At 60.5% G+C, this 53,894-nt stretch carries 45 protein-coding genes and 1 pseudogene (1 of these 46 only partly in view); 32 read left to right on the forward strand and 14 right to left on the reverse strand.

What is annotated here, in order from left to right; translation table 11 throughout:
* Nucleotides 1-1,026, reverse strand: the 5' portion of a protein-coding gene (gene trpD / locus FEF26_RS03370) for an anthranilate phosphoribosyltransferase (RefSeq protein WP_138252132.1). It extends 15 nt beyond the left edge of the window; only the first 1,026 of its 1,041 coding nucleotides appear in the window; the start codon lies at nt 1,024-1,026; its stop codon lies off the left edge, out of view.
* 203 nt (nt 1,027-1,229) lie between these two features.
* On the opposite strand from trpD, the gene ctaE reads away from it, so the two are divergent.
* From ctaE to qcrB, 4 genes are all read left to right on the forward strand, one after another.
* Nucleotides 1,230-1,877, forward strand: a complete 648-nt coding sequence (gene ctaE, locus FEF26_RS03375) for an aa3-type cytochrome oxidase subunit III (RefSeq protein WP_243730388.1) — start codon at nt 1,230-1,232, stop codon at nt 1,875-1,877.
* A 60-nt stretch (nt 1,878-1,937) separates the two neighbouring features.
* On the forward strand, nt 1,938-2,735 hold the full coding sequence (gene qcrC, locus FEF26_RS03380; protein ID WP_138252133.1) for a cytochrome bc1 complex diheme cytochrome c subunit: 798 nt from the start codon (nt 1,938-1,940) through the stop codon (nt 2,733-2,735).
* A 61-nt stretch (nt 2,736-2,796) separates the two neighbouring features.
* Complete coding sequence (qcrA, locus tag FEF26_RS03385) at nt 2,797-3,891, forward strand: cytochrome bc1 complex Rieske iron-sulfur subunit (RefSeq protein WP_138252134.1); 1,095 nt, start codon at nt 2,797-2,799, stop codon at nt 3,889-3,891.
* Nucleotides 3,888-5,621 (forward strand): cytochrome bc1 complex cytochrome b subunit, encoded by a 1,734-nt coding sequence (gene qcrB / locus FEF26_RS03390; RefSeq protein ID WP_138252135.1) that lies wholly within the window; start codon nt 3,888-3,890, stop codon nt 5,619-5,621. Before qcrA ends, qcrB begins: the two co-directional genes overlap by 4 nt.
* Before the next feature lie 57 nt (nt 5,622-5,678).
* Here qcrB and FEF26_RS03395 read toward each other — a convergent pair whose 3' ends face one another.
* The 4 genes from FEF26_RS03395 to hisS form a co-directional block, all read right to left on the reverse strand.
* Entirely contained in the window at nt 5,679-7,052 is a 1,374-nt protein-coding gene (locus FEF26_RS03395) for a replication-associated recombination protein A (RefSeq protein WP_138252136.1), read from the reverse strand.
* Between the two features lie 10 nt (nt 7,053-7,062).
* Nucleotides 7,063-7,746 (reverse strand): DUF4287 domain-containing protein, encoded by a 684-nt coding sequence (locus tag FEF26_RS03400; RefSeq protein WP_138252137.1) that lies wholly within the window; start codon nt 7,744-7,746, stop codon nt 7,063-7,065.
* A gap of 62 nt (nt 7,747-7,808) precedes the next feature.
* Nucleotides 7,809-9,587 carry an aspartate--tRNA ligase gene (aspS, locus tag FEF26_RS03405; RefSeq protein WP_138252138.1) on the reverse strand — a complete coding sequence of 593 codons (1,779 nt, stop codon included), beginning with the start codon at nt 9,585-9,587 and terminating at the stop codon, nt 7,809-7,811.
* Nucleotides 9,588-9,598: 11 nt separating this feature from the next.
* Nucleotides 9,599-10,945 carry a histidine--tRNA ligase gene (gene hisS, locus FEF26_RS03410; RefSeq protein WP_138252139.1) on the reverse strand — a complete coding sequence of 449 codons (1,347 nt, stop codon included), beginning with the start codon at nt 10,943-10,945 and terminating at the stop codon, nt 9,599-9,601.
* 94 nt (nt 10,946-11,039) lie between these two features.
* Here hisS and FEF26_RS03415 point away from each other — a divergent pair, with 94 nt between their 5' ends.
* The 19 genes from FEF26_RS03415 to coaBC all read left to right on the forward strand — a co-directional run bounded on the left by FEF26_RS03415 (nt 11,040) and on the right by coaBC (nt 30,780).
* Entirely contained in the window at nt 11,040-12,326 is a 1,287-nt protein-coding gene (locus FEF26_RS03415; RefSeq protein WP_138252140.1) for a DUF349 domain-containing protein, read from the forward strand.
* A gap of 92 nt (nt 12,327-12,418) precedes the next feature.
* On the forward strand, nt 12,419-14,371 hold the full coding sequence (locus FEF26_RS03420) for an endolytic transglycosylase MltG (RefSeq protein ID WP_138252141.1): 1,953 nt from the start codon (nt 12,419-12,421) through the stop codon (nt 14,369-14,371).
* Nucleotides 14,368-15,297 (forward strand): shikimate dehydrogenase, encoded by a 930-nt coding sequence (locus FEF26_RS03425; protein ID WP_138252142.1) that lies wholly within the window; start codon nt 14,368-14,370, stop codon nt 15,295-15,297. The genes FEF26_RS03420 and FEF26_RS03425 overlap by 4 nt, the downstream gene beginning before the upstream one ends.
* Nucleotides 15,298-15,307: 10 nt before the next feature.
* Complete coding sequence (gene aroC / locus FEF26_RS03430) at nt 15,308-16,555, forward strand: chorismate synthase (protein WP_138252143.1); 1,248 nt, start codon at nt 15,308-15,310, stop codon at nt 16,553-16,555.
* Entirely contained in the window at nt 16,555-17,073 is a 519-nt protein-coding gene (locus FEF26_RS03435) for a shikimate kinase (RefSeq protein ID WP_138252144.1), read from the forward strand. The genes aroC and FEF26_RS03435 overlap by 1 nt, the downstream gene beginning before the upstream one ends.
* Complete coding sequence (gene aroB / locus FEF26_RS03440; RefSeq protein ID WP_138252145.1) at nt 17,070-18,200, forward strand: 3-dehydroquinate synthase; 1,131 nt, start codon at nt 17,070-17,072, stop codon at nt 18,198-18,200. The genes FEF26_RS03435 and aroB overlap by 4 nt, the downstream gene beginning before the upstream one ends.
* 91 nt (nt 18,201-18,291) lie before the next feature.
* The gene (gene efp / locus FEF26_RS03445; protein WP_138252146.1) at nt 18,292-18,855 is read left to right on the forward strand and encodes an elongation factor P; all 564 of its coding nucleotides are present in this window, start codon (nt 18,292-18,294) and stop codon (nt 18,853-18,855) included.
* 4 nt (nt 18,856-18,859) lie between these two features.
* Complete coding sequence (nusB, locus tag FEF26_RS03450) at nt 18,860-19,267, forward strand: transcription antitermination factor NusB (RefSeq protein WP_138252147.1); 408 nt, start codon at nt 18,860-18,862, stop codon at nt 19,265-19,267.
* Between the two features lie 83 nt (nt 19,268-19,350).
* Nucleotides 19,351-19,914: a bifunctional pyr operon transcriptional regulator/uracil phosphoribosyltransferase PyrR gene (pyrR, locus tag FEF26_RS03455; protein WP_138252148.1), complete on the forward strand. Its 564-nt coding sequence runs from the start codon at nt 19,351-19,353 to the stop codon at nt 19,912-19,914.
* Nucleotides 19,911-20,906 (forward strand): aspartate carbamoyltransferase catalytic subunit, encoded by a 996-nt coding sequence (locus tag FEF26_RS03460; protein WP_138252149.1) that lies wholly within the window; start codon nt 19,911-19,913, stop codon nt 20,904-20,906. The genes pyrR and FEF26_RS03460 overlap by 4 nt, the downstream gene beginning before the upstream one ends.
* 48 nt (nt 20,907-20,954) lie before the next feature.
* On the forward strand, nt 20,955-22,295 hold the full coding sequence (locus FEF26_RS03465) for a dihydroorotase (protein ID WP_138252150.1): 1,341 nt from the start codon (nt 20,955-20,957) through the stop codon (nt 22,293-22,295).
* Entirely contained in the window at nt 22,292-22,855 is a 564-nt protein-coding gene (locus FEF26_RS03470) for a PH-like domain-containing protein (protein WP_243730389.1), read from the forward strand. Before FEF26_RS03465 ends, FEF26_RS03470 begins: the two co-directional genes overlap by 4 nt.
* The gene (gene carA / locus FEF26_RS03475; RefSeq protein ID WP_138252151.1) at nt 22,852-24,096 is read left to right on the forward strand and encodes a glutamine-hydrolyzing carbamoyl-phosphate synthase small subunit; all 1,245 of its coding nucleotides are present in this window, start codon (nt 22,852-22,854) and stop codon (nt 24,094-24,096) included. The genes FEF26_RS03470 and carA overlap by 4 nt, the downstream gene beginning before the upstream one ends.
* Nucleotides 24,089-27,391, forward strand: a complete 3,303-nt coding sequence (carB, locus tag FEF26_RS03480) for a carbamoyl-phosphate synthase large subunit (RefSeq protein ID WP_138252152.1) — start codon at nt 24,089-24,091, stop codon at nt 27,389-27,391. Before carA ends, carB begins: the two co-directional genes overlap by 8 nt.
* A complete protein-coding gene (gene pyrF / locus FEF26_RS03485) occupies nt 27,388-28,227 on the forward strand; it encodes an orotidine-5'-phosphate decarboxylase (RefSeq protein WP_138252153.1) in 840 nt (279 codons plus the stop codon). Before carB ends, pyrF begins: the two co-directional genes overlap by 4 nt.
* A gap of 116 nt (nt 28,228-28,343) precedes the next feature.
* Entirely contained in the window at nt 28,344-28,664 is a 321-nt protein-coding gene (gene mihF, locus FEF26_RS03490) for an integration host factor, actinobacterial type (protein ID WP_138252154.1), read from the forward strand.
* Nucleotides 28,664-29,248, forward strand: coding sequence for a guanylate kinase (gene gmk, locus FEF26_RS03495; protein WP_138252155.1), 585 nt, complete (start codon nt 28,664-28,666; stop codon nt 29,246-29,248). The genes mihF and gmk overlap by 1 nt, the downstream gene beginning before the upstream one ends.
* A 9-nt stretch (nt 29,249-29,257) precedes the next feature.
* A complete protein-coding gene (gene rpoZ / locus FEF26_RS03500; RefSeq protein ID WP_138252156.1) occupies nt 29,258-29,524 on the forward strand; it encodes a DNA-directed RNA polymerase subunit omega in 267 nt (88 codons plus the stop codon).
* A 14-nt stretch (nt 29,525-29,538) separates the two neighbouring features.
* Nucleotides 29,539-30,780 (forward strand): bifunctional phosphopantothenoylcysteine decarboxylase/phosphopantothenate--cysteine ligase CoaBC, encoded by a 1,242-nt coding sequence (coaBC, locus tag FEF26_RS03505; protein WP_138252157.1) that lies wholly within the window; start codon nt 29,539-29,541, stop codon nt 30,778-30,780.
* Between the two features lie 14 nt (nt 30,781-30,794).
* Here coaBC and FEF26_RS03510 read toward each other — a convergent pair whose 3' ends face one another.
* Genes FEF26_RS03510 through FEF26_RS03525 form a run of 4 tightly spaced genes read right to left on the reverse strand, consistent with a single transcriptional unit; the run spans nt 30,795 to nt 34,919 of the window.
* Entirely contained in the window at nt 30,795-32,018 is a 1,224-nt protein-coding gene (locus FEF26_RS03510) for a thiolase family protein (RefSeq protein ID WP_138252158.1), read from the reverse strand.
* Nucleotides 32,019-32,071: 53 nt separating this feature from the next.
* A complete protein-coding gene (locus FEF26_RS03515) occupies nt 32,072-33,274 on the reverse strand; it encodes an acyl-CoA dehydrogenase family protein (RefSeq protein ID WP_138252159.1) in 1,203 nt (400 codons plus the stop codon).
* Nucleotides 33,271-33,714 carry an acyl-CoA thioesterase gene (locus tag FEF26_RS03520; protein WP_138252160.1) on the reverse strand — a complete coding sequence of 148 codons (444 nt, stop codon included), beginning with the start codon at nt 33,712-33,714 and terminating at the stop codon, nt 33,271-33,273. Before FEF26_RS03520 ends, FEF26_RS03515 begins: the two co-directional genes overlap by 4 nt.
* The gene (locus FEF26_RS03525) at nt 33,711-34,919 is read right to left on the reverse strand and encodes a CaiB/BaiF CoA transferase family protein (protein ID WP_243730390.1); all 1,209 of its coding nucleotides are present in this window, start codon (nt 34,917-34,919) and stop codon (nt 33,711-33,713) included. Before FEF26_RS03525 ends, FEF26_RS03520 begins: the two co-directional genes overlap by 4 nt.
* A gap of 131 nt (nt 34,920-35,050) precedes the next feature.
* On the opposite strand from FEF26_RS03525, the gene FEF26_RS03530 reads away from it, so the two are divergent.
* The gene (locus tag FEF26_RS03530; RefSeq protein WP_138252162.1) at nt 35,051-35,965 is read left to right on the forward strand and encodes a LysR substrate-binding domain-containing protein; all 915 of its coding nucleotides are present in this window, start codon (nt 35,051-35,053) and stop codon (nt 35,963-35,965) included.
* Here FEF26_RS03530 and FEF26_RS03535 read toward each other — a convergent pair.
* Genes FEF26_RS03535 through FEF26_RS03550 form a run of 4 tightly spaced genes read right to left on the reverse strand, consistent with a single transcriptional unit; the run spans nt 35,953 to nt 40,946 of the window.
* Nucleotides 35,953-36,840 (reverse strand): 3-hydroxyacyl-CoA dehydrogenase family protein, encoded by an 888-nt coding sequence (locus FEF26_RS03535; protein WP_138252163.1) that lies wholly within the window; start codon nt 36,838-36,840, stop codon nt 35,953-35,955. The genes FEF26_RS03530 and FEF26_RS03535 overlap by 13 nt on opposite strands.
* Nucleotides 36,833-37,675 (reverse strand): enoyl-CoA hydratase/isomerase family protein, encoded by an 843-nt coding sequence (locus FEF26_RS03540; protein ID WP_138252164.1) that lies wholly within the window; start codon nt 37,673-37,675, stop codon nt 36,833-36,835. The genes FEF26_RS03535 and FEF26_RS03540 overlap by 8 nt, the downstream gene beginning before the upstream one ends.
* On the reverse strand, nt 37,672-39,735 hold the full coding sequence (locus tag FEF26_RS03545) for a TRAP transporter permease (protein ID WP_208012834.1): 2,064 nt from the start codon (nt 39,733-39,735) through the stop codon (nt 37,672-37,674). Before FEF26_RS03545 ends, FEF26_RS03540 begins: the two co-directional genes overlap by 4 nt.
* Nucleotides 39,732-40,946 carry a TAXI family TRAP transporter solute-binding subunit gene (locus FEF26_RS03550; RefSeq protein ID WP_138252165.1) on the reverse strand — a complete coding sequence of 405 codons (1,215 nt, stop codon included), beginning with the start codon at nt 40,944-40,946 and terminating at the stop codon, nt 39,732-39,734. The genes FEF26_RS03545 and FEF26_RS03550 overlap by 4 nt, the downstream gene beginning before the upstream one ends.
* Nucleotides 40,947-41,209: 263 nt before the next feature.
* On the opposite strand from FEF26_RS03550, the gene FEF26_RS03555 reads away from it, so the two are divergent.
* The 4 genes and pseudogenes from FEF26_RS03555 (at nt 41,210) to FEF26_RS03570 (ending at nt 47,341) form a co-directional block, all read left to right on the forward strand.
* The gene (locus FEF26_RS03555) at nt 41,210-42,778 is read left to right on the forward strand and encodes a class I adenylate-forming enzyme family protein (protein WP_138252166.1); all 1,569 of its coding nucleotides are present in this window, start codon (nt 41,210-41,212) and stop codon (nt 42,776-42,778) included.
* Between the two features lie 65 nt (nt 42,779-42,843).
* Nucleotides 42,844-43,668: pseudogene (locus FEF26_RS03560) on the forward strand (MFS transporter); the annotation flags it as partial.
* 382 nt (nt 43,669-44,050) lie between these two features.
* Nucleotides 44,051-45,244, forward strand: a complete 1,194-nt coding sequence (gene metK / locus FEF26_RS03565) for a methionine adenosyltransferase (protein WP_138252168.1) — start codon at nt 44,051-44,053, stop codon at nt 45,242-45,244.
* A gap of 114 nt (nt 45,245-45,358) precedes the next feature.
* Entirely contained in the window at nt 45,359-47,341 is a 1,983-nt protein-coding gene (locus FEF26_RS03570) for a primosomal protein N' family DNA-binding protein (RefSeq protein ID WP_138252169.1), read from the forward strand.
* Nucleotides 47,342-47,365: 24 nt separating this feature from the next.
* Here the strand turns inward: FEF26_RS03570 and FEF26_RS03575 are convergent, their stop codons facing one another.
* Nucleotides 47,366-48,379, reverse strand: coding sequence for an alpha/beta fold hydrolase (locus FEF26_RS03575; RefSeq protein WP_138252170.1), 1,014 nt, complete (start codon nt 48,377-48,379; stop codon nt 47,366-47,368).
* Between the two features lie 19 nt (nt 48,380-48,398).
* Between FEF26_RS03575 and leuS the strand changes: the two genes are divergently transcribed.
* The 4 genes from leuS (at nt 48,399) to FEF26_RS03595 (ending at nt 53,852) form a co-directional block, all read left to right on the forward strand.
* Nucleotides 48,399-50,903 (forward strand): leucine--tRNA ligase, encoded by a 2,505-nt coding sequence (gene leuS / locus FEF26_RS03580; RefSeq protein ID WP_424991718.1) that lies wholly within the window; start codon nt 48,399-48,401, stop codon nt 50,901-50,903.
* Nucleotides 50,904-50,929: 26 nt separating this feature from the next.
* On the forward strand, nt 50,930-51,904 hold the full coding sequence (locus tag FEF26_RS03585; RefSeq protein ID WP_138252171.1) for a DegV family protein: 975 nt from the start codon (nt 50,930-50,932) through the stop codon (nt 51,902-51,904).
* A 128-nt stretch (nt 51,905-52,032) separates the two neighbouring features.
* Complete coding sequence (locus FEF26_RS03590; protein ID WP_166432899.1) at nt 52,033-52,773, forward strand: helix-hairpin-helix domain-containing protein; 741 nt, start codon at nt 52,033-52,035, stop codon at nt 52,771-52,773.
* Nucleotides 52,774-52,775: 2 nt separating this feature from the next.
* On the forward strand, nt 52,776-53,852 hold the full coding sequence (locus tag FEF26_RS03595; RefSeq protein WP_138252173.1) for a ComEC/Rec2 family competence protein: 1,077 nt from the start codon (nt 52,776-52,778) through the stop codon (nt 53,850-53,852).
* The last annotated feature ends 42 nt before the right edge of the window (nt 53,853-53,894 follow it).

The following is a 53,894-nucleotide window of genomic DNA, read 5'->3' on the forward strand; positions in this document are numbered from 1 at the left end:
CGTCACCCACTCGCGCAGCACTTGAGAAGCCGCACCAGAGTCGATCGATTCGGCTGCGCTCTCCATATGAGCCCTGAGTCGGCTGACCAAGTCACCCTCGGGAGAGACCTCAAGTGCAGCAAGCCCAGCCGCCGTGTTGAGCAGCACAGCGTCACGGATGGGCCCCTCAGCTCCTCCAAGGACATCGCGCACAATGCGGGCGTTATGGGCGGCATCGCCACCCCGGAGGTCCGATACGGTGCTCCTAGGGACTCCAGCGTCCTCTGGCCGAAGTTCAGTGTGGGTGATGGAACCGTCCCGTACTTCCCAGACATCAGTCGCCGCAGAAGTCGTGATCTTGTCGCGGCCGTCCTGCCCCCGAAAGACCAGCGCCCTGGTACCCCGCGCGGCCAAAGACTGAGCCATCTGTGGGGCAAGCCGCTCACTGGCGCATCCAAGCGCCTGAGCGGTGGGACGCGCAGGGTTGGATATGGGTCCCAAGAAGTTGAAGACAGTCCTGATACCCAGGGCACGTCGGCTTTTCATCACGTGCCGCATCGCAGGATGAAACTGCTGGGCGAACAGAAACGTGATGCCCAGTTCTTCGGCGGCAGCAGCAACTTTCGCCGTTGACACATCGAGGTTGACCCCGAGAGCTTCGATCACATCAGCTGCTCCGGCCGTTGTGGAGGCCCCACGGTTGCCGTGTTTGATGACCTTGGCGCCAGCACCCACAGCCACTAGCGAGCTCATCGTGGAGATGTTGACCGTGCCCAACTTGTCTCCTCCAGTTCCCACGATGTCCAGAGTGGGACCGCTGACGGAAATCTGTACTGCTTTGCTCATCATTGACTCTGAGAGTCCCAGCAACTCGGCGCCCGACTCTCCTTTGGCGCGCAGGGCGACCAAGAAACCAGCGATTTGAGCCTCGTCGAGTTCGCCACTCATGAGTTGGTCCATAGCCCAGCTCGCCGTCTCAGAAGTGAGGTCATTTCCGGCAAGCAACGTTTCAAGAAGTTCAGGCCAAGTCAGCTCGTCAACAGTCATAGTGACCACAATAGTCAGGTCCCGGCACTCACGTACGAGTCGTTTTTCGACACGCTGTAGAAATATTTGTGCAACTTTCATCTCTCCTGGTTGCCGCCGATCCCAGGAATCACGCGGAACCAGCAGAAATCCGGCGATGACAGAGCACGCCACACCATCGACCCAGCATGCGAACGGCGATGATTTCAGGCCATAATAGGACTGTGACGTCTGCAACCCAAGCCCCCGCCGCGCCGGCAAGAAGTCTGCCGAACCGCCCGAACATGGTCTCTGTGGGAACCATGGTGTGGTTGACCAGTGAGCTGATGTTCTTCGCTGGTCTCTTCGCCATGTTTTTCACTTTGCGTTCCTCCCAGCCCGCTATGTGGGCTGAATACAGCGGACGCCTGGACATCCTGCTAGCCACGATCATCACCGTGATTCTGGTGGCGAGCTCCGTGACCGCTCAGTTCGGCGTCTTTGCAGCCGAACGCCACCAGCCCCGCCGAACCGGTGGGTTGTTGAGCATGAAGTCCTGGGGCATGGTCGAGTGGTACATCCTGTCGTTCCTCATGGGATCCGTGTTCATCGCCGGTCAGTCCTACGAGTTCGCCGTCTTGGTCTCTCATGGAGTATCCATCCAGACCAACGCGTTCGGATCGGCGTTCTACATCACCACCGGCTTTCACGGCCTCCACGTGCTGGGAGGCCTGTTCGGCTTCCTCTACGTGATTGCACGGGCCTACTTCAGCGTGAAGTTCACGCATAAGGAAGCCTCTGCCGCCGTCGTGGTCTCCTACTACTGGCACTTTGTCGACGTTGTATGGATCGCACTGTTCGCCGTGGTCTACATCCTGCCGCTGCTGGTCTGACCCGCCTGTAAACCACCGAAGACTCGCACACCGCACCGAGAAGAAAAGGAACCGGCTGAAGTGAAGGCACTCTCTCAGAAGCGACGCCACCCGTTCGCGTTCGTGGCGCTGCTCCTCCTCGGCCTGCTACTCACTGGCGGGCTGTACGCAGCAGCAACCACTGTGAACCAGGCCCAGGCGTCCAACACCCCAGATGGGTTCAGTTCCGAGCAGGTTGACGAAGGTGAGCGACTGTTCGTTGCCAACTGCGCCTCCTGCCACGGAATGAACGCTGAAGGCTCAGACGCCGGACCATCACTAGTCGGTGTGGGTGCGGCCTCCGTCGAGTTCCAAGTCGGCACGGGACGCATGCCGATGCAGATGTCAGGTCCGCAGGCACAGCAGAAGCCACCCCAGTTCAATGAAGAACAGACCAGCCAGCTGGCTGCTTATGTCGCATCCCTCGGTGCCGGTCCAGGGATCCCAGATGACGAGTGGCTTGATATAGATCAAGGTGACCCCGCTCGTGGTGGGGAGCTCTTCCGCATCAACTGCGCAATGTGCCATAACGCAGCAGGTGCCGGTGGTGCGCTCACCGAGGGTAAGTACGCACCGAGCCTCCACGGTGTCGATGCGGTTCACATTTACACGGCTATGACCACTGGACCGCAGAACATGCCGGTGTTCAACGACTCGAACATTCCTCCTGAGGACAAGCGCGACATCATCGCGTTCCTCAAGACATACGAGCAACAGGGCTCACCGGGCGGTTTCTCTCTAGGCTTCCTTGGACCAGTGTCCGAAGGCCTGTTGATTTGGACCCTTGGCCTTGCCCTACTAATCGGTTCCATGGTCTGGCTGACCTCGCGGTCCTCCTAAGAGCCTGACCACCCACAAGCACCCATACCGCACTTGAGACACAGCAAAGGACGAAAACCATATGGCCGAGCACGGTAACGGCGACTCAACCGCCGTCGTCAAAGCCGGTGACGGGGCGTCAGAGGGCTATGCCATCGACAACCCAGGCCTGCCGCCGCACCGACCTCGTTTGGCCGATGTAGATGAGAAGGCCGCCAAGCGTAGTGAACGCCAGGTAGCCGCGCTGTTTTTCATTTCAATCATCGGCACCGTGATGTTCTTCGTCGGCTACTTCGCCGTCGCAAGAATGGACCAGTTCGACGACTACTTCGAAGGTATGAGTGCACTGCGTGTCCAGAACACGCTTATCGGAGTAGGCACCGCACTGGCGATGCTCGGCATTGGTCTCGGCATCGTCCACTGGGCGAAGACGCTGATGCCCGATCACGAGGTCACCGAGGACCGCAAACCTCTGCGCACCGAGGAGGACCGGGCTGAAGCGGAGAAGATCGTCACCGAAGTAGTGGACGAGACTCAGATCAAGCGTCGCCCTCTGCTGCGGAACACCATGATTGCTGCTGCTTTACTGGCCCCGCTCCCAGCAGTCGTGCTATTCCGCGACTTGGACCGCACAGGTGACTTCGGCGTTGAGCGCATGCGTCACTCGTTGTGGGATGAAGGTGTTCGTCTGGTCCGGGACCCCACTGGCACGCCCATCCGCGCAGCTGATCTGACCATTGGGTCAGCGATGCACGTGATCCCGGAGAACCTCCGTGAGGTCTCTGGCCACGGTGATCGACTTGCCGAAAAAGCAAAAGCTGTTGTTCTGCTTATGCGACTGAACCCTGATGACCTCCACGCCCCGACGCCAGGACGGGAGAACTGGAGCTACGACGGCATCATTGCCTGTTCCAAAGTCTGCACCCACGTGGGTTGCCCGGTTGCTCTGTACGAGCGGCATACCCATCACCTGCTGTGCCCCTGCCACCAATCCACATTCGATGCCTCCGAAGAATTCAAGGTGACCTTCGGACCTGCCGGTCGTCCGCTGCCTCAGCTGCCGATCACTGTTGATGATGAAGGCTTCCTGATCGCCCGCAGTGACTTTACTGAACCTGTCGGACCGACCTACTGGGAGCGCGGCCACACTGATCCGGAAGGTGACTTTCCAGCATGAGCGCCTCTAAAGAAAAATACACCGAGGCCCAGTACCTCGAAGCAACCGAGTATGAGCCGAAGACCGGGACTGGCAAGATCGCCAACTACGTGGACACACGCGTTGGTGGGACGAGCATCGTCCGTGAGTTCGGACGTAAGGTCTTTCCAGACCACTGGACCTTCATGTTCGGTGAAGTTGCTCTCTACAGCTTCATCATCACAGTCGTCTCGGGCGCGTTCTTGACATTCTGGTTCGACCCATCAATGTCGACCACCCGGTACTCCGGTTCCTACGCCCCGCTTCAGGGACTTGAGATGTCGATGGCTTACGCCACGTCCCTGGAACTGAGCTTCGATGTCCGCGGTGGGCTCTTCATGCGTCAGCTCCACCACTGGGGCGCGCTGATGTTCGTGCTCGCGATGAGCGTCCACATGATCCGCGTGTTCTTCACCGGAGCGTTCCGCAAACCTCGTGAACTCAACTGGGTTGTCGGGGCGACACTGCTGGTCCTCGGCCTCGCCGCAGGTTTCACCGGTTACTCGCTGCCAGATGAGGTGCTGTCCGGTAACGGTCTGCGCATTATCGACGGAATGCTCAAGGCGATCCCTGTTGTGGGAACGTACATCTCCTTCTTCCTGTTCGGCGGAGAATTCCCCGGCAACGAGGTCATTCCGCGGCTCTATGCTCTGCACATCTTCGTCATTCCAGCCCTGATCCTGATTCTCATTGCCGTCCACCTGTTCCTGGTCGTGATGCACAAGCACACCCAGTACCCAGGCCCTGGACGTACCCAACGCAATGTTGTCGGGTATCCTGTCGGACCTGTGTACGCGGCCAAAGCTGGCGGTTTCTTCTTCATCGTTCTCGGTGTCTTGAGTCTGCTGGCCGGCACATTCCAGATCAACGCACTGTGGAACTACGGGCCCTACGATCCTTCGCCGGTCCAAGCTGGTACACAGCCGGACTGGTATATCGGCTGGTTCGATGGGGTCTTGCGCATCATGCCTGGGTTCATCGGGAATATACCGCTGGAATTCGTTCTCCCGACGCCGTGGGGAGGGAACTCGATAGCCACGCCGGTACTTGTGCCGATGATCCCGATTACCCTCCTGCTGCTGGGAGTGTTCGTCTGGCCATGGTTGGAAAACTGGATCACCGGTGACAAGCGAGAGCACCACCTGCTGGACCGCCCACGCAATGCGCCGACTCGCACGGCCTTCGGCGTCGCCATGGTCGTGTGGTACCTGGTGATGTGGGGTGCTGCGTCCTCAGACCTCATGGCCACACACTTCGCTCTGTCTCTGAATGACGTCATCTACTGGCTGAGAGCAGCGTTCTTCCTTGGGCCGATAATCGCCTACCTGCTGACCAAGCGTATTTGTTTGGCCCTGCAGCGGAAGGATCGGGAGATTGCACTCCACGGTCACGAGGCTGGTGTCATTGAGGTCAGTGCCGATGGTGAGTTCCATGAGCAGCACAAGCTCCCCAATGAACACGAGCTGTGGACCCTGGTCTCCTACGAGGCGCCAGCACCGAGTGGCCCTCGGCCAAACGCCAAGGGCAAGATTACGGCCGTGGAGAAGGTTCGCGCCCGTCTCAACCGCATTTGGTTCGAAGATCGTGTCGAGCCTGTTTCGCGCGAAGAGTACCTAGAAGTGCTCGGCCACCATGGGGAAAGCCCTGCCGGACTGGAAGCCGCTCAGTCCCGCGAGGCCATTACCTCTGGAGCCTCATCGGATAATCGATAGACAAGTAACAACGAGCGAGGGTCCTCTCCCAAATGGGGGGACCCTCGCTCGCTTCTGTCAGTTCTTGGTTCCCCGAACGATGCTCCGGAGGCGCTGAAGCCGTTCACCAACTGAACGTTCATTGCCGTTCTGTGTAGGTATGTAGTAATCGACACCTACCAGATCATCGGGCGGATACTGCTGCGCGGCCACATGATGCGGCTGATCATGGGCATAGACATACTCTTTGCCGTGGCCCAACCTCGGCGCACCTGCATAGTGGTTATCGCGCAGGTGCGGTGGCACGGAATTTCCGCTTCCGGACCGCACATCCGCAATGGCAGCGTCGAGGGCCTTATAGGAGGCGTTCGACTTTGGGGCCGTGGCGATATGCACAGTGGCCTGAGCCAACAGTATGCGGGCTTCCGGCATACCTATTCTCTGCACTGCATCGGCTGCGGCAACGGCGGTCTGCAGCGCTGAAGGATCCGCCATAGCAACCTCCTCGCCAGCGGCAATGACGAGCCGACGAGCAATAAACCTCGGATCCTCACCAGCGACGATCATTCTGGCGAGGTAGTGCAACGCGGCGTCGACATCCGAACCACGAAGGGATTTGATAAATGCTGAAATGACGTCATAGTGCTGATCGCCATCCTTGTCATACCGTTGAACAGCAAAGTCAGCGGCCTGCTGAGCGTCATCGACTCCAATTTCCTCCGACTCGCGCCCACGGGCTACGGCTGCGGCTGCCTCCAGCGTCGTCAACACACGTCTGGCGTCACCACCGGATACCCGAAGCATATGATCCCGGGCCGCATCGTCGAGGCGGAAGGCTCCCCCCAGGCCACGTTCCGACTCAAGTGCACGATCTACGAGCCCATCCAAGTCATCTCTGGTGAGCGAGGTCAGTGTGAGCAGAAGTGAGCGTGAGAGCAAAGGCGCGACCACGCTGAAGGAGGGGTTCTCAGTCGTCGCTGCGATCAGAATCACCCATCCGTTCTCTACTCCTGGGAGCAGGGCGTCCTGTTGGGCTTTATTGAAGCGGTGGATTTCGTCGAGAAACAGCACCGTTGTCAATGACCTCAGATCCCTATCCTCCAGGGCCTGGTCCATGACCTGACGGACGTCCTTAACACCGGCGCGAATAGCGGAGAGCTCCACGAACTTCCGGGTCCCGCCCCGAGCGACTACGTGCGCAATGGTCGTCTTGCCGGTTCCTGGAGGGCCGTAGAGAATGACAGAGCTCGCCCCGGCTGGCCCACTCGTGCCCTCTGTGAGGACCCTGAGAGGTGATCCGTCCTTCAGCAGATGCTGTTGACCCACCACCTCATCGAGAGTTCGCGGTCGCATCCTTACTGCTAGTGGAGTGTGGCGCCGCCTTGCTGAGCTGTGGGAGGTGGCGGGTGCATCGTCGTGATCCTCAGGTTCCGTGAAGAGGTCGCCAGTCATGTTTCCCAGATTACTCGCCAGGTCCCTGTGGTTCTGCTGCCAGCTCCTCAAGCCACACTGCCCAGAACTGCTTCCACGCCTTCGCTGCGTGGAGGTGAGGAAGCTTCTCATGCGTGACAACAAGCCGGGTACCTGATGCGGTGGTGTCACCGCGGAACTGCAGAACCCCGAGGTCTGTGCCGGTCTCAGGGTCTGAGATCGAAAACTTTGGTGCCTTGACTCCAGGTTTGGAGCGTTCGGTCGAATCAATACGGGGGAGTACGGCTGACCTCGCCACCGGATCATCGAGCAGAAGGCGAAGCTCAGACCAGTCCATGGAAACCGACTTGGAACGAGAGACGGAGAACGTGCCATCGGGCATCTGCCCGGGCAGACGCAGCCCAGTAATCCGCTCATACCCGACGGTCACTGTCTGCGCCCACCAGCCATCCACCTCGTGCTCGTCGCTGACCCAAGCAGCGATAGCGGCATGCCCGGCGTTCCGGCCAGGGCCAGCGTCAATCAGAGCTACCCACTCGTCCCATCCTCTTCCGGTCTTGGCACGAGTGGTCTCGTCGGTCATTTCCGGGACAGAAGCCCATACCTTGGCACTGCCGTGACCCTGATGCGGTTCGGCGAAAAGCTCGTCGCGGAGGTCATCAAAGCGCTGCCCAGCGCCAGCCATTCGGTCGCGGAGATTGTCGACTCGTGACATCCTGACTCCTCAAACTCGATAGCAGGCTTCAGCTGGGCAGGGGTGGCTCCAGTGAGACCAGCTTATGAGCCCGCTTCTGCTTTGACCACTGGTTTGGCGTCCACACCTGCTTCTTTGCGCTGCTGAGGGGTAATGGGAGCAGGTGCCGCAGTCAACGGGTCATAACCTGCACCCGTCTTCGGAAAGGCGATCACTTCCCGGATGGACTCCTCGCCGGCAAGAAGAGCGACGACTCGATCCCAACCGAAGGCGAATCCGCCGTGCGGGGGAGCGCCGTACTTGAACGCGTCCAAGAGGAATCCGAACTTTTCCCTCGCCTCCTCCTGAGAGACACCCATGACCTTGAAGACTCGCTCCTGCATGTCTTGACTATGGATACGAATGGAGCCGCCCCCAATCTCGTTTCCGTTGCAGACGAGGTCATAGGCGTAGGCCAAAGCCTCTCCTGGGTCGGAGTCGAAGGTGTCGGCGAACTCAGGTTTTGGTGCGGTGAACGCGTGGTGCACGGCCGTCCACGCGCCCGACCCGACTGCGACGTCGCCGGCGGCCTGAGCATCGTCGGCGGGCTCGAACATCGGGGCATCCACCACCCAGACGAAGGACCAGCTTCCCGGTGTGACGAGTTTCAGCCGCTGAGCAATCTCATTGCGGGCTGCGCCCAGGAGCCCACGAGCCGGACCCGGCTTGTCTGCAGCGAAGAAGATGCAATCACCGGGCTTTGCGCCCACGGTCTCAGCGAGGTGGGCCTTCTCATTGTCAGAGAGGTTCTTGGCCACCGGTCCGCCTAGTTCGCCGTCTTCCTGAACCAAGACATAGGCCAAGCCTTTAGCCCCGCGCTGTTTGGCCCATTCCTGCCACGCGTCGAGAGTACGCCTTGGTTGGGACGCGCCACCGGGCATCACCACGGCACCGACATATGGTGCCTTGAACACACGGAAGGGTGTGTCTTTGAAGTACTCAGTCAGTTCGGTCAGTTCCAGGCCGAAACGCAGATCCGGTTTGTCTGTTCCGTACTTTTCCATAGCGTCGCGGTACGTAATATGGAGGATCGGCATCTCGATGTTCACATCGATCAGTGACCACAGCTGGCGGGTGACTTCCTCAACTAGCGTGATGACATCGTGCTGCTCGACGAAGCTGGCCTCAATGTCCAACTGGGTGAACTCAGGCTGCCGGTCTGCCCGGAAGTCCTCGTCACGGTAACAGCGGGCCAGCTGGTAGTACTTCTCCACTCCGCCGACCTGAAGCAGCTGCTTGAACAGTTGCGGGGACTGGGGGAGCGCGTACCACGACCCAGGGTTCAGCCGTGCCGGCACCACGAAGTCACGGGCGCCTTCAGGGGTGGAACGGGTCAGGGTGGGGGTCTCGACCTCGAGGTAGCCGTGGCGGTGGAGGACGTCCCTCGCGATGCGGTTGGCCTCGGATCGAAGTCTCATAGCCTTGGCTGGACCACTTCTGCGCAGGTCCAGGTAGCGGTGGCGCAGGCGCGCCTCCTCACCGACTTCGACGTGATCATCGATCTGGAACGGCAGCGCTGCGGCTGAGTTCAGCACTTCCGTGGTCTCAGCAATGACCTCAACGTCACCGGAACTCAGGTTCGGGTTCTCGTTGCCCTCAGGTCGGCGTTCGACGACGCCTGTGATTCTGAGGACGAACTCATTGCGCAGTGGGTCGAAGTCCTCCTCATCCCTGACCACCACTTGGGCCACGCCATGGGCATCGCGCAGATCGAGGAAGGCGACACCTCCGTGATCCCGGCGGCGGGCAACCCAGCCGGTCAATGTGACGGTTTGGCCAATGAGCTCGGCGTTGATTTCGCCGGTGGTGTGGGTGCGGAGCACAGCGTCCTTCCTTAGAGGTTCTCAGTCTTGCGAATGATCTGGGGGTTCAGGTCCTCAGCTGGCGGAGCCCAGTGACTGGGGTGGGCTTCGGACTGTTCGCCTGAGCGGATATCTTTGACTTCATGGCGGCCATCGTCGTCAGTGAACCATACGAACGGGATGCCTCGCCTGTCCGCGTATTTGATCTGCTTGCCGAACTTCTCCGCGCTCAACGCCACCTCGGCACTGATGCCGCGGCTGCGGAGCTTATCAGCAATATCCTGTGCGGCCCCCCAGTCTTCGGCGGAGCGCAGGGTCACATACACAACAGTGGGTACCGAGCGCGACGCCGCCAGCTCACCTGAGTTCAGCAGCGCCGACAGCAGCCGGGTGACTCCGATGGAGAGCCCTACACCGGGGAATACTCGTTTGCCTTTGGACGCCAGTGACTCGTACCTACCACCAGAGCAGACGGACCCGAGCTCCTCATGTCCGTGCAGGGTCGTTTCGATCACCGTTCCGGTGTAGTAGTCCAGACCACGGGCGATAGACAGATCGGCAACGGCCCGGCCGGGCACCCGGGCATTGAGCTCGCTCATCAACTCAGAGAGTTCCGTGAGTCCCTCATTCAATAGGGCAGTGACGTCTTCGCCGACCAGCTCGCGCACTTTCGCGGCGAAGGATCCGTCGACGGTCCGGATCTGCGCCAGGTCCAGAGCGCTCTGAGCCTGCCGTGGGGAGGCACCGAGGGTGTCGATAAGCTCCTGAGCCACTCGGTCGGGCCCAATCTTCTCCAGCTTGTCAACAATCCGGAGCACAGCTGCCGTGTCATTAATTCCTATGGTCCGGTAAAACCCTTCCGACAGCTTGCGGTTGTTGACTCGCAGTGTGAAATCACCAATCGGCAGAGCTTCCAGGGCGCGGGCCATGACGACTGCAATTTCGACGTCGCAGCGGAAGGGGAGAGCGCCGTCGCCGACGATGTCAATATCAGCCTGAGAGAACTCTCGGAAGCGGCCGGCCTGGGGACGTTCTCCCCGCCAGACTTTCTGAATCTGATACCTGCGGAAGGGGAAAGCGAGGTGCCCAGCGTTCTCAGTGACATAGCGGGCGAATGGCACGGTGTTGTCGAACCGGAGTGCCAATTTAGCTTCTTTGCCGGCACGTTCATCCTGATGAATTCTGGAGACGGCGTAGATCTCCTTGTCGATCTCACCCTTCTGCAGCAGAGTATCCATTGTCTCAACGGCCCTGGTCTCCAACGATGAGAAGCCATGGATCTCGAAGACGTGACGAAGCGTGTCGAGCACATGCAGCTCGGTCAGCCGCTCAGTGGGAAGAAACTCGAGGTATCCCGAGAGAGAGGCATTGCGTGCCATGGGTGCTCAATACTCCTTCTTAAGGGGGTCTTGCCAAACCACACCATCATACGGGTACGGCACAGAGAACGGCCTGTCACGGTAACCTGGTGGCATGAGTCCTGCAATCAAGCCGAACTACCATCAAACCCCACTCGATGAGGTCCGGGAGCGGACACGCGTGGATGAGGAAGGTCACGTCTACGTTCTGCCCGCCACTGAAGGCGGAGAAGAGACATACGTGGGCCAGTTCTCCGCTGGTGACGCCGAGGCTGCTTTGCAGTACTTCACCCGAAAATTTGACGAGCTGTACAACAGAGCACTCCTGCTCCGCGCCCGGGTAGCGACCCAAGCGGACTCTGCCGGTTCTCTCCGATCCAGCCAGGCCACGCTCAGCAAGGAGCTGGAGGCCGGAACCTGGGTCGGTGACGTCGTCGGCCTTAGGAGCATTCTGAACGAAATCAGTCAGGGGATTGACGCCGTCGCCGCTGAGGAAAAACGGCAAAACCAAGAAGCAGTGACCGCGAAAATAGCGGTGCGTGAGGACATCGTACGAGCGGCCGAGGAGCTTGCTGCCGTAGAACCTGATCGCCAGCACTGGAAGTCAGCTCAGGAACGGATGAATGAGTTGTTCGACCAGTGGAAGTCCGAACAGCGTACGCCACCTCGGCTGTCGAAATCCCAGGAAGACCCCCTCTGGAAACGATTCCGCGAGGCTCGCAGCACCTTTGAACGGCACCGGAAGGCTTTCTTCGTTCGCCGTGACAAAGAAGCAGCTGAGGTTAAAAAAGCCAAAGAAGAGCTGATTGCTGAGGCAGAGAAGCTCCAGCATTCCACAGAATTTGGTCCGACCACCAAGGCCTACCACCGCCTCATGGACCAGTGGAAAGAGCTGGGCAGAGGGCCGCGAAAGACAGAAGACGCCCAATGGGCCAGGTTCCGCGCCGCGCAGGATGTGTTCTTCTCCGCCCGCGATCAGGCCAATGCCCAGATCGACGCCGAATATGGCGAAAACCTCAAGAAGAAGGAAGAGATCCTCGGAAAGCTCCGCGAGCTCATGCCCTTCACGAAGCCAGAGGCCGTACGTGAACGCTACCTCGCGCTGATAGCGGCGTGGGACGCGGCCGGCAAAGTTCCGCGCACCGATATCAAGCGAATGGAACGCGCCATCGGTGAGGTTCAGGATGCGTTCCGCGAAGCAGAAGGAGCCACTCGAAGCCCCCGAGAAGCTGCCCGCAATGATCGTCAATCGGAGATGATCGAGCAGCTCGAGGACACCATCGCCCAGTTGGAGAGGGAACGAGACCAGGCAGCGTCACAAGGCGATGACAAGGGCAAACGCGAAGCTGAAGAGGCTCTTGCGGCGCGCCGGAGTTGGTTGAAGATGCTCACATCGAGCTGAGGTAACAGATAGATTACACTTGCTAGGTCTGCAAACTAGACTTTCGTCTAGCCCGACCCGTCCTGCCGTCAACCTGTCCAGCGAGGAACTGCGTGAGCGATGAACAACCCCCGGAACTGGGGTCTCGCCGTCGTCGCCGAGAGATACGCGAAGCTCGGGAGCGGGAGCGTGCTGCCCAGCGGGAGCGTGAATCAGCGGTCCGCCGGCTGAGTAACTCATCGACAGCAGACACAACCTCGGCAGGACGCCGCAGCGGTGCAGATGGCGCTCCCGACCTTTTTGACCAGGAAACAACCACTCCCAAAGATCAGCGGCGCAGTTCGCCTCCCAAAGCCACGCGCAGCGGCTCGACCCGCTCGGCCACCTCAGCCGGCTCACCGATCGCTGACCAGGGATTCACCTCGCGGCGTGAGCGACGTCTGCAGACTCAGCAGCAGCAGACTGTCGCTCCTGCTCAGTCTGCCCAGAGTGCCCCGTCTTCCCATTCAGCGGCAACGGCCGAGCCCCAAGAAAAAACGCAGAGCCACCACGAGCCCGCCACCCAAGCGATCTCTGTACCTCCGCAAGCCTCACCTGAACCTGCAGAACGGGCTTCTCGGGAGAGAAGCGCTGAAGAGTATGCGGTACCTAGTCCGGCGCCCACTTCTCCGAGCGCATCACCGTCTACACCCTTCGAAGACGTCGTCGCCCCAAAATCACCCGCCTCCCCGATGCCGGAGCAGCCGGAGCCGGCGTACGAATATGAGGACCACGACGAATTTGACTGGGACGGCGCCTACGACGATGAGTACTACGACCATGATGAGAACGGTGCCCCCGTCCTGGTCGGAGCCTCCGGCTACGGCCGCGGTTACCAGACGGTCGCTCCAATGGAGGGCCACGTGAATCGGGATCTTCTGATGAAGAGAAGATCAAAGCGCCGCCGCAGGAACATCACCCTGACCGTCGCGCTGGGTGGGTTTGCGGCACTCATGATCGCCTTTGTCATGATCCTCCAGTCGCTACTTGGCGGTGATGAAGTAACTGATTACGAGACCGTTGCTGGCGAAGAGGTTGAGTTTGAGATTTTTGAGGAAGAAGGGCTTGCCTCAGTGCAGAACCGGCTGGTGGATCAGGGGATAGTCGCCAGCGCTGATGCTTTTCAGTCAGCCTTGGAAGACCTAGACGCTGGTGTAGCGCACCATGCGGGCACATATGAGTTGTACGAGCAGATGCCCGCGGAAGACGCTGTTGAAGTTATCTTCGCTGAGGGGGTTCGTGTCGGCTACGTCAACATCAATGCTGGATTCCGCTTGGATGAGACGCTGGAAGCTGTCGCTGCGGGCGCAGAGATCCCTCTGGAGGAACTGGAGGAGCTCAATCAGAATCCGCAACAATTCGGTCTACCCGAACAAGCTGAGAACCTTGAAGGCTTCTTAGCGCCCGGTGAGTACCAGCCCGGCGTTGACGCCAGCGCAGAGGACGTTCTCCAATCCATGGTCGACCCCACTCTGGAGCGACTCGAAGAACTTGGAATCACCGACTCAGACGAGCAGTGGGACACCATGATTGTCGCCTCCCTCATCACCGCTGAAGCGAACAACACCATCAGCGAAGAGCGGACCCGTGACGAACGGCTGGAAGACTACCGGATCATGGCCGGCGCGATTGAAAACCGTCTAGAGCCAGATCAAACAGAGACAGATGGTCTGCTGCAGATTGACGCGGCTGTTAACTATGGGCTCGGTCTCTCGGGGGATCTGCACTTCCCTGAGGAGGAACGGCTGAACCCCGACAATGACTACAACACCTACGTTCATCCTGGACTGCCGCCAGGGCCGATCGGAGTGCCGGTAGCGGACACTGTAGAGGCCGCCGCCAATCCCACCGAAACCGACGCCTTCTACTGGGTCACTGTTAACCCGGTCACCGGTGAAACGCGTTTCAACGCCACACTGGCAGAGCACGAAGAGGACACCCAAGAATTCCTGCAGTTCTGCCAAGAGAATGAAGGAGCGTGTGGGCCCGGGGATGTAGACGCGGCAGAAGACGAGCTCGACGGATGAGCGAGGCTCACGCGGCGGCCCGAGCCGCAGTGCTGGGATCACCCATCAGCCACTCGAAGTCGCCCCTCCTTCACACTGCTGCCTATAGGCACCTTGGTGTCGACATCAGCTACACGCGTGTGGAAGTTGCCGAGCACGAGGTCCGAAGCTTTCTTACGCAGCAGGGCCAAGAGCCTGGATGGGTCGGATGGTCAGTCACGATGCCGCTCAAAGCGGCCATGGTCCCGCAAATGACATCGACCTCACGTCGAGTTCAAACCCTCGGGGTGCTCAATACCGTGGTCGTTACCGAAGAAGTAGACGGCGGGCGCTCTTTCCACGGTGAGAACACCGATGTTGACGGCATCGTCGCAGCACTCCAGCATCAAGGAATCACCCGAGATGAGGCGCCTTCCGGAACTTTCGCTGTGCTCGGTTCTGGTGGAACCTCAACGGCTGCCCTCGCCGCCGCCGCCGAGCTGCACTTCGCTGAGGCTGTCATGTACGCCCGCAATGAGGAAAAGGCCGCCGCGAGTGAGCCGGTCGCGCAACGTCTGGGGCTAGCGCTGACAGTCAAGCCGTTGTCATCTCTCGGTGACGACATCCGCGCAGGGCTCCTTGACGTCGTCGTCTCCACTCTTCCTCCGCGGGCCGCAGACCATCTGGTGCCCCAACTGCCAACCAGCCACGATTCCCCGCCTGTGCTGCTCGACGTCGCGTACGACCCCTGGCCATCCGAATTAGCGCGGGCCTGGTCGGAGCGCAGCTGGTCGGTGACAAGTGGACTGGAAATGCTGCTGCATCAGGCCGTTCGGCAAGTGGAGCTCTTCACCGAAAACATGTGGAACCCTGCAGCGCTTCAAAACGACGCAGACCACTTCCTCATGGTGAGAAAGATGCGTTCAGCGATCGGCCTCCATGAGGGAGCTGAGGCACTCGACCGTTAGGATGAACCCCATGTTGCGTTGGCTCACTTCCGGAGAATCCCACGGCAAGTCCTTAGTTGGCATTATTGAAGGTCTGCCCGCTGGGATCGAACTCACCACATCTCATATTCAGGACGCTCTGGCACGTCGACGGCTCGGTTACGGCCGCGGCGCGCGCATGAAATTCGAGCAGGACCAGGTTCAGCTCCTCGGAGGCGTACGGCACGGCGTCACCATGGGAGGACCGGTTGCTATCGAAATCGCCAATACCGAGTGGCCAAAATGGGACAAAGTCATGTCAGCTGACCCAGTGGATCCTGAGGAGATCGCTGGTCTGGCGCGCAACGCCCCACTCACCAGGCCCCGACCGGGGCACGCTGACTTCACCGGGATGCAGAAGTACGGCTTCACAGAAGCTCGCCCGGTCCTAGAGAGGGCGTCGGCCCGGGAGACTGCCACCAGAGTCGCTCTCGGCACTGCCGCCAACCAGCTGCTGGCCTCCCTTGGCATTACGACCGTCGCCCACACTGTGGCGATCGGATCCGTCTCCACACCAGAAGACTCACCAGTGCCTTCGGCTGCGAACGTTGAAGCGTTGGACGCAGATCCGCTGCGGTGTTTCCACGATGAGACCTCCCAGGCAATGGTCGCCGAAGTGGACGCCGCCCATAAGGCAGGAGAAACGCTCGGCGGCGTCGTCGAAGTTGTGGTGGACGGTTTGCCTCCGGGGCTGGGCAGCTACGTGCACTGGGATCGGCGCCTCGACGCGCGCCTAGCCGGGGCGCTCATGGGGATCCAAGCCATCAAGGGCGTCGAGGTCGGCGACGGATTCCGCACTGCCGCCCGCAGAGGCTCCGAAGCACATGATGAGATCGAACTCAACGCTGAAGGCCAAGTCATTCGAGCCACCAACCGGGCAGGTGGTATAGAGAGCGGCATGAGTATCGGGGGGACCCTCCGGGTCCGCGCCGGGATGAAACCGATTGCCACAGTGCCCAAGGCATTGCGGACAGTCGACGTCGCCAGCGGAGAGAGCACGACCGCCCACCACCAGCGCAGCGACGTATGCGCCGTGCCGGCCGCAGGTGTGGTCGCAGAGGCAATGGTGCAGCTCATCCTGGCTCAGGCAGTCCTGGAGAAGTTCGGTGGAGACAGCGTCTATGAGGTTTCCCGAAACCTGCGCACATACCTCGAAGCGCTTCCTGACATCGGCGCCAATCCGGAGGCCGCGGGGCATCACGGCGACCCGCTGCAGGCCCCGGCGGCCATGCAGCCCTGATGAGCAATATTGTGCTGATCGGCCCCATGGGGTCGGGTAAGTCCACTGTCGGGGCGGCACTTGCCCGGCGTTTGGGAAGGCCACATGTGGATACGGACCACTTCTTTGTCGCCCGGAACGGTCCTATCCCGGAGTACTTCTCCGCTCACGGGGAAGCAGCATTCCGGGCAGAAGAGGCCCGAATCGTCGCTGAACTGCTCGACGCGCCTCGACCCTCGGTGGTGAGCCTAGGAGGCGGATCAGTCGTCTCGGCCGAGATCCGTGCACTCCTGAAGAGCCAGTTCGTGGTGATGCTGGACGTCACAGAAGCTCAGGCAGAAGCCAGAATCGGCGATGCTGCGACTCGACCCATGCTCACCGCTGGTACCTCAGCACCGCCCATAGAACGCTGGAAGCGTATCTACGCCGAGCGTGAGCCGCTGTACCGCGAGTGTGCCGACCTGATCGTCAGCGCCGCTGAGGCAACAATCGAAGACCGAGCCGAAACTATTATTCAGGCCATGAGGAGAGAACGATGAGTACGGAACCCACTGTCATTCAAGTCGGCGAAGGAACAGGTGCTGGCGGGCAGGAACTCGGCTACAGCGTCGTCGTCGGAAACGGGCTGCTGGCCCATTTACCCGGACTTGTAGGCACGCAAGCCGAGCGTGTCCTCGTCATCCACCCCCGGGCACTGCGAGCAACTGGTGATGTCGTTCGTGAAGACCTGGAGAAGGCGGGCTACCAGGCGGTGACCGCAGAGATACCTGACGCGGAAGAGGGCAAGCACATCCAGGTCGCCGCGTTCTGCTGGCAGGTTCTCGGGCAGAATGACCTGACTCGCTCCGATGCCATCGTGTCAGTCGGAGGGGGAGCGGTCACAGATATTGCCGGGTTCGTTGCCGCAACCTGGCTCCGAGGTATCAGGATCGTCCACATGCCTACGACTCTGCTGGGCATGGTCGACGCCGCAGTCGGAGGAAAAACCGGCATCAACACTGCGGAGGGCAAGAACCTTGTCGGGTCATTCCACCAGCCAGCAGGTGTGCTGGCAGACCTCGACACACTGGCAACACTGCCCCGAAACGAACTCGTCGCAGGGCTTGCCGAGGTGGTCAAATGCGGGTTCATCGCTGATGAGGAGATTCTTCGCATCATCGAACGCTCTCCCGAAGAAGTGCAGAGATGGGACTCGGCTGAGCTACGTGACCTCATAGAGCGATCCATCAGGGTCAAAGCCGCGGTCGTCGGACAAGACGTTCGTGAGGCCGGCCTGCGTGAGTCGCTCAACTACGGGCACACACTTGGCCACGCGATTGAACTTGCTGAGCGCTACCAATGGAGGCACGGAGCCGCCATTTCAGTCGGTATGGTATTCGCCGCGGAACTTGCCCGCAGCCTGGGGCGCCTCTCCGATGCAGAAGCGGACCGACACCGAGAAATTCTCTCCAGTCTGGGGCTGCCGACTAGCTACCGCGACGATCGGTGGAACCAGCTTCTGGAAGGCATCAGACGAGATAAGAAGAACCGGGGTGAGACGCTCAGGTTCGTGCTGCTGAACTCCATCGGCTCGCCGGCCACTGTGGAGATCCCCGACCCCTCGATTCTCTTCGCGACCTACCAGGAAATTGGGGAGCCAGTCTCCGGCACCACTATCTCCCTATAAGAGGAGCCACCGGGTGAGCCTGTAGGATAGGGCGCTGATATCCGGTTGACCGAGACCATCACGCTGTGACAATAGAAGGTAAGACGAACCCGTGGCAACTTCCAATGACATTAAGAACGGCTCCGTGCTCAAGCTGGAGGGCCAGCTGTGGAACACTCTCGAGTTCCAGCACGTAAAGCCCGGCAAGGGCGGAGCATTCATCCGCACCAAGCTCAGGAACATCACCTCAGGCAAGGTCGTCGATAAGACGTTCAATGCGGGCGCCAAGATCGAATTGGCCACAGTGGATCGTTCTGACTACCAATACCTCTACCAGGACGGTGAGGACTTCATCTTCATGGACCTCCGCGACTATGACCAGATCACGGTCCCGGCCGCCACGGTCGGCGACGCCGCCAACTTCCTGTTGGAATCTCAGCAGGTCTCCATCGCCATCAATGAAGGCACACCGCTCTACCTGGAGATGCCTCCCTCAGTGGTGCTGGAAGTCACGCAGACTGACCCTGGCCTCCAGGGCGACCGGTCTAAAGCAGGAACAAAGCCCGCCACCCTTGAGACCGGCCACGAAATTCAGGTGCCGCTCTTCGTAGACCAGGGCACCAAAGTCAAAGTCGATACTCGCAGCTCCGAGTATCTCGGCCGCGTCAACGACTAGCACTGTGGCGAAGCGTAGCAAAGCCCGGCAACGGGCACTAGAGATTCTCTTTGAGGCCGAGCAACGCGGGATCAACCCGCTGCAGGTGCTCACCACCCGTGTTGAGAAGGCCGATATGGTCGTCAATGAATATGTCCGCACTCTCATTGACGGGGTCACAGAGCATCGCGAGGAAATCGATGAGCTCCTAGCTACCTATGCGCGGGGCTGGACCCTCGACCGGATGCCGCCAGTGGACCTCATGGCCCTGCGCATCGGGACCTGGGAGCTGCTGCACAACGAGGAGATCCCCGACTCCGTGGCGGTGTCCGAGGCGGTGACTCTGGTACGGAAGCTCTCCACTGACGAGTCCCCAGGTTTCGTCAACGGAGTGCTCGGCAGACTCCAGAAACTGAAACCCACACTGGGCTGAGCCCTCGCGACCACCTGATAGGCTGGCGCAGACAATTCAACTCCTTTAAACGTCGTCCTGTGAGGCGAGGAAGGAGTCGCAGAGTGACACACTCACCTGAGACCGCAACGGTAATGACCGCGGCTGATATAGACCGCGCGCTGACCCGTATTGCACATGAAATAGTCGAGGCCCAACGAGGCACCGACAAGCTGATCTTATGCGGCATTCCGCGCCGCGGCGTTCCGCTGGCTCAACGCCTGGGCGCCAAACTTGCAAATATTGACGCCTCGTTCGACCCCGCGACATCTCTGGGTTCACTCGATGTGACCATGTACAGGGACGATCTGCGGACCTCGGGGGCTCGGACGCCTGAACCTACTCAGCTGCCCACCACTGGGATCGATGGCAGCACCGTGGTGCTGGTGGACGATGTCCTCTACTCTGGCCGCACAATTCGGGCCGCACTCGACGCACTCTCCGACTATGGACGTCCCCAAGCTGTCAGACTCGCTGTGCTGGTCGACCGCGGACACCGTGAGCTGCCCATTCGCGCCGATCACGTGGGGAAGAACATACCTACATCCAGGAACGAACGCGTCGGGGTTCGCCTGGCTGACATCGACGGGTTAGCTGCTGACGCGGAACAGGTCGTGATCATCCGATGAAGCACCTACTCGATACCCAAGGGCTTGGGTACGACGACGCCCTGGCCATCTTGGACACCGCGGAGGAGATGACGGCAGTGTCTTCCCGGGAGGTCAAGAAACTCCCCACCCTGCGCGGACGCACGGTGGTGAACCTGTTCTACGAGGATTCCACCAGAACGCGAATTTCTTTCGAAGCGGCTGCCAAACGTCTCTCCGCAGATGTCATGAACTTCTCCGCGAAAGGTTCCTCCGTCTCCAAGGGCGAATCGCTGAAGGATACCGTTCAGACACTCGACGCCATGGGCGCGGACGCTATCGTCATCCGGCACAGTGCCTCGGGAGCGGCTGCGCAACTGGCGGCTTCAGACTGGTCTGAGGCAGCCGTGGTCAACGCTGGAGACGGCACCCACGAGCATCCGACCCAAGCTCTGCTGGATGCACTCACGCTGCGTCGCGGGTGGAGCTCAGCGCACAGCAGCAGCCCACGCGGTACCGACCTATCCGGTATGAAAGTGCTCATTGTCGGCGATATTGTGCACTCCCGTGTTGCGCGATCCAATGTCTGGCTCCTGCGCACTCTGGGTGCCGAAGTTCACCTTGCTGCCCCGGCAACTTTACTTCCCTATGGTGTGGAGTCCTGGCCAGTGACCGTTCACTACAGTCTCGACGAGGCTCTCAGTGCAGCGCCGGACGCCGTCATGATGCTTCGTGTTCAGGCCGAACGCATGGGCGGTGTTTTCTTCCCCACGGCGGCTGAATACACTCGGCGCTGGGGACTGACGGATGAACGGCTCGTCGTCGTGGAGCGCCTTCAGCTCGGTGACACAGAGGCACCGGCGCTGATACTGCACCCGGGTCCTATGAACCGAGGAGTGGAGATTTCCTCCGCCGCGGCAGACTCGCCGCAGGCCAAGATCCTGGACCAGGTGGCCCATGGCGTGGCAGTTCGCATGGCCGTGCTGCACCTTCTACTGTCACAACGTCAACACGATGGGAATCATGATGAGTGAGAACAGAACCTGCCGGTCAGGTGCTGCGCCGCAGGAAGAGAGCACTTCATGACGGACTACCTCATTCGCGGTGCCAACATCCTCGGGGACGCTCCAGCTGACGTCCTTCTCCGTGACGGCCGCATCCACAGCATGGGCTCAGAGACCGCGCAGTCGCGTGACGGTGTTCCTCTGGCGACCATTGATGCCTCCGGCCTCATAGCACTGCCGGGCATGGTGGACCTCCATGTGCACCTGCGAGAGCCGGGCCGCGAGGACGCCGAAACAGTGGAAACAGGAAGCCGAGCAGCCGCTAAGGGGGGATTCACCGCCGTTCACGCCATGGCTAATTCGTCTCCAGTTGCTGACACGGCTGGAGTGGTGGAGCAGGTGCATCGCCTCGGACTGGAATCGGGCTGGACAGAGGTCTACCCAGTGGGGGCGGTCACCAAGGGCCTCGGCGGGAAGGTTCTCGCTGAGTTGGGAGCTATGGCAGAGTCCTCGGCCCGGGTGCGAATGTTCTCCGACGACGGTCACTGCGTCAATAATGCGCAGCTGATGCGCAGGGCCATGGAATACGTGAAGACGATCGACGGGTTCGTCGCCCAACATGCTCAGGACGCCGATCTCACCGGCTGGGATACTGAGTACGCTGCTCAAATGAACGAGGGCAAGGTCTCCGCCACGCTGGGGCTCCCCGGATGGCCAGCGGTGGCAGAAGAGGCGATTATCGCCCGTGACGTGCTACTGGCTGACTATGTGGGTTCCAGGGTCCACATCTGTCATGTATCCACCAAAGGGTCGGTGGAGATCATTCGCTGGGCCAAGCAGCGCGGCATCCAGGTGACCGCCGAGGTCACCCCGCATCACCTGATGCTTACTGATGACCTGGTGAAGTCCTATAACCCTGTGTACAAGGTCAACCCGCCGCTGCGTACAGAAGCGGACACGCAGGCACTGCGTGAAGCACTTGCTGAAGGAATCATCGACGTCATTGGCACTGACCACGCCCCGCATCCGGACCAGGCTAAGGAGTGTGAGTGGAACCAGGCAGCGATGGGCATGACCGGTCTGGAGACTGCACTTCCGGTAGTCCAACATGCCATGATCGAAACTGGCCTGATCACCTGGCAACGCTTTGCCGAGATCACATCCGTTCGACCGTCCGAGATCTACGGCCACGATCATCAAGGTCGCCCACTCGCAGAAGGTGAGCCGGCCAACATCATCCTGGTTGACCCTGCCGCCAAGACCACTGTCCGCCCGGAGGGTCACGCCACTAAGGGACGCAACTCGCCATTCCGCGGAATCGAACTTCCCGGCCAAGTGCGTCACACGTTCCTTGGCGGACACCAGGTTGTTCTCGATGGTGAGCTGACAACATCGCGGACTATGGGGAACACCGCATGAACGCCCTAGTGGCCCACTTTTCGCCCACTTTGACACGGGCGCCGGAGATGACCGGGACATATCTGAACTACCTGTGGGGAGCCCTCGGCGTCGTCGCTGTCTTCTGTGTTCTCATCTGGCTGGGCTGGCGCAACAGGAAACGCCGCCAAGCGGATGTTCAGGCGCCTCAAGACGTTCCGGGTGACCTGTTGGACTCACTACCCCAAGCCGCAGCTGAAGGAATGGTCATTGGCACCGTCAAGGGCGGTGAGTACTTGGAGCGGATCGCCGTCCACGAGCTTGGGCTGCGCACAACAGGTCGCATCGAAGTGCATCCGCTGGGCGTGGCGATATTCCGCTCCGGAGTGCGCAACATCTTCATCCCCGCTGCGGATCTGGCCTATGCACGAACTGACCGAGGAATGGTTGGAAAATTCGTCGAGAAGGACGGAGCCATCATTCTCGGTTGGAGACTGGGTGAAACAGTCGTTGATACCGGCTTTAGGCCACGCCGTGCCGATGAGGGGCGGGCGCTGGTCCAGGCGTTAAATGACCTGACTGAAGGAGAGACCACCGAATGAGTGATCCACGATTTGAAGGTTTCCAGGCAGGCGCAGGCCAGCCGAGAGAAACCAGGGCTCAGCGCCCCACCGTTGACAACAGCGTGGCACTGCTTGTCCTGGAGGACGGCACAGTCTACGAAGGCACTGCCTACGGAGCTCGCGGCACCACCCTGGGCGAGGCTGTCTTCTCCACCGGTATGACCGGCTACCAGGAAACACTCACCGACCCCAGCTACGCCAGGCAGATTGTTGTCCAGACCGCCCCGCATATCGGAAACACCGGCGTCAATGACGAAGATCCGGAGTCGCGGCGAATCTGGGTTGCCGGCTATGCAGTGCGTGACGCCGCCCGCATCCCATCAAACTGGCGATCCGTCCGCACCTTGGAACAGGAGCTCGCCGACCAAGGGATTATTGGGATCAAGGACATCGACACCCGCGCGGTGACCCGCCGACTGCGGGACCAGGGAGCGATGAGAGCCGGGATCTTCTCAGCAGAAGCGCTTTACGACGACGTCGGTAACCGTAAGGCCCCCCACGAGTTCCTGGAGGCTGTGCGGTCCCAACCGGATATGCTCGGCGCCCGCCTCGCAGAGGAAGTCACGTCAGCCGATCCGTATGTGATCGACCCAGCCGACCATGGATGGGAAGGCGAACCCATCGCGACGGTGGCCGCCATCGACCTCGGTATCAAGACGATGACCCCAGTAAGGATGGCTGAACGGGGACTGCGCGTCCATGTGCTGCCAGCTACGACCACCTTTGCTGATATTGAGCAGCTCAAACCCCAAGGAGTGTTCCTGTCCAACGGGCCGGGAGACCCTGCCACCGCCAGCACACAGGTCGGCCTGCTCCGTGAAGTTCTGAATTCTGGGACCCCTTTCTTCGGGATCTGCTTCGGCAACCAGATTCTGGGACGGGCCCTGGGATTCGACACCTACAAGCTGCCCTTCGGACACCGCGGTATCAACCAGCCAGTGATGGACCATGCCACCGGCAAGGTAGAAATCACCAGCCAAAATCACGGTTTCGCCGTCGACGCCCCCGTAGGGGAAACAGTCACCGCCCCAGAGTCGCGCTACGGACGGGTTCAAGTCAGCCACTCCAGTCTCAATGATGGCGTTGTTGAGGGCTTGCGCTGCATGGATATTCCAGCGTTCAGCGTCCAGTACCACCCAGAGGCCGCAGCCGGACCCCACGACTCTGCCTACCTTTTTGACCGCTTCGTGGACCTGATGAAGGAGCACCAGAATGCCTAAACGCACTGACCTGAAATCCGTGCTGGTGATCGGATCCGGTCCGATTGTGATTGGCCAAGCCGCAGAGTTCGACTATTCCGGCACCCAGGCGCTGCGCGTGCTCAAAGAAGAGGGCATTCGCGTGATCCTGGTCAACTCCAATCCCGCGACGATCATGACTGACCCCGAGTTCGCAGATGCCACGTATGTGGAGCCGATCAGCCCTGAGGTGATCACCAAGATCATCGCCAAGGAACGGCCCGACGCGTTGCTCCCCACCCTGGGCGGACAGACTGCGCTCAATGCTGCCATCGCTTTGGATAAGCAGGGAGTCCTCGAAGAATATGACGTGGAGCTGATCGGTGCGAACATCGCGGCGATCGAACTCGGTGAGGACCGCCAGAAGTTCAAGGGAGTGGTAGAACGTTCCGGGGGAGAGTCCGCCAGCAGCCGGATCGTGCACTCTATGGAAGAGGCCCTCGAAGTCGCCGATGAGCTGGGCTACCCCATGGTGGTCCGCCCCAGCTTCACCATGGGCGGTCTGGGATCCGGTATGGCCTACAACGAACAGGATCTGCACCGCATCGCCGGCGCGGGACTGCAGTATTCCCCCACCACGGAAGTCCTCTTGGAGGAATCTATCCTCGGGTGGAAAGAGTACGAGTTGGAGATGATGCGTGATGCCAACGACAACGTCGTGGTCGTCTGCACCATCGAAAACTTGGATCCGGTCGGTGTGCACACCGGCGACTCCATTACGGTGGCACCGTCCATGACACTCACCGACCGTGAGTACCAGAAGCTGCGCAACATTTCCATCAACATCATTCGTGAAGTCGGTGTGGCTACCGGCGGATGCAATATCCAGTTCGCCATTGATCCTGAAACCGGCCGTGTGGTGGTGATTGAGATGAACCCACGCGTCAGCAGGTCCTCCGCCCTGGCGTCAAAAGCCACAGGTTTCGCCATCGCTAAAATCGCCACGAAACTCGCGGTGGGTTACACCCTGGATGAGATTCCCAACGACATCACCAAGAAGACCCCTGCCAGCTTCGAACCCACCCTTGACTACGTCGTGGTGAAAGTGCCGCGATTCGCGTTCGAGAAGTTCCCAGCCGCTGACCCGACTCTCACCACCACGATGAAGTCTGTCGGTGAAGCCATGGCGATCGGCCGGAACTTCACCGAAGCGCTGCAGAAGGCACTGCGGTCCCTGGAACAACGCGGCAGCGAGTTCAGTTTCGAGCCCAGCGACGACGCCGCGGTGACTCAGCTGCTTGACGGAATGGCCACCGCCACCACAGACCGCATCTACCAGGTGCAGCAGGCACTCCTCGACGGAGTGGAGCTGGAAGAGATTCACCGGATCACCGGCATTGACCCCTGGTACCTTGATCAGCTGGCGCTGATCAATGAGACCGCCCAAGGCGTCAAGAACGCAGAGAATCTTGACGTGCAGGTCCTCAAGACAGCTAAACGGCATGGGTTCTCCGATGAGCAGATCGGTCAGCTTCGGGCAATGGACCCCGCCGTGGTCCGCGGGGTTCGTCATGCTCTGGGTATTCGACCGGTCTACAAGACAGTGGACACCTGTGCCGCTGAGTTTCCGGCCTACACTCCGTATCACTACTCCAGCTACGACCAAGAGGATGAGATCGCCGAGCACCAGACCCCATCGGTGATCATTCTCGGCTCCGGCCCGAACCGGATCGGACAGGGAATCGAGTTCGACTACTCCTGCGTGCACGCCACCATGGCGCTGCGCGAGGCAGGGTACGAAACAGTCATGATCAACTGCAATCCCGAGACGGTCTCCACTGACTATGATGTCTCCACTCGGCTCTACTTTGAGCCGCTGACCCTGGAGGATGTTCTCGAGGTCATCGCAGCGGAGGAGCGCACCGGGGGAGTGGCCGGAGTATTCGTCCAGCTCGGCGGCCAAACCCCACTCAAGCTGGCCCAGAAACTAGCCGACGCTGGGGTCCCTGTGCTGGGCACCAGCCCGGAAGCCATCGACCTGGCCGAGCACCGCGGTGCCTTCGACCAAGTCCTCAAATCGGCCGGTTTGATTGCGCCCAAGAACGGCACAGCAGTCAGCTTCGAGGATGCAAAGGCGGTTGCTGACTCGATCGGCTACCCCGTCCTGGTGCGACCCAGCTATGTCTTGGGTGGCCGCGGTATGGAAATTGTGTACGACGAGACCGGTCTTGAGCGCTATATTGCCAATGCCACAGAAGTTACGCCGGAACATCCGGTGTTGGTGGACCGTTTCTTGGAAGACGCCATTGAGGTGGACGTAGACGCCCTGTACGACGGTGAAGACCTCTACATGGGCGGCATTATGGAGCACATTGAGGAGGCCGGGATCCACTCCGGCGACTCAGCCTGTGTTCTTCCGCCCATTACTCTGGGCCCTGACATGCTCCAGCGGGTCCGCGAAGCGACCGCCGCTATTGCCGCTGGAGTTGGAGTTCGGGGCCTGATCAATATCCAGTTCGCGGTCGCTTCAGATGTGCTCTACGTGATTGAGGCGAATCCACGAGCTTCCCGTACGGTTCCATTCGTCTCCAAAGCGACCGGCGTACAACTGGCCAAAGCTGCCGCACTCATCGGGATGGGCGTCAGCGTCAAGGAGCTCAAGGGCGGAATTCTGCCTGAGCAGGGTGATGGTTCGCTCTTGCCTCCCTCAGCCCCGGTTGCGGTCAAAGAGGCTGTGCTGCCCTTCGCGCGCTTCCGCACGGTCGAAGGCCGCGTCGTGGATTCCCTGCTGGGACCAGAGATGCGTTCCACAGGCGAAGTGATGGGGATCGACACTCACTTCGACACGGCATTCGCCAAATCCCAGCTTGCCGCCAACAACCCGCTTCCCACCTCTGGAAGAGCTTTCGTCTCAGTGGCCAACCGCGATAAACGTGGGGTCATCATGCCCGTCAAGCGACTCGCCGACCTCGGCTTTTCCATAGTGTCCACCGGCGGCACCGCGGATGTGCTGCGCCGCAACGGCATCGCCTGTGAGGTTGTCGACAAGATCGCTGCCACACCGGAAAGTGAAGGGACAGTTCTTCCCCTCGTGGAGTCTGGTGAGATCGCCCTGATCATCAATACCCCATCGGGTGGAGATGCACGCAGCGATGGCTATGAAATCAGGGCTGCAGCTACGAGTTTGGGCGTACCCGTCATTACCACCATTGCTGAGTTCGGCGCTGCGCTGCAGGCCATTGAAGCTCAGCGCACGCACACCTGGTCCGTCGCTTCCCTCCAAGAACATGCAGCGGCGTTGCACAGCGCAGGCTTGGCTGTCGCCGGTGCCTCATGATGTCGTTCGGCGCGAGACTCGCTGAGGCATTCACCTCCTACGGTCACCTATGCGTCGGCATTGACCCGCATCCCGCCATTCTCGATGACTGGGGGCTTGCCCAGGACGCTAGCGGTCTCAGGGAGTGCGGTATGCGGGTCGTTGAGGCCGCTGCGGGCCGAGTGGGCGTGGTGAAGCCACAGGTGGCGTTCTTCGAACGCTACGGCGTAGCGGGACTCCAGGCGCTGTCTGAGGTGATCGCCGCAGCCAAGCAGGCGGGCCTTCTGGTCATCGCTGATGCTAAACGGGGAGATATCGGCTCAACGATGGAGGCATACGCGGAGGCGTGGCTGAACCCGGTGAGAGACTTCGCGGTGGACGCGCTGACCGTGAGTCCGTTCTTGGGCTTCGAGTCTCTTGAACCGGCGGTTCGGCTTTCAGAGCGTTACGGGACTGGGCTGTTCGTGCTGGCACTGACGTCCAATCCTGAGGGGCAGCAGGTCCAGCTGGCCCATGGTGACAATAAAGAGACTGTGGCCGGGTCCATCGTGCGGGCCGTCGCGGCGTCGAACGCTGCTGCGGCCGAACCGGCTCCGCTGGGAAGTATTGGGCTGGTCGTCGGAGCCACCACAGCTCACCTGGCTGAGGATAACGGTATAGATCTCGTGGCCGGGAAGCCGCCGATTCTGGCACCGGGCTACGGCGCTCAGGGAGCTTCGGCAGCGAGCATTCAGAGCAGTTTCGCCACGGCCTGGGACCAGGTGCTTGTCAACTCCTCGAGGGCAGTTCTCTCTGCCGGCCCTACTGTGGCCGGAATCGTCTCACATATTGAGCAATCGTGCGCCGACCTGGAGTGACACCGTCTATTTGGGGGGTGCACATGTCACGTCCTATTGCCCCTGACGCCGATTGCGACTAGATTCTGCCCCAGGAGCAAAAACAACAGGGGACGACGCGTGAAGGAGAGGACCCGGTGGCACTGCGAGAATTAACCCAGGAGGAGCGTGACACCGCCCGGCAGAAAGCACTGGCGGCTCGCGCAGAACGCGCTGAAGTGAAGCGAGGCTTTGGGGCTGGCACGCTCAGCTTCGACCAGGTCCTGGAGCGCGCAGGTGCCTCGGAGGCTGTGGCGCGGCTCAAGACGATTGAACTGCTTGAGGCCCTACCAGGCGTCGGCCGGGTGACTGCCACGAAGATCATGGAGGATCTTGGGGTTTCGACCAGCCGTCGGCTCGGTGGGCTCGGAGTCAAGCAGCGGCGAGCCCTGACGGAGCATCTGGCACAATTGGGCTGATGTCTTCAGAAGCCTCCGCGCCACAGGTCACAGTTCTCGCTGGTCCCACCTCCGTGGGTAAGTCCACACTGAGTCGCTACATCCGCGCCACCTACCCGCAGGTGCATTTCTCTGTATCGGCAACCACGAGGCCTGCACGGCCGGGAGAGGTCCACGGTGAGGACTACCTGTTCATCAGTGACCAAAGGTTCGACGAACTTCTCGCCGAAGACGCCTTTCTCGAGTGGGCCGTCGTCCACCAGAAGCACCGGTACGGGACGCTTATCGCCACGGTGGAAGCGGCTCTGGGGGACGGAAAGAACGTCCTGTTGGAGATCGATCTCCAAGGTGCGCGCCAGGTCCGAGACAAGCTCCGCGGAGCGCAGTTCGTGTTCCTAGCGCCCCCGAGCTTCGATGATCTGGTTCACCGGCTCGTCGGACGGGGAACCGAATCTGACGAGGAACAGCAGCGCAGGCTGGAAACCGCTAGAATAGAGCTTGCGGCAGAATCAGAGTTCGATGTCACGATCATCAATGACGACATCGACAGGGCCGCACGTGAACTTATTGCCTATATGGGCATTGAACTGACGACCAACGCGTAAGGAACTTGAGTGACTGAGCAGCTCGAAGGCATCATCAACCCGCGGATCGACGACCTCATGAAGAAGGCCGATTCCAAGTACTCGCTGGTGCTTTTCGCCTCTAAGCGTGCACGCCAGATCAACAACTACTACGCGCAGCTCCATGAAGGTCTCTTCGAGCATATTGGTCCTCTGGTTGAGACCAAGCTCAATGAGAAGCCCCTGTCGATCTCTCTGCGCGAGATCAATGAGGACCTGCTGGTGCAGAAGCCTGCCGCTGAGGCACCGGCAGCCTGACCCGGCGCGCCACGATGCGCATAGTTCTCGGAGTCTCCGCAGGCATCGCCGCCTATAAGGCGGTCTACCTCGCCCGGCTCCTCAAGGAGGACGGCCACCAGGTCGATGTCATCCCCACGGAGAGCTCCTTGGAGTTCGTCGGAAACGCCACCTGGGAAGCCGTGAGTGGGCGCCCTGTCAGCACAAGCGTCTTCGAAGGTGTTGAAGAGGTTCGGCATGTCCGCTTAGGGCAAGAAGCAGACCTCATTGTGGTGGCTCCTGCCACGGCAGATTTCCTGGCTCGGGTGCGCGCGGGTATGGCCAGTGACCTCCTGACAACGACCCTCCTGGCGACCGAGGCGCCCATACTTCTGGTCCCTGCCATGCACACAGAAATGTGGCGCAATGCAGCTACCCAAGACAATGTGGCAGTCCTCCGAGACCGCGGTATTGATGTCATGGAACCAGCCGTGGGCAGGCTGACCGGTGCAGACTCAGGTCCGGGCCGGATGCCTGAGCCGGACCAGATCAGAGCCGAGGTAGATCTTCTGCTGCACCAAGAGGGTGGACCTTTAGCGGGTAGAAGAGTGCTGATCACCGCTGGCGGCACTCGTGAACCGCTCGACCCCGTCAGGTACTTGGGCAATCGATCCTCCGGAAAGCAGGGACTCGCATTGGCGGACGCCGCCCGGTCAGCGGGAGCGCAGGTCACACTCATTGCCGGATCCATGGAGCAGCAGCCTGGTCCCGAACTCGCCTGCATTGAGGTGGTCTCAGTTGGGACTACGGAGCAGATGCATGCAGCCGTGATGTCGAGAGCCGAGCAAGCCGATGCCCTCATCATGTCTGCGGCCGTGGCTGATTTTCGGCCTGCCGACTACGCTCATACCAAGATCAAGAAGTCCGACAACGGTGCCAGCCCAATCATCACGCTTGAACGAAACCCCGATATCCTCGCCGAAACAGTTGCAAGGCGCAACCACCGGGGCACCGGGCCAAAAGTCATCGTCGGCTTCGCGGCTGAGACCGGTGACGAAAAGAGCGACCCGTTGGAACTGGCCCAGCTGAAACTCCAACGCAAGGGCTGTGAGCTGTTGGTGCTTAATCGAGTTGGGGAGAACCTGGTCTTCGGTCTGGACAGTACGGAAATCCACATTTTAGCCTCGGACGCCGCGCAGCAGCAGCTTCAAGGTTTTGAACCTGACCACGTGATCGGCTCCAAGCGTGAAGCCGCGGCATTGGTGATCCAACGTCTTCATCAACTGCTAGCGACCTAACCAGTGCTGGTCGATCAGACCCGTTCGAGCAGCATCGCTGCTCCTTGACCCATGCCTATGCACATAGTCGCCAACCCACGTGCTGCGCCCTCGTCCTCCATCCGGCGTAGGAGGGTGACGACGATCCTGCACCCCGAGGAGCCCAGGGGATGCCCCAGGGCGATGGCACCTCCGTCAGCGTTGACAACCCCCTGATCCAAACCTAGACGCCGAATGCACGCAAGAGACTGTGAAGCAAACGCCTCGTTGATTTCGACGGCCCCAATGTCATCGAGGTCCCAGCCAGTGCGTTCCAGTACTTTCTGAGTCGCGGGCACGGGACCGAGCCCCATGACTTCTGGTGCGATACCGGCGTTGGTTCTGCCCACCACACGCGCTCGGGCAGCCAGGCCGTATTTTTCGACCGCACGTTCTGAAGCCACCAGGACTGCCGAAGCGCCGTCGTTGAGACTTGACGCATTGCCGGCGGTTACCACTGATCCGCCTGGGACTACTGTTCGGAGCTGAGACAGCGCCCCAAGAGAACTGTCCGGGCGGGGTCCCTGGTCAGCCGCCACGACGCTGACTTGGCCCTTCCGATTCGATACCTCAACAGGTGTGATCTCGCGCCCCAACCTACCGGCGTTGTGGGCGGCCACAGCACGCTGGTGGGACTGAAGGGCAAAGACATCAGCGTCATTCCTGCTAATTCTGTCGATCCGGGCAACCTCCTCAGCTGTTTCCGGCATCGAAAACATACGCTTCTCGTGCTTGAGATGTTCTGGATTGACGAACCGTGCGCCGATGGATGTATCGGCAACTTCGCCCGGACGAGGAAAAGCAGTTGTCGGCTTGGCCATGACCCACGGGGCGCGAGACATCGACTCCACACCGCCAGCCACCACCAAGTCGGCATCTCCGGCTGCGATCATCTGCGAGGCGATGGCAATCGCTGACATTCCCGAGGCGCAGAGACGATTGACGGTGACCCCTGGGACCGTCTCGGGAAAGCCAGCGAGCAACCAAGACATACGGGCGACATTACGATTCTCTTCTCCGGCACCGTTCGCGTTGCCGAGGATTACTTCATCCACGTCTGTAGGGTCGATGCCGGCATCCTCTATAGTCTGCTTGACGACCAAGGCTGCAAGATCATCGGGGCGTACAGGCGACAGCGAACCTGCATAGCGGCCAACGGGTGTTCGGGTGCCCCCGACTAAGAATGCCGCCGGTGAGATGAAGGGAGTTGCGGCTACCATGATGCGACCTCCAGGTTTTTGGGAAAATTAGAGGAGACGATTACTACCTGCGTTCAGCGGCGACTCCGGGCGAAAGCCGAGATGCCTGTGATGTCCCGCCCGACGATTAGGGCCTGCATCGAGTCTGTTCCCTCGTAGGTGGAGACCACTTCCATGTCGGTCAAGTGGCGGGAGATGTGGTTTTCCAGCAGCAGCCCGTTACCAGCCAGGATGTCCCGCGCCTCACGGCACATGGCCAACGCCTTTCGCGATGTAGTCATCTTCACCAGGGAAGCCATGCCATCAGTCAGTCGATCTGCTTCAGCGAGCTCCGACATGCGTGTGCACATCAGCTGCATAGCGGTGAGGTCAGAGAGCATCGTGGCCAATTTCTCCTGGATCAGCTGGTAGCTCCCTATAGGCGCACCGAACTGCTCGCGCCTGAGAGCGTAGTCGGCGGCGATCTCCATTGCCGCCATGCCGTGGCCAACTGCCTCCCAGGACGCCCCACCTCGGGTTGCTCGCAGTACCCGGTTGACGCCCTTGAAGCTGTGGCAGTCAGCCAGTCGGTTCTCCGACGGTATCTTGAGGTTGTCGATGACAATATCGGCCTGGTTGATGGAACGCTTGCCTATCTTTCCAGTGATGACCTCGGGGCGGTAACCCTGTGGATAGGTCCCGTCGGGCTGACGTTCCAAAACGAAGGCTTTCACCTGCGAGTCGGCCTCGTCGCGCGCAAAGATCACAACGACGTCGGCGGCATGTCCGTTGCCGATCCACCGCTTATGGCCGTTGAGAATCCATGACTCACCCACTTGGCGGGCACTGGTCTCTAGGGAGACGGAGTCGGAACCATGGTCAGGCTCCGTAAGCGCAAACGCTCCGGTGCGCTTCAATGTGGCCATGCTGGGCAGCCACCGTTTCCGCTGCTCCTCGTTTCCCAGCATGTAGATGCTTCCCATGCAGAGATTGGAATGGACTCCGAAGAAGGTGTTGACGGAGCCGTCGATCCGTCCCATTTCCCTGGCCACGACACCGGCTGCTCGTCGGGAGAGTCCTGGGCATCCATAGTCTGGAATGAAGCCGCCGACGATGCCTATGTCGGCCAAGGGGCTCAGCACCGGCTCCGGAAACTCTCCTCGCTCCCAGTATTTGTTGATGACAGGCAGCACATGCTGGATACCGAATTCACGGACCTCGTCGCGCAGGTGAAGTTCCTCGTCAGTAAGACCTTCATCGAGCAGAAAATAGTCAGGGTGTTCGATGACCGATGTCATAGTGAACCTTTCGCATCGTGAGAGAGGGCTTTGTGAAGGCCGGCTCGAAGGGACATGGTTGGAGGGGAGGGCCGACCGGTGGTGGGGTCGACGAGAACCATCGCCGCCTCTCCGGCCACGCAGAGAGCACCGTGTTGAATCAGCTCATGGCGAATTGTGAATGACGTGTTCCCGATGCGAGTGACCCAGACGTAGGCGCTCAGCGTTGGGATGTAGTGCACTGGCTGGTGGAAAGCCACCGACATGCTGCGCACCACCCTGACGAGGTCACTGTGATCCGCAGAGCCTGCGCTCCAACTCCGGGTGGCCTCAATGCGGGCTTCTTCGAGCAGCGTGATGACCCGGGCGTTGTTGACGTGGCCGTTGAGATCCTGATCGGACCAGCGGACCTGCAGCGTTGTCTGGAATGCCACCGCTGGCGGGCTGTAGGCGGAGGTCATACTGATGTTTCCTGTGCGGAGTCCCTGCTTCGGCTGAGGAGCCACTCTCGCACCTGCTCGCTGTCGGCTCCCAACCGCGGTGGAGCTTTTCCGTAGTGGGCCGGTGTCCTGCTGAACTGCACTGGATGTTTGATGGTGGGTACCTCCTCACTCTGCTGACCGGCGGTGACCACTGGGTTCAGCCCCAGGCGCTCCGCAAACTGGACTCCTTCCCCAATGTTGAGAATTGGGGCACATGGAATCCCCTCCTCCTGAAGAACTTCGAACCAGTGTTCCGCGGAATTCTGACTGAGGGCCTCAACCAGCAGCTCTCTCAGGGTGCTGCGATTTTGGTTTCGTTCCTCCATCGTCGCGAACCGTGGGTCCTCAGCGGCCCAGCCGAATCCCAGGTTGGAGACGAGGCGGGCAAATTGCCGGTCATTGCCCGCGCAGATGATAAGATCCTTCTCGGCGGTGGGAAAAGGCCCATAGGGGTAGAGACTGGGATGGTCATTGCCCAGCCGCTGCGGGACGTTGCCACAGGCAGCGTAGCCCGCCGTCTGGTTGACGAGGCCCGAGAGCGCGGAGGAGAGCAGGTCCAGTTCCACATGCTGCCCCTGCCCCGAGACGCCCCGTTCGTGCAGCGCGGCGAGAATGCCGGTCGCTGCGTGAAGGCCCGTAATGACGTCGAACATTGCTACCCCAGCCCGTTGAGGATCCCGCTCAGGGGAGCCGGTCACCGACATGAGTCCAGAGAGACCCTGGACCAGGAGGTCGTAACCAGGCATGTTCTTCCCACCACCGCTGCCGAAGCCGGTGATACTGGTATGAATCAGTTCGGGATGGGCTTCGGTCGTCTGCGAGGCATCCAGTCCGTAGCGGAGGAGCCCCCCGGGTTTGAAGTTCTCGATCAGGACATCAGCCTGATCCACGATTTCGTGTGCGGTTTCGAGATCCGCAGGGTCACGAAGATCGAGCACAATTGAGTGCTTATTGCGATTCACCGCTAAGTAATAGGTGCTGACACCTTCACGTGCGGGCGGTATCCAGGTGCGCGAATCGTCCCCCGAGGGAGCTTCGACCTTGATAACGGTCGCACCCATGTCTGCAAGCAGCATTGTGCAGTATGGGCCGGCCAGAATGCGGGTGAAGTCGGCAACGACGACGCCGCTCAGGGGCCCCGGCGAGATGTCCTTCCGGTCGTGAGCAGAAGTTGGAATAGTCACGTGAGGGGGTGCATCCGGCATGATTCCTCTTTCAATCAGTGTGCTGTAAACCACAGAACCATTACTATTGAGTTCTGTCCAATACAAAATGATGGGTACTCTGATACCCGAGTAGAAATAGTGGGAGTGGCATGGAAGTCAATCAAGCGCGGGCGTTTCTTGCCGTCGCGGAAGAACTGCACTTTGGTCGTGCCGCCGCGCGTCTTCGAATGGCTCAGCCACCTCTGAGTCGCCTGATCCGCCAGCTTGAGCGCACCATGGGGGCTACTCTGTTCGAGCGCAGCACACGCCATGTTGCTCTCACCTCCGCGGGACAGGCTCTGCTGGAAGACGCGCAGACTCTCGTGTCTGTTTCGGAGAGTGCGAAGCAGTCGGTTCGCAGCGCCATGGTGGGGGAGACCGGCAAAGTGCGCCTGGGTTTCGCCGGGGCTTCCATCAACCGCCAGGTCGGACAACTGGCTCGCAATATCCGGGCAGCGCGCCCGGGCATCAGTCTCGAACTCTATAGTTCCCAGTTCTCTCATCTCGGTCTCCAACGGGTAGTTGACGAATCCCTCGACTTGGTCATCGGGCGCTGGGATTTTCTGCCGGCTGGAATCGACTCGGCGGTCATCGGGTTGGAACAGCTCTTGGTGGCACTTCCCGAATCACACCCGCTCGCTGGCAGAGAACAGTTGAGCATGGCGGAACTTGCAGAAGACCCCTGGATCGTTCTGCCGGCCGGTGCTGGCGCAGCGCTCCAGAACCGGCTCAACTCCCTAGCCATGGCCGCCGGTTTTGTGCCACGTGTCGTCCAGACCGCGCCCGACTCTTGGACGCTGGTGGTGCTGGTGGGTGCTGGTTTGGGCTGTTCTCTTACGCTGGACTCCGTTCGGGACAATATTGCTTCCGACGGCGTCTCCTTCGTGCCACTGGCCAGAGGCGGCAAACCTCTGGAGGTGCGCATGATATGGCGAGGCGCTGATGCCAGTTCAGCTCTGCGTGCTGTGGTCGAGCTGGCGGAACGGATGTTTCCTGATCCCCGCTCAGAGAGTCAGCTCTCATAGGTGTACCAACCGCGGCCGCTTTTCCTGCCGTATCGCCCCGCCTCGTAGAGCTCTCTGATGGCGGGATCTGGGAGTGACTCGGGGTCTCCGGTCTGCTCATACTCAGCCATACGAATCAGGTAGGCCACGTCGATTCCAACCAGATCCATCAGTTCGAAGGGCCCCATGGGATGCCTCAGTGCGGTTCGCGCAGCCGTGTCGATGTCCTCGAAACCAGCTACGCCCTGGTTGTAGAGGCTGAGAGCTTCCTTGCGTATGGCATTGAGCAGCCGGTTGGCAACGAAACCGGGCACCTCTTTGCGGAGTCGAACCGGATCCTTACCCAAAGCTTCAGCGAGAGCCGCCGTTTTCTCCAGTGTTTCTTCGGAGGTCCCGGTATGGGGGACAACCTCCACACACTTCATGATGAGTGCGGGGTTGAAGAAATGCATATTGCACACTCGGTCAGGTCTGGCTGTCGCCTCTGCGATGCGGGAGGAGACAATATTGGATGAGTTGGTGGAGAGGATGGCATGCACCGGAGCTAGTTCGTCAAGTTCGGCGAAAAGCTGCTTCTTCACCGGAAGATCCTCCACCGCCGCTTCGATGACGAAATCGGTGCGCGATACGGCGCTCGCCCGGTCGGTGCTGAGGTGAAGTCTCTGCCACGCAGCATCGACAGTCTGCTGACTCCGACGGCCCTTTTCCACGTCTCGATCCATCAGTTTGGCCAGCGAACTCTGTGCCTGTCCCAACTGCTCTTCCTTGATGTCGATCAGATCAGTCTGAAAACCGCAGAGTGCTGCTTGCATGGCAATCTGGGCACCCATCGTGCCAGCTCCGATGACGGTTATTCGGGCGATGTCGGGCTCCCATGAAGTTGGGACTTCAGGCATGCGGATTCTCCTTGTTCTGTGTTGGGGTCGCGGATGCTGTGCGGAAGTCGGGGCGTCTCTTCTCGAGGAAGGCCTGTGTTCCTTCTGCCTTCTCATCTGTGCTGTAGAGCACCGCTTGCGCAAGCCGCTCAAGCAGCATTCCGGTGCTGGCATCGACGGTGAAACCATGCTGGACCACGGTTTTTGCCAGCTGCAGAGCCAGCGGGCCACGGGCAAGGATATTCTCAGCGCACCGCCGTGCAGCATCTGTGAGATCTGCTGGTTCCACCACCTCTGAGACGAGGCCCCAGGACAATGCTTCCTCAGCGCTGACCCGCCGCCCGGTAAGGATGACTTCAGTTGCCCGGCCAGTGCCGACGATCTTGGCTAGGCGCTGCGTGCCCCCGGCGGCAGGCAGCACCCCCAAGCCGGTTTCCGGGAGCGCGAACTGTGCATTGGTCGAAGCGATACGAATATCGCAGCTCAGTGCCAGTTCGTGTCCACCGCCAAAGGCATAGCCGTTGACTGCAGCAATGGTGGGTTTGGGGAACTTCTCAATTCTTTCGTAGAGGCGCTGCATGGTGGCAGTCAGGCCATCTGCGGGAGTCCGGCGGGCGAGCTCATTGATATCGGCCCCGGCGACGAAGGCCTTTTCTCCGGCGCCGGTGAAGATCAGGAGCTGGGCATCGTCATCGTCATACAGTTCATCCAAAGATGCGGACACCTCAGCCAATACTTGGCTGTTCATGGCGTTGCGGGAGTCAGGGCGGTTGATAGTGACCCAGGCAATACCTTGGGTGTTCTCCACCTTGATCAACTCAGGGGAGCTCCTCGAGGGGCTGGGTGACGTATTCATACTTTGTCCTCCTGCAGTGTTTTGGGGGTTGACAGTGAGGCCGCGCCAGCAGAACGCTTGGCCAGGTATGTGAGGGCGATGGCCGCAGCAATGAGGGCCAGTCCGGTGATCGCCGCCCAAAGGGTCGGAAGAAACAGCAGGACGCCGCCGGCACCCAACAGCGGTCGGGCGATCCAGGCAGGTTGATGCTCCACCAACGGCAGCCATCCGTTGATGGCGGTCGCAATGGCTATGACGGCAATGATGCTCAGAGCAAAGGCAGTCAGGACCTCAGTCAGTGTGCCCTGGGCAACCAGCGCGGGGTTGAGCGCGAACCCGAAAGGAACGATGTACTTCGCAGCCCCCAGCTTCATAGCGGTCAAGCACGTGCCCATAGCCGAGGCTTTGGAAATGCTGGCCGCGGCGAAGGCCGCCAGACCCACGGGAGGCGTGATGTATGACACGGATGCCCAGTAGATGACGAAGAGATGTGCAGCGATGGGATTTACGCCGAGCGCTGTCACCGCTGGAACCATCACGATGGCTAGGAAGACGTAGGCGGCCGAGATTGTCAGACCCATGCCGAGAATAAAGCAGACCACTGCTCCGGCAATGAGGATCAGGATGAGGTTGTCACCGACCAGCGCAACCAGGTCGCGAGACAGGGACAGGGCGACCCCGGTCGCTGAAAGACCTCCCAGAATCAGCCCTACGCCGGCGATCAGCCCGATAATCTGTCCAAGAGTCTTGCCGGCATCCAACAGCATCGCTGTGAATTCCTTGGGCCCAAAGCGCAGATTGGGCTTCAGAAAGGCGATGACCATAAGTATCGCGACGATCCAGTAGGGCACCTGGGCCTCAGATCCTGTGCTGAAAAGCATGGCAGTAAGCACAATCAGTGAGCCGATGTAGGGCCACCCGGAGATGAGGGCTGCGCTGACCCGCGGTAGCAGATGCTTCGACGTCCCTGCAAGATTCTGCCGAGCGGCATAGCCATCGATCTGAACAAAGATGCAGAGAAAGTACAGAACTGCCGGGATTGTGGCGGCGATCAGCACTTCCGTGTAGGAGACGCCGACGAATGAAACCATCAGGAAGGCCACAGTGCCCATGATGGGTGGCGTGATGGATCCCCCGGAAGCGGCCGTCGCTTCCACTGCACCCGCCATGCGAGGGCTGAAGCCGGACTTCTTCATTGCTGGAATAGTCATGGGGCCCGTGGTGAGCACATTGGACACCGCAGACCCGCTCATCATTCCCAGAGTCGCGGAGCTCGCCACCGAAACCTTGGCAGAACCTCCGCGGTACCGGCCGAAGATGGCCATAGAGAGTCGGTGGAAAAATTCTGCCCCGCCGGTGTGCTGCAGCACAATTCCGAACAGCAGAAAGCCGATCAGGATGCTGCCTACGGTTTCCATAGGAAGTCCGAGAATGCTTTCTGGACCCATCGCGTGGACCTGAGCGACGGTGATGAGGTCATATGGGATTCCCTGCAAGATGGCAAAGGGGATTCCTTCGGCAGTCAGGGGATAGAGGGAGAGAGCTAAGGCTAGTACCGCCACGATCCAGCTTGAGCTTCTGCGCAGAGCTTCCAGCACAACCAACCACAGCACGAAGCTGAGAATCGTGGCCGGCACTGGAGCGATGAATTCCCAGCCGTACTCCTGAATCTCTACGCCGTTGACGGCGAAGTACAGGCAGGTGAGGATCGTCAGGACAACTATGGCGGCGTCATACCAGGGCACGCCGGAGGTTCCAGGCGGGTCGTTGTCCTCATCTCTCTTCCGCAACGGCCACACGATGAAGACAATCGGAAGGAAGCAGGCCAGGAGAAGATACAGATAGGCGTTGGTCAGAATCGCCAGCCCACCAAGATTCCAAAAGAAGACTTGATTCATGGAGAGTAGAATCCCGACAACGGTGAGTACGATCACCACTGCGCTCCAGAAGCGAGTCAGCCGATGATTCCGCGTGGCAGTTGTCGCGATGAGCTGCTGCATGTCGTCCTCATTGGGTGATTCCAAGGAGGGCTCATCTCCGATGCCCCGTTGAGAGTGATCCTCACGTGTAGCTGTTCTCATGAGGAAGCTCCATTCTCGTCTGGGTCATCACTTGGTTCATCGCCGGGATCCGGGACATCCTCGATGGTGGGAAGCTCAGGCAGATTTTCGGCCTTCCAGTCCACCCAGCGGAGGGAGAGCTCCTCGACTTCTGAGTTGCTTTCGAGAAAGGGCGGCCAAGCGTCAGCCATCAGCTCCTCACGCTCCAGTAGAGCCTGTTGGCGGGCTTCGAGGTCTGGCGTCCAGCGACCCACGGCCTCTAAGAAATCCACTGAGCCGTCATGAAAAGGAACCACCATGGGGTCCAGCAGGATCGCGTCCCGGGCGAAGTTAGGCGCATCTGGAGTGACGTCCTTGAACTGGTCGTAGTAGTGGTCGATGTAATCAATGAGCGTCGAAACCTCTTCGACCGGGCGGTCGGCCAGTGTGGTGAGAGGGATGGTGTACTGCATATTGACGGCGGACTCTCCCGGTTCCATGCCTGCAGCCTCGGTGAATTCGCCGGGCCGGACCATTGGCGCGAGCTCCTCCCACGTGTCGTAGCGGGAAGGATCGTCACCGCCGAGGTCCAGCCAGCGGATCGGATGTTGAGAAGCCAACTCCTCGATATTCGAACCAACCGTATTGTGGTAGAGAGCGTCAAGCTGTCCGGTGCGCAGCGCCTCAACCTGTTCGGCGTAGGAGATATCGACCTGAACCACGTCATCGCCTGTCAGCCCGTCATAGTTGAGGATGGCTTCGAGCTTTCGGTTCATCGACGTGCTGGCCGTCAGGCGGGGGTAGCGCCGGCCCTCCAAATCGCCGACAGTTTCAATTCCGCTGTCTTCGCGGACAAGGACGCCATAGTTCCCCGGAGGTGTCCACACCTGACGGAGTCTCTGTGGGCCCCACATTTCAGAGGCAAACTCATCATTGCCTTCGAAGGCGTAGTAATACTCGTCGCCTGCTCGCGCGTAGTCCGCAGTGCCATTGATCAGGGGGGCCAGACGGCCGATTCCCGTATCGGACGTCATTAGCCTGACTGGCACGCCAACTTCACTGGTGAGAGTGTTCGCAATTGCCGCCAGGTCGTTGTACGTCCCCGTGCCTATCCCGTAGGTGGACCAAACCAACTGACGGGGCAGAGCTGAATTCACGTTCGTTGACGCAGGTGAGCAGCCGCTGAGATATCCGGCCGCGGTCAAGCTTGCCGTACCTGCCAGAAAACTGCGGCGGCTGATGTGTTTCGTCAAGATGCTCTCCCGTGACGTTGCCGGTTGTCTGTCATGTGAGCCCAGTCACTCAGGGCGTTCCACCGCAATTTATACCTGTTGTTGCATGACGCACACCACTAAATCGGGATAGTAATACTCATGCGGTATGAAAACATGAGGTGTCCAGTAATAGCGCCTTGTGGTTATTGCGATGCCCACAAGACGGTGATTACGTGTTGTCCGTCACGCAATGATGGAGGTTGGCTCCCAGGTCCGGCCCAGCCCTGCACGAAGGAGCAGCAATGTTCGATCTGTCCACGATGGTGGCCCAGTCTGCCCGCAGATACCCTGAGAAGATAGCTCTGATAGAAGGAGCCGAGCGGTGGACGTTCGCCGAACTGGACCACGCGATATCTGAAGTGGCACACGGCCTTGCGGAGCAGGGTTTCCATCCTGGAGAGGCAGTTGGTCTTCAACTGAAGAACACGGCTCCGTTCGTCATCACCTACTATGCCGTGCTGCGTGCCGGGATGATCGTCGTTCCCTTCAACCCCTTGGCCGTAGAACGGGAAGTGGAGCATATCCTCTCTGCTGCAGGCTGCCGTGGTGCAGTTGTCCCTGCGTCCACGGCGGGGACCGTGATGGACGCAGCCACCAAGATCGAGGACTTCCTGCTGATCGTCGATACGGATGACGAGGGCGCACAGGACACCATCACAGCCCAGGTCAGCTCCTCAGGAGCTCGAGACTTCCTCGCATTCAGCGAATTGCTCAGACGAGCTGACCAGCGGGCGCCTCAGCCAGCCGTCGTGAGCCGCGCTGATGACGATGCAGTGGTGATATTCACATCAGGCACGACCGGCATGCCGAAGGGCGCTGCTCTGAGCCACTTCAACCTCTGGATGAGCTGCACTGCCCTCACCACACGCAGCGACCCGTCATCGGAAGAGGTTGCGCTCGCCTGTCTTCCGCTGTTCCACGTCTTCGGAATGTCCGGGATCCTGAACGTCTCGATGGCTTGGGGCATGACCCTGGTACTCGCTCAGAAAGCTGACCCTGAGACAGTTCTGGGGCTGATCGAAGAACACGGCGTCACACGCTTCTCTGCCGTTCCCACCATGCTCAGCGACTTCATACAGGCAGGTGCTCAGGGTCGGGATCTGAGTTCGGTTCGCCGCGTCACTTCGGGGGGATCCACGCTGCGTCCGGGTGTCATCTCGCAGTTCGAGGAGATGTTCCCGGAGGCCGCGCTCCTGGAGGGATACGGCGCCTCGGAGACGACGTCCTCAGTCTGCGTCAACCAGAGCCGCAGCGAGCGCAGGCCTGGCTCTGTGGGAACGCCCTCTTGGGGCGTCGAGATGCGCATCGCAGATGAGGATGGTTCGGTTCTCCCCCCCCCCGGTGCGGGCCACGTGGGGGAGCTGCATGTCAGGAGTCCGACGTTGTTCAACGGCTATGTGGGTGAACCGGATGAGACTGAAGCCACTTTCGATGGCGAGTGGTTCCGCACCGGGGATATGGCTCGTATCGACCAGGACGGCTATGTATATATCGTCGACCGCATCAAAGATGTGATCATCCGCGCTGGCTACAACGTTTACCCGTCCGAGGTTGAGCAGGTGCTTCAGAACCATCCAGGAGTTGCGCAAGCGGTCGTGGTGGGGCTGCCCGACGACCGTGTGGGCCAAGAGATCGCCGCGCTGGTGGTACCCAGTCCGGAGGAACAGGTGACGGAGGAGCTCATCAAGGCCTACGCCAGGGATCAGCTGTCAGCCTATAAACATCCACGCATTGTGAAGATCTGCCAGGAACTGCCTCACTCATCTACGGGGAAAGTGCTCCGTCGGCACGTTGCATCCGCGTTCTCGTGAGCCGATCCTCCGGGAGGAGCAGGCCCTCCACCACTAGGTGGCTCTGGCTGCTCGTGGCCGTGGCAGTGCTCAGCCAGGCAGCGATTCACCTGATCCGTCCCACCACCACCTATAAACTAATCGACCTCGGTGCCGATGGCATGACCGTCGGCCTAGTCACCGCGCTATATTCCCTCCTGCCAGTCCTTTTCGCCCTTGCCACCGCTTCTCGTGCTCAGCGCGCGTCGTCTCTTCGGCCTCTTCTGCTGCTTGGGACAGCATTGATGAGTCTTGGGGCGGCAGGAACGGCTGCGGCTCCACATGTGGCCGGGATCGCGGCAGCCAGCGCGCTGCTGGGAGTCGGTCAGATCGTCGTGGTCATCGCGGGTCAAGCAGCCATTGCTCGATTCGCAGGCAATGATCAATTGGATTTCGCCTTCGGATGGTTCACCGCAGGGTTTGCGGCCGGGCAGATGGTTGGCCCTCTGGTGGCCGGTGCCATCCTAGACCCAGCTGCCGGTGCCGCTGGTGCCACCCTGGCGATTGATCGCACCCTCTGGTGGGGGACGAGTCTCACCGGCATCATCGCGGTTCTCCTGCTTATATCCGGTCGCACCTTTCACAGTCACCGCCGGGCCGATGACTCCGTCCTACCGTCATCGCAGGTACCTCATCAGGGTGGGATCTCACATGCGGTGCAGATCATCCGCACCCCGCGAGTGAAGTCACATTTCTTCGCATCCATCGCACTGATCGGCATGATGGACCTGTTGGCCGCGTTCCTTCCTCTGGTCGGCGACGAAGCAGGTATCTCTCCACTGTGGGTCGGAGTGCTCTTGGCAGCCCGCGCCGCCGCCTCGATGCTCTCCCGCGTGCTGCTTCCGCTGCTGCGGCGATGGTTCTCACGGCATGTGCTGGTGGTGACTGCGCTGTGGGGTGCTGGCAGCATGCTGGGTGCATCCACTTCGGTGACCCAGTACTTTCCCTGGGCACTACTGACGATCGCCCTGGGTGGGTTCTTCCTCGGGTTGGGGCAGCCACTGACCATGTCTGCCATAGCGGAAGCTGTGCCGCTGCATTGCCGGTCCTCAGCTTTGGCGCTGAGCCTCGTGGGGAACCGCGTCGGTCAAGTCTTGGTCCCGATGGCCGCTGGTGGTCTGACCGGCGTGGTCGGCGCTTCGGGAGGCGTGTGGCTGGGCTGCCTGCTTCTTCTGGGATCAGGGGTGGAGAAGACTGTCTTCTGGAAGAAATAGACCTCTCCGCAGTTGGTCGACCGCGCGGTAGGATAACCCGGTGACCTCAACCAACCCCCTTCGCCTGTTCTCCTCCGAGTCGGTGACTATTGGCCATCCAGACAAGATCTGTGACCAGGTCTCTGACGCCATACTTGATGCGCTGCTAGCTGTTGACCCCGACTCACGGGTCGCCGTGGAGGCGTTGACAACCACCGGTCTGATGCATGTGGCAGGTGAGGTCACCACAAACGGTTATGTTGAAATTCCGCAGATCGTCCGATCGACCCTCCTGGGCATCGGATACGACTCCTCAGCCAATGGCTTCGACGGGGCCCGCTGCGGAGTGTCCATATCTATCGGTCAGCAGTCACCGGACATCGCCGGGGGAGTGTTCAACTCCCTAGAAGCGCGATCAGGAGCGCAGGACCCACGCGAGGCTCAAGGTGCCGGTGACCAGGGAATCATGTTCGGGTATGCCACCAATGAGACCGAAACCTTCATGCCCACTCCGATCGCTCTGGCTCACCGGCTCTCGGCGCAGCTGACCAAAGTGCGCCAGGACGGTACCCTCGCCTACCTAAGACCCGACGGCAAGACGCAGGTCACCATCGGCTACGACGGCCCGAATCCCGTCTCACTCGATGCAGTAGTGGTCTCGACTCAGCACACCCAGGAAACATCCCAGCAGCAGCTGCACGCGGACATCTCAGAATCCGTCATCGCCCCGGTGGTCGCTGAGGCCGGATTGGACCTCGGGGCAATGGAAGAAATCATCAACCCTTCAGGCCCGTTCGTGGTCGGGGGCCCCGTCGGTGATGCTGGTCTGACGGGCAGGAAGATCATTGTCGACACCTACGGAGGATTCGCCCGCCACGGCGGGGGCGCCTTCTCCGGCAAAGACCCATCCAAAGTGGACCGCTCTGCCGCCTACGCCATGCGCTGGGTGGCAAAGAACGTCGTCGCGGCGGGCCTTGCCGACCGCGCCGAGATCCAAATCGCTTACGCGATAGGCCGGGCACATCCGGTGGGGATCTACGTCGAGACCTTCGGCACGGAGCACGTCGACCCCGTCGCGATTTCCGCAGCCATTCGTGAAGTGTTCGATCTGCGCCCCCTGGGCATTATCGAGGATCTGGATCTGAAAAGGCCCATCTATGCGGAGACTGCCAAGAACGGTCACTTCGGACGCCCAGAATTCCCCTGGGAAGAGCTCAATCGTGTCGAGGCTCTCCGTTCGCAGTTCAACGCGTGATCACACCCACCTGATCTCAGCATAAGCTGCGCACTGACGTACCCGTTTCATTTCAACCCAGAGCATCTTCCGCGCATCAGGATACGATCGCTGGCGTGAAGGAGGTGAGCGGAAGTGACTGAGCGTGACGGGGATCAGCCCGCACTTCTGGACGCACTTGCGCCGGCCCCGGCGCCGAAGCTGCCCGCTGGAGCCACAGGTAACCTGCCGATCGCGCATGTTCTCTTGGAATCGCCGGTGCCACACTTGGACCGGATTTTTGACTACGCGGTCCCGGTAGACCTTGACGATCAGGTCGTCCCCGGTGCCCGGGTAAAAGTACGCTTCTCCTCGCGGGATATGTCCGGATACGTTCTGGAAAGAACCCAAACGACGACTGCCCCCAGACTCACGCTGATCAGCAAAGTCATCACCCCGCTGCCACTGCTCTCCGCCGAGGTGCTCAGACTATGTCGAGGCGTAGCAGAACGCTACGCGGGGGTGACCGCAGATGTGCTGCGCGCCGCTATTCCACAGCGCGCAGCTCGCGTTGAGAAAGAGTTCATTGGCCACGAGGCACCTGTTCCTGAGCCGGTACCGAGCCAGCCTGGGCCGCGTGAGACCGCCCTCGCATTAAAATCATTTGGTGCCGACGGCTGGCCCCACCTCGTTCTGGCAGCTGCTCAAGAAGCTCGTACTGCCGGAAAACGCGTCATCGTTGCCGTACCAGACCAGCGAGACGTCGACCGGCTGAGGCCACTGCTGGAGCAGCAGCTCGGCATTGACGTGGTCGCTCAACTCACCGCTGAGATGGGCCCGACTCCGCGCTACAGGTCTTACCTTCGGCTTCGCTACGGGCAGGCACAGGTGGCACTGGGAACTCGCTCTGCGGTGTTTGCACCCGTTCATGGACCAGCGCAGATCATTGTCCTGGACGACCAGGATCCCAGCCACCAGGAACCCCGTGCACCGTATCACCACACCCGTGAGGTGGCGCTTCTGCGCAGCGTTCAGACCGGTGCGGGAATACGGTTCATCTCGACTTCTCGGAGCCTGGAGGTTCAGCGACTCGTTGAACGTGGCTGGCTGACGGACCTCAGTCCACCCCGCCATGAGCGAACCACAGCTTCGCCCTTGGTCACAGCCTCCAGCGACTCCTACCAGCAGGAGCGCGATCCCACCCTCCAGCGCGCCAGACTCCCCGGTGTGGCATACAAAACCGCTCGAGAGGGTCTTGAACGGGGTCCAGTGCTGGTCCAAGTGGGGCGTACCGGATTCATCCCGGCGGTGCTGTGCGAGCGCTGCAGGTCACGGCAAGTGTGCCCTGAATGTCACGGGCCGCTGGCGCTGCCGGGCCACTACGGACAGTCTGATTCGCTGCGTTGCCGCTGGTGCGGATTACACCAGCGCGGTCACCGCTGCCCCGAATGCGGTGCAGGCAGTTTCCGGGCAGGGGCCATAGGCGCCGACCGGACAGCCCAGGAACTTGGCAGAGCCTTCCCCAACATTCCCGTGATCTCTTCCACGAGCGACCACCCCGTTGATGAGGTGACGAACAAACCTTCGCTCATCATCAGCACACCGGGGGTCGAACCGGTGGTTGCTGAGGGCTATGCGGCGGCCCTGATCCTCGATGGAGACGCCCAACTGGCCAGGGAGGGCCTTGATGTGCCACGAGGGGTGCTATCCCGGTGGTTCAACGCCGCATCACTGGTCCGGACGCGAAGCGAGCGCGGAGCCGTCGTCGTCACGGCAGAGGACACGGAATTGACCGGCGCGCTTGTCCGCTGGGACCCAGCAGGCTATGCCAGACGAGAGCTCTACAGACGATTGGAACTGAACCTGCCGCCAGCAGTGCGCATGCTCACCATCACTGGTGAGGCCCGGGAGGCTGAGGCGTTCGTAGCTGAGGTGAACCTTCCAGAAGGGCTTGACTGGGTTGGGCCGGCCCCGATGGATCAGGGAGCGCACCGCTGGATGCTGTTCTTCAGCTACGCCCAGGCGGGAGGCATCATTTCAGAGATATCTCGGGTCCGGCGAACCGGGTCTGCCTATTCCGCCGGGCAGGGACGGGCACTGCGCATCGCCGTCGACGACACCTCTGCGCTGCAGTTCTAGAACACGTTCAGTGCCCACAGCGACTTACGGCGCCGTGCGGGTCACCTCAGCGACGAACCTGCGAATTGACCGTGCCAGCTGAGCTGGCTTTTCGTAGTGCACCAGATGTCCGGATCCGCGGATCACCTCCAACTGCCCCTGCGGGAGCAAGTCGCGCAACTGCCGCAACCCTTTCACTGTGCTGAGATTATCGAGGGCTCCAGGCAGCAGCAGTGTCGGCACTCTGACTGCTGAAGCGAACTGCGTCGCCGTATGTCGACTGGAAGCCCAGTACGACTCCAGCAGTGTCCTCCGATCCGAATATCCGCCGAAGAACTGACGGTGTTGGTCTTTCACGAAAGCGGCCAACTTGTGATCCCATCCCACGCCCAGCGTGAGATTCATCACTTCAAGAATGGTGGCTGAGCGTAGTACGGTGTCACCTGCACGTTCAGGAAGAATCTGAGTGAGGCGGTAGTAGAGCTCGACCAGAGCTGCCCCCGGGAGAAGCCTGCCGCGGAAGATGCTATTGCTGATGGGTGCGCTGAGCACCAGACCTGACCAGTCTCGGCTGGACCGAGCACAGTGTGCTGAGCAGATGATCGTCCCGAACGAATGTCCCACCAGACAATCGTTCTGACCGAGGTCCATGGCATCGGCCAAGGCTTCAACGAACGCGGCATAGAGGCCGAGTGTGTGCTCAACATGCCTACCGTTCTGCGCCTTCAGGGGCGGGGACTGTCCGTATCCGGGCAGGTCTGGCACCAGCACTTCGAACTCGGGAAGACCGTCAGTGATCAGCTGCAAGCCATGGTGGTCGCCCCGGAAGCCGTGGACAAGCAGAAGGCGTGCCGAAGCAGGTGCCTCCACGGTAGGGCGATACCGCCAGACCGTAGTCTCGGCACGTATGTGCTGGCCGTCAAGCTCACAATGAATCGGGACGGTGAGCTGCTCAGGTTCCCGTCGCGAATACTCCGCCCAAGGCGCAGGGAGGAAGCGAGGCTGCGTCGTCGTCTGTATTTTTCCCACGAACCACAGCGTAGCGAGTCCGATAACCATCTAGACTGTCCTGAGTCGAATTTTCCGTGAACTGTTGAGGTGCGCACCTGTGAGCGAAACCGCTGAAAAGCAGTCCTACGACTTCCGAACGATTGAAGCCACATGGCTTCCGTTCTGGGAGCAGGACGGGACCTTTGTGGCCGACTCTGCCGACGATCGGCCCAAGAAGTATGTCTGCGATATGTTCCCCTACCCATCCGGTGACCTGCACATGGGTCACGCCGAGGCCTTTGCCATCGGGGACGTGCCTGCGCGCTATTGGAGGCTGCGCGGATACAACGTGCTGCACCCAGTCGGTTGGGATTCCTTCGGGCTGCCCGCAGAGAATGCCGCCATCAAGAACAACGCGCACCCTGCAGAGTGGACCTACCGCAACATCGAGACTCAGGCCACCAGCTTCAAGCGCTATGCCATCAGCACCGACTGGACCCGGCGGCTGCACACCTCGGATGAGCTGTACTACCGGTGGACCCAGTGGCTGTTCCTGAAGCTCTACGAACAGGGCCTGGCCTACCGGAAGGACTCCCCGGTTAACTGGTGCCCCTCCTGCCAGACTGTGCTGGCCAATGAGCAGGTCGTCTCCGGAGCCTGCGAACGATGCGGCACGATGGTGACCAAGAAGGCGCTGAATCAGTGGTACTTCAAAATCACCGACTACGCTGACCGGCTGTTGGAGGATATGAGCCAGTTGGAAGGCTCATGGCCGGAGCGCGTGCTGGCCATGCAGCGCAACTGGATCGGACGGTCCGAAGGAGCTTATGTCGACTTCGCCGTAGATGGGGGACACACCGTCACTGTGTTCACCACCCGCCCGGACACACTCTTCGGTGCCACCTTCTTCGTGGTGGCAGCGGACGCGCAGTTGGCCGGTGAACTCGTCACGGACGAGCAGCGGGCTGAGTTGGAGTCCTACCGGGAGCAGCTGAAGTCAGTCTCAGACATCGAACGTCAGGCCACTGACCGGAAGAAGACCGGCGTTTTCCTCGGCGTCTACGCGACTAATCCCGCCACCGGAGCCGAAATGCCGGTCTACGCGACCGACTATGTGCTGGCGGACTATGGGACAGGCGCTGTGATGGGTGTGCCCGGTCAGGACCAACGTGACTGGGAGTTCGCCAAGACCTTCGATCTGCCGATCGTGCGGACAGTTCAGCCCCCAGAGGACTTCGACGGTGAGGCGTACACCGGCGCAGGGGCGGCTATCAACTCCTCCCACGGTGACATCTCACTGGACGGGTTGGAGGTGGAGGAGGCCAAGGCCACCATCATCGATTGGCTCAATCGCAAAGGGGCCGGGCGCAGCACTGTCAATTTCCGGTTGCGCGATTGGCTCGTCTCACGCCAGCGTTTCTGGGGAGCACCCATTCCCATCATCCACTGTGCCGAGTGCGGAGAGGTGCCTGTTCCCGAGGATCAGCTGCCGGTGGTGCTGCCGACTGATATGCGCGGCGAGCAGCTGGCCCCCAAGGGTAAGTCGCCGCTGGCTGCCAACGCTGCTTGGGTGAACGTAGTCTGCCCGCGCTGCGGAGAGTCCGCCACCCGGGACACAGACACCATGGACACCTTCGTGGACTCTTCCTGGTACTACATCCGCTATATCGATCCCACATCGAGCCAAGTGATTTTCCCAACTGATGAGGCGAATCAATGGTTGCCCGTCGATCAGTATGTTGGCGGCGTGGAGCACGCGATTCTGCACCTGCTCTACTCCCGTTTCATCACCAAGGTGCTCCACGATATGGGGCTGGTCAACTTTGTGGAACCCTTCCGCGCACTACTCAATCAGGGACAGGTGCTCAACGGCGGTAAGGCGATGTCAAAGTCGCTGGGCAACGGCGTGCACTTGGGTGAACAGCTGGACGAGTTTGGTGTCGACGCCATCCGACTGACAATGGTCTTTGCCTCACCACCGGAAGACGACGTCGACTGGGCCGACGTCAGCCCCGCTGCCAGCCAGAAATTCTTGGCCAGAGCCTGGCGTCTGGCGCAGGATGTCACAAGTGCACCCGGCGTGGACCCTGCGGACGGAGCCAAGAAGCTGCGGGCTGTGACTCACCGAACGATCGCTGATGCTCAATCATTATTGGACGATCAGAAGTACAACGTGGTGATAGCCCGCATCATGGAGCTGGTCAACGCCGCTCGAAAAGAACTCGACTCAGGGGCCGGTTCGGATGACCCTGCTGTTCGTGAAGCCGCCGAATTCACCTCCCAGGTTCTCTCCCTGGTCGCGCCCTATACAGCGGAGGACATGTGGGCCAAACTGGGCCATGAGCCGTCGGTGGCGAACTCTGCCTGGCCATCCGTTGATGAAGCTCTGCTGGTCCAGCACACCATCACAGCTGTCGTACAGGTCAAGGGCAAACTGCGCGATAAGCTCGAGGTGCCGGCGGACATCACGGAAGAGGAGTTGGAGCAGCAGGCGCTGGCTCTTCCCAAGATTCAGAAGTACATCGCTGATGACGGAGGGATCCGCAAGGTGATTGTCCGGGCGCCAAAGCTTGTGAATGTTGTGACAGGGTAGAACCCCCTATTCAGTCAGAGGCGGCAATGGACACTGTCAGCTGGGTGCAGTCCCTGGACTCCGAGCTGCTCTCCAGGCGCTCCGCAGTGCCGGGACGTAAACCCGTCTTGCGGCGGAGCCGCGGGCGCATCGCAGTGGTCACCGATGCCGCCTGCGGCCTTCCCGTGGACCCGTCAACAGGACATCTTCAGCTGGGTGTGCTCGGTGATCACATAAGAGTTGTGCCCATTCCGGTGATGATCGATTCGACCCCTCAGCAGGGTCAGATTTACCCTGAAGCTTCGGATGAGCTCACCCGGGACTTGCCGCTGGCGTTAGCTCAGGGGCTTCCGGTGCGCACTTCACGTCCCTCACCCGGACGCATCGCCGAGACATACCAGCAGTTGCATGAGGCCGGTTTCGCCGGGGCAGTGTCCATCCATCTCTCTGCGAAGCTCTCAGGAACTGTGGACGCAGCCCGGCTCGCGGCGAGGGACGCGCCTTTCCCGGTCACCGTTGTCGACTCGGAGCAGGCCGGTTTGGGCCTCGGTCACGCTGTGATAGCTTCTGCGCTGACGGCGCGCCTCGGAGGGAGCGCGAACGAAGTCGCGCAGACGGCGAAGACTGTGGCATCCGGCTCACGTTCCTTTTTTGCGGTCCCAAGCCTGGAACAGCTGCGCCGCGGAGGAAGAATCAATCGGGTGGCTTCTCTGGTGGGGTCAGTGATGCGCATCAAACCGCTCTTGGCTCTCCGAAGCGGGGAGATAGTGATGGTGGAGCGGACCCACTCCATGCCTCGGGCTGTCGCTCGCATGTCCGAGGCAGCCATTGAGCATGCCGAGACCTTGCCGAATCCACAGCTGGGCGTTCAATGTTGCGGCAATCCCGAAGACGCCGCCGAACTCGCGGCACAGGTCCGGCCATATTCTGCGCAGCCTGTACCTGTGATTGAGCTGCCCCCCGGATTGGCTGCTCATCTCGGTTTAGGGGCCTTGGGTATCAGCGTCAGCGGCAGCAGCTAGCCCGCCCAACTTGCAGCACCCTGCGGAGTTATCCCCAGCAGCTGCTCTCTGAACAACGACCCTCCGGTCCCTCCACACAATGCGGCTATCGGGGGATGCAAACGACTGAAGAACCTAGCCTGAAGTCCATGGAACAGCAGGACGCGGGGTCTCCAGCTGAGGAGCTGGTAACCCGTCGAGAACATCTTAGGGCGCAGCGGAAGGCAGAACACGCCACGCCAGCGCGATTCGGTTTGCGGCTGGGAGCCGTCACCGTTTTTCTGGTGGTGATGGTGACCTGGGCGGCCGTCTCCTGGTTCACCTCGCGGCCTTCTGCGCGCGCTCTGCCCGAGCCGCCATCGCTTGAGGAAACGTTGGAAAGTCGCCCGCAGGAGGCACCTAGTCAGGAGCCCGAGGATCAGGCAGAAGCTTCTGAGTCGCCTGAGATTGTGGTGGTTCACGTCGCGGGGGCCGTGCATGAGCCGCAGGTAGTCCACATGGCCGCCGACGATCGAGCAATAGATGCCGTGGAGGCCGCTGGCGGGCTCACCGCAGACGCCGCCCCTGAGGGTGCAAACCTTGCCGCACCGGTAGTTGACGGGGACATGATCTATGTACCGACAGTAGAGGAATTGGAGGCTGGGCACGGACCGCCGGCCGGATCTGGGTCGCATGAGCTCAACGGGAACGGTGAGGGCACGCCAGTGAATCTGAATTCGGCGCCAGCTGACGAACTGGAGCAGCTTCCAGGTATCGGTCCAGCGCTGGCGGACAGAATCGTCACGTACCGCGAAGCCAACGGAGGATTCGGATCCTTGGAGGAACTCGCCGCAGTCAGTGGGATCGGTCCGGCCATTATTGAAAGCATCGCGGACGATGTCACGTGGTGACCATGACTGAGCAGCGCCAGGCTCTCGATCTGCGGCTTGTTCCTGCATCTCTCGCCGGTTGGGCAACAGCCCTTGTGGTGGTGCACAGCGGGTTTCCCATTTCGCTGCACGTTGGGTCGTGGCTGTTCGCAGGCGCACTGCTTGCCACTGTTGGTGTGTTTGCGCTGAGGGGAGCGAGGTCTTCAGCACAAGCGACCACTACGGCCACCCCAAGCTGGTGGCGCCGCACAGAGGTACTGATACTCCACATGGCGCTGAGCGCTGGAGTAGCGTCGGGTGTGGCCTTGTCGGCTGCGCAGACTCAGCACAGTCACCAGGAGTCCGGTTGGGCCGATGCGGTGACCTCTGAGGTGCCGGTCAGTGTCACCTTTCGGGTCACGAGAGATGCTCTCCCGGTTCAACAGCTCAGCGGAGACGGCTATAGGAGCCAGGCAATTGTGACGAGTTGGGGTGAAAATCCCCACCCGGTCAGGGCGGAAGTCGTGATCTTCACCGATACTGAGCTAGAGGCCGGGCATCGGTATACGGCGACAATGCGTCTCTCCAGCACAGCCGCCGCCGAACGTGCCACGGCTGTCCTGCGCCCCTTCGGATCCGATGAGCCGCGTCAGCGGAGTCCGGACCGGTGGGCTCACATATCCGGTGTTTTCAACAGTCTCCGCGATGCCACCGCTCATCAAGCCTCGTATGCCGTGGGGGAGTCGCCTGCACTGTTGCCCGGCGTCATATTGGGGGACCGCTCCGCTCAGAGTGCTGAACTTACCGAAGCTATGCGAGTCTCCGGGCTGACGCATATGACGGTGGTTTCCGGAACCCACTGCGCCTTAGTGATGGGTGCGCTGCTGGGACTTTCACGCATGCTGCGCATGCCGCGTTGGAGCACACTGCCCATGCTGGTCTGTGGGCTTGTGCTGTTCGTGATGCTTGTTCAACCTGCACCGAGCGTAATTCGCGCTGCCGTAATGGGATCGATCGGGGCCTTGGCTGTGTTCGCTGGACGTGGACGGGCTTCCTCAGCGCTGCTGTGTCTATGCGTGATCCTGCTTCTGGTCTTGGTCAAGTCCCGTGTAGTGGTGTAGCTGGCCCTGTTGTTCTTCGAGGCTTTCGTTGGTCAGCCAGGG

Origin of the sequence: Nesterenkonia salmonea, from assembly GCF_005771525.1 — a bacterium.
GTDB classification, from domain to species: domain Bacteria; phylum Actinomycetota; class Actinomycetes; order Actinomycetales; family Micrococcaceae; genus Nesterenkonia; species Nesterenkonia salmonea.

What these genes read in the sequence shown, in the direction of transcription:
- qcrA (WP_138252134.1), top strand. Translation starts at nt 2,797, where the DNA reads ATGGCCGAGCACGGTAACGGCGACTCAACCGCCGTCGTCAAAGCCGGT.
- qcrB (WP_138252135.1), top strand. Translation starts at nt 3,888, where the DNA reads ATGAGCGCCTCTAAAGAAAAATACACCGAGGCCCAGTACCTCGAAGCA.
- FEF26_RS03395 (WP_138252136.1), bottom strand. Translation starts at nt 7,052, where the DNA reads ATGACTGGCGACCTCTTCACGGAACCTGAGGATCACGACGATGCACCC.
- FEF26_RS03400 (WP_138252137.1), bottom strand. Translation starts at nt 7,746, where the DNA reads ATGTCACGAGTCGACAATCTCCGCGACCGAATGGCTGGCGCTGGGCAG.
- hisS (WP_138252139.1), bottom strand. Translation starts at nt 10,945, where the DNA reads ATGGCACGCAATGCCTCTCTCTCGGGATACCTCGAGTTTCTTCCCACT.
- FEF26_RS03415 (WP_138252140.1), top strand. Translation starts at nt 11,040, where the DNA reads ATGAGTCCTGCAATCAAGCCGAACTACCATCAAACCCCACTCGATGAG.
- FEF26_RS03425 (WP_138252142.1), top strand. Translation starts at nt 14,368, where the DNA reads ATGAGCGAGGCTCACGCGGCGGCCCGAGCCGCAGTGCTGGGATCACCC.
- aroC (WP_138252143.1), top strand. Translation starts at nt 15,308, where the DNA reads ATGTTGCGTTGGCTCACTTCCGGAGAATCCCACGGCAAGTCCTTAGTT.
- FEF26_RS03435 (WP_138252144.1), top strand. Translation starts at nt 16,555, where the DNA reads ATGAGCAATATTGTGCTGATCGGCCCCATGGGGTCGGGTAAGTCCACT.
- aroB (WP_138252145.1), top strand. Translation starts at nt 17,070, where the DNA reads ATGAGTACGGAACCCACTGTCATTCAAGTCGGCGAAGGAACAGGTGCT.
- FEF26_RS03460 (WP_138252149.1), top strand. Translation starts at nt 19,911, where the DNA reads ATGAAGCACCTACTCGATACCCAAGGGCTTGGGTACGACGACGCCCTG.
- FEF26_RS03465 (WP_138252150.1), top strand. Translation starts at nt 20,955, where the DNA reads ATGACGGACTACCTCATTCGCGGTGCCAACATCCTCGGGGACGCTCCA.
- FEF26_RS03470 (WP_243730389.1), top strand. Translation starts at nt 22,292, where the DNA reads ATGAACGCCCTAGTGGCCCACTTTTCGCCCACTTTGACACGGGCGCCG.
- carA (WP_138252151.1), top strand. Translation starts at nt 22,852, where the DNA reads ATGAGTGATCCACGATTTGAAGGTTTCCAGGCAGGCGCAGGCCAGCCG.
- carB (WP_138252152.1), top strand. Translation starts at nt 24,089, where the DNA reads ATGCCTAAACGCACTGACCTGAAATCCGTGCTGGTGATCGGATCCGGT.
- pyrF (WP_138252153.1), top strand. Translation starts at nt 27,388, where the DNA reads ATGATGTCGTTCGGCGCGAGACTCGCTGAGGCATTCACCTCCTACGGT.
- gmk (WP_138252155.1), top strand. Translation starts at nt 28,664, where the DNA reads ATGTCTTCAGAAGCCTCCGCGCCACAGGTCACAGTTCTCGCTGGTCCC.
- coaBC (WP_138252157.1), top strand. Translation starts at nt 29,539, where the DNA reads ATGCGCATAGTTCTCGGAGTCTCCGCAGGCATCGCCGCCTATAAGGCG.
- FEF26_RS03510 (WP_138252158.1), bottom strand. Translation starts at nt 32,018, where the DNA reads ATGGTAGCCGCAACTCCCTTCATCTCACCGGCGGCATTCTTAGTCGGG.
- FEF26_RS03515 (WP_138252159.1), bottom strand. Translation starts at nt 33,274, where the DNA reads ATGACATCGGTCATCGAACACCCTGACTATTTTCTGCTCGATGAAGGT.
- FEF26_RS03520 (WP_138252160.1), bottom strand. Translation starts at nt 33,714, where the DNA reads ATGACCTCCGCCTACAGCCCGCCAGCGGTGGCATTCCAGACAACGCTG.
- FEF26_RS03530 (WP_138252162.1), top strand. Translation starts at nt 35,051, where the DNA reads ATGGAAGTCAATCAAGCGCGGGCGTTTCTTGCCGTCGCGGAAGAACTG.
- FEF26_RS03535 (WP_138252163.1), bottom strand. Translation starts at nt 36,840, where the DNA reads ATGCCTGAAGTCCCAACTTCATGGGAGCCCGACATCGCCCGAATAACC.
- FEF26_RS03540 (WP_138252164.1), bottom strand. Translation starts at nt 37,675, where the DNA reads ATGAATACGTCACCCAGCCCCTCGAGGAGCTCCCCTGAGTTGATCAAG.
- FEF26_RS03545 (WP_208012834.1), bottom strand. Translation starts at nt 39,735, where the DNA reads ATGAGAACAGCTACACGTGAGGATCACTCTCAACGGGGCATCGGAGAT.
- FEF26_RS03555 (WP_138252166.1), top strand. Translation starts at nt 41,210, where the DNA reads ATGTTCGATCTGTCCACGATGGTGGCCCAGTCTGCCCGCAGATACCCT.
- FEF26_RS03575 (WP_138252170.1), bottom strand. Translation starts at nt 48,379, where the DNA reads ATGGTTATCGGACTCGCTACGCTGTGGTTCGTGGGAAAAATACAGACG.
- FEF26_RS03585 (WP_138252171.1), top strand. Translation starts at nt 50,930, where the DNA reads ATGGACACTGTCAGCTGGGTGCAGTCCCTGGACTCCGAGCTGCTCTCC.
- FEF26_RS03590 (WP_166432899.1), top strand. Translation starts at nt 52,033, where the DNA reads ATGGAACAGCAGGACGCGGGGTCTCCAGCTGAGGAGCTGGTAACCCGT.
- FEF26_RS03595 (WP_138252173.1), top strand. Translation starts at nt 52,776, where the DNA reads ATGACTGAGCAGCGCCAGGCTCTCGATCTGCGGCTTGTTCCTGCATCT.